56 protein-coding genes (2 of these 56 running past the window's edge) are annotated in these 57,345 nt (G+C 62.1%); 37 read left to right on the top strand and 19 right to left on the bottom strand.

What is annotated here, in order from left to right:
* Positions 1-797 carry the 5' portion of a gephyrin-like molybdotransferase Glp gene (gene glp / locus ACLRDN_RS11055; RefSeq protein WP_413460051.1) on the bottom strand. Its footprint begins 493 nt before the window's first position, so only the first 797 of its 1,290 coding nucleotides appear in the window; its start codon is at positions 795-797; the stop codon falls past the left edge of the window.
* Between the two features lie 164 nt (positions 798-961).
* Entirely contained in the window at positions 962-2,422 is a 1,461-nt protein-coding gene (gene thrC / locus ACLRDN_RS11050) for a threonine synthase (protein ID WP_413460050.1), read from the bottom strand.
* A 331-nt stretch (positions 2,423-2,753) separates the two neighbouring features.
* Between thrC and ACLRDN_RS11045 the strand changes: the two genes are divergently transcribed.
* The gene (locus ACLRDN_RS11045; protein ID WP_413460049.1) at positions 2,754-3,191 is read left to right on the top strand and encodes a surface-adhesin E family protein; all 438 of its coding nucleotides are present in this window, start codon (positions 2,754-2,756) and stop codon (positions 3,189-3,191) included.
* A 90-nt stretch (positions 3,192-3,281) separates the two neighbouring features.
* Here the strand turns inward: ACLRDN_RS11045 and ACLRDN_RS11040 are convergent, their stop codons facing one another.
* Both ACLRDN_RS11040 and ACLRDN_RS11035 read right to left on the bottom strand, forming a co-directional pair.
* A complete protein-coding gene (locus ACLRDN_RS11040; RefSeq protein ID WP_413460048.1) occupies positions 3,282-4,592 on the bottom strand; it encodes a homoserine dehydrogenase in 1,311 nt (436 codons plus the stop codon).
* Between the two features lie 72 nt (positions 4,593-4,664).
* Entirely contained in the window at positions 4,665-5,894 is a 1,230-nt protein-coding gene (locus tag ACLRDN_RS11035; RefSeq protein ID WP_088753784.1) for a pyridoxal phosphate-dependent aminotransferase, read from the bottom strand.
* A gap of 389 nt (positions 5,895-6,283) precedes the next feature.
* Between ACLRDN_RS11035 and ACLRDN_RS11030 the strand changes: the two genes are divergently transcribed.
* From ACLRDN_RS11030 to ACLRDN_RS10985, 10 genes are all read left to right on the top strand, one after another.
* Positions 6,284-6,664 carry an Mth938-like domain-containing protein gene (locus tag ACLRDN_RS11030; RefSeq protein ID WP_413460047.1) on the top strand — a complete coding sequence of 127 codons (381 nt, stop codon included), beginning with the start codon at positions 6,284-6,286 and terminating at the stop codon, positions 6,662-6,664.
* Between the two features lie 56 nt (positions 6,665-6,720).
* Positions 6,721-8,448 carry a glycosyltransferase family 39 protein gene (locus ACLRDN_RS11025; RefSeq protein ID WP_413460046.1) on the top strand — a complete coding sequence of 576 codons (1,728 nt, stop codon included), beginning with the start codon at positions 6,721-6,723 and terminating at the stop codon, positions 8,446-8,448.
* Positions 8,445-8,816, top strand: a complete 372-nt coding sequence (locus ACLRDN_RS11020; RefSeq protein ID WP_413460045.1) for an EamA family transporter — start codon at positions 8,445-8,447, stop codon at positions 8,814-8,816. The genes ACLRDN_RS11025 and ACLRDN_RS11020 overlap by 4 nt, the downstream gene beginning before the upstream one ends.
* A gap of 96 nt (positions 8,817-8,912) precedes the next feature.
* Positions 8,913-10,034, top strand: a complete 1,122-nt coding sequence (locus ACLRDN_RS11015; RefSeq protein ID WP_413460044.1) for a DegT/DnrJ/EryC1/StrS family aminotransferase — start codon at positions 8,913-8,915, stop codon at positions 10,032-10,034.
* A 205-nt stretch (positions 10,035-10,239) separates the two neighbouring features.
* A complete protein-coding gene (locus ACLRDN_RS11010) occupies positions 10,240-11,196 on the top strand; it encodes a glycosyltransferase (RefSeq protein ID WP_413460043.1) in 957 nt (318 codons plus the stop codon).
* Positions 11,193-12,110, top strand: a complete 918-nt coding sequence (locus ACLRDN_RS11005) for a formyltransferase (RefSeq protein ID WP_413460042.1) — start codon at positions 11,193-11,195, stop codon at positions 12,108-12,110. Before ACLRDN_RS11010 ends, ACLRDN_RS11005 begins: the two co-directional genes overlap by 4 nt.
* A gap of 30 nt (positions 12,111-12,140) precedes the next feature.
* Positions 12,141-13,196 (top strand): bifunctional UDP-4-keto-pentose/UDP-xylose synthase, encoded by a 1,056-nt coding sequence (locus ACLRDN_RS11000; protein WP_413460041.1) that lies wholly within the window; start codon positions 12,141-12,143, stop codon positions 13,194-13,196.
* Positions 13,197-13,478: 282 nt separating this feature from the next.
* The gene (locus ACLRDN_RS10995; protein WP_413460040.1) at positions 13,479-14,420 is read left to right on the top strand and encodes a xylanase; all 942 of its coding nucleotides are present in this window, start codon (positions 13,479-13,481) and stop codon (positions 14,418-14,420) included.
* Between the two features lie 94 nt (positions 14,421-14,514).
* Positions 14,515-14,991 (top strand): peroxiredoxin, encoded by a 477-nt coding sequence (locus tag ACLRDN_RS10990; RefSeq protein WP_413460039.1) that lies wholly within the window; start codon positions 14,515-14,517, stop codon positions 14,989-14,991.
* A gap of 461 nt (positions 14,992-15,452) precedes the next feature.
* A complete protein-coding gene (locus tag ACLRDN_RS10985) occupies positions 15,453-17,156 on the top strand; it encodes a PhoH family protein (RefSeq protein WP_413460038.1) in 1,704 nt (567 codons plus the stop codon).
* 98 nt (positions 17,157-17,254) lie between these two features.
* Here ACLRDN_RS10985 and ACLRDN_RS10980 read toward each other — a convergent pair whose 3' ends face one another.
* The 7 genes from ACLRDN_RS10980 to rpsF all read right to left on the bottom strand — a co-directional run bounded on the left by ACLRDN_RS10980 (position 17,255) and on the right by rpsF (position 22,319).
* The gene (locus tag ACLRDN_RS10980; RefSeq protein WP_039788418.1) at positions 17,255-18,262 is read right to left on the bottom strand and encodes an inorganic phosphate transporter; all 1,008 of its coding nucleotides are present in this window, start codon (positions 18,260-18,262) and stop codon (positions 17,255-17,257) included.
* Positions 18,263-18,332: 70 nt separating this feature from the next.
* Positions 18,333-18,959, bottom strand: a complete 627-nt coding sequence (locus tag ACLRDN_RS10975) for a DUF47 domain-containing protein (protein ID WP_134222217.1) — start codon at positions 18,957-18,959, stop codon at positions 18,333-18,335.
* Between the two features lie 202 nt (positions 18,960-19,161).
* Positions 19,162-20,607 (bottom strand): replicative DNA helicase, encoded by a 1,446-nt coding sequence (locus ACLRDN_RS10970; protein ID WP_413460037.1) that lies wholly within the window; start codon positions 20,605-20,607, stop codon positions 19,162-19,164.
* 204 nt (positions 20,608-20,811) lie between these two features.
* Positions 20,812-21,264: a 50S ribosomal protein L9 gene (gene rplI / locus ACLRDN_RS10965; RefSeq protein WP_039788422.1), complete on the bottom strand. Its 453-nt coding sequence runs from the start codon at positions 21,262-21,264 to the stop codon at positions 20,812-20,814.
* A 26-nt stretch (positions 21,265-21,290) separates the two neighbouring features.
* A complete protein-coding gene (rpsR, locus tag ACLRDN_RS10960; protein WP_006462643.1) occupies positions 21,291-21,575 on the bottom strand; it encodes a 30S ribosomal protein S18 in 285 nt (94 codons plus the stop codon).
* Positions 21,576-21,630: 55 nt separating this feature from the next.
* Positions 21,631-21,930, bottom strand: a complete 300-nt coding sequence (gene priB, locus ACLRDN_RS10955; protein WP_288066116.1) for a primosomal replication protein N — start codon at positions 21,928-21,930, stop codon at positions 21,631-21,633.
* A 23-nt stretch (positions 21,931-21,953) separates the two neighbouring features.
* The gene (gene rpsF, locus ACLRDN_RS10950; protein WP_006462645.1) at positions 21,954-22,319 is read right to left on the bottom strand and encodes a 30S ribosomal protein S6; all 366 of its coding nucleotides are present in this window, start codon (positions 22,317-22,319) and stop codon (positions 21,954-21,956) included.
* Between the two features lie 327 nt (positions 22,320-22,646).
* Between rpsF and lexA the strand changes: the two genes are divergently transcribed.
* The 10 genes from lexA (at position 22,647) to ACLRDN_RS10900 (ending at position 32,758) form a co-directional block, all read left to right on the top strand.
* Positions 22,647-23,303, top strand: a complete 657-nt coding sequence (gene lexA, locus ACLRDN_RS10945) for a transcriptional repressor LexA (protein WP_413460036.1) — start codon at positions 22,647-22,649, stop codon at positions 23,301-23,303.
* A 202-nt stretch (positions 23,304-23,505) separates the two neighbouring features.
* Complete coding sequence (locus ACLRDN_RS10940; RefSeq protein ID WP_413460035.1) at positions 23,506-25,488, top strand: tetratricopeptide repeat protein; 1,983 nt, start codon at positions 23,506-23,508, stop codon at positions 25,486-25,488.
* Between the two features lie 322 nt (positions 25,489-25,810).
* Positions 25,811-26,899: a flagellin gene (locus ACLRDN_RS10935; RefSeq protein WP_413460034.1), complete on the top strand. Its 1,089-nt coding sequence runs from the start codon at positions 25,811-25,813 to the stop codon at positions 26,897-26,899.
* A gap of 78 nt (positions 26,900-26,977) precedes the next feature.
* Positions 26,978-27,337, top strand: coding sequence for a flagellar protein FlaG (locus ACLRDN_RS10930; protein WP_413460033.1), 360 nt, complete (start codon positions 26,978-26,980; stop codon positions 27,335-27,337).
* Positions 27,338-27,566: 229 nt separating this feature from the next.
* Positions 27,567-29,636: a flagellar filament capping protein FliD gene (gene fliD / locus ACLRDN_RS10925; RefSeq protein ID WP_413460032.1), complete on the top strand. Its 2,070-nt coding sequence runs from the start codon at positions 27,567-27,569 to the stop codon at positions 29,634-29,636.
* Between the two features lie 28 nt (positions 29,637-29,664).
* Positions 29,665-30,123, top strand: a complete 459-nt coding sequence (gene fliS, locus ACLRDN_RS10920) for a flagellar export chaperone FliS (RefSeq protein ID WP_413460031.1) — start codon at positions 29,665-29,667, stop codon at positions 30,121-30,123.
* Between the two features lie 5 nt (positions 30,124-30,128).
* A complete protein-coding gene (locus ACLRDN_RS10915; RefSeq protein ID WP_413460030.1) occupies positions 30,129-30,458 on the top strand; it encodes a flagellar protein FliT in 330 nt (109 codons plus the stop codon).
* 2 nt (positions 30,459-30,460) lie between these two features.
* Positions 30,461-31,648 (top strand): flagellar hook-length control protein FliK, encoded by a 1,188-nt coding sequence (locus ACLRDN_RS10910; RefSeq protein ID WP_413460029.1) that lies wholly within the window; start codon positions 30,461-30,463, stop codon positions 31,646-31,648.
* Complete coding sequence (locus tag ACLRDN_RS10905; RefSeq protein WP_259434926.1) at positions 31,635-31,979, top strand: EscU/YscU/HrcU family type III secretion system export apparatus switch protein; 345 nt, start codon at positions 31,635-31,637, stop codon at positions 31,977-31,979. Before ACLRDN_RS10910 ends, ACLRDN_RS10905 begins: the two co-directional genes overlap by 14 nt.
* Before the next feature lie 23 nt (positions 31,980-32,002).
* Entirely contained in the window at positions 32,003-32,758 is a 756-nt protein-coding gene (locus ACLRDN_RS10900; protein WP_413460028.1) for a flagellar brake protein, read from the top strand.
* 121 nt (positions 32,759-32,879) lie between these two features.
* On the opposite strand, the gene fliE is transcribed toward ACLRDN_RS10900, so the two are convergent.
* Entirely contained in the window at positions 32,880-33,236 is a 357-nt protein-coding gene (fliE, locus tag ACLRDN_RS10895; RefSeq protein ID WP_413460027.1) for a flagellar hook-basal body complex protein FliE, read from the bottom strand.
* Between the two features lie 250 nt (positions 33,237-33,486).
* Here fliE and fliF point away from each other — a divergent pair, with 250 nt between their 5' ends.
* From fliF to ACLRDN_RS10815, 16 genes are all read left to right on the top strand, one after another.
* The gene (fliF, locus tag ACLRDN_RS10890) at positions 33,487-35,271 is read left to right on the top strand and encodes a flagellar basal-body MS-ring/collar protein FliF (RefSeq protein WP_413460026.1); all 1,785 of its coding nucleotides are present in this window, start codon (positions 33,487-33,489) and stop codon (positions 35,269-35,271) included.
* Positions 35,264-36,259, top strand: a complete 996-nt coding sequence (gene fliG, locus ACLRDN_RS10885; protein WP_034338562.1) for a flagellar motor switch protein FliG — start codon at positions 35,264-35,266, stop codon at positions 36,257-36,259. Before fliF ends, fliG begins: the two co-directional genes overlap by 8 nt.
* A gap of 59 nt (positions 36,260-36,318) precedes the next feature.
* Positions 36,319-37,020, top strand: coding sequence for a flagellar assembly protein FliH (fliH, locus tag ACLRDN_RS10880; RefSeq protein ID WP_145602420.1), 702 nt, complete (start codon positions 36,319-36,321; stop codon positions 37,018-37,020).
* A 38-nt stretch (positions 37,021-37,058) separates the two neighbouring features.
* A complete protein-coding gene (gene fliI, locus ACLRDN_RS10875; protein WP_088753759.1) occupies positions 37,059-38,465 on the top strand; it encodes a flagellar protein export ATPase FliI in 1,407 nt (468 codons plus the stop codon).
* Positions 38,466-38,502: 37 nt separating this feature from the next.
* Positions 38,503-38,943, top strand: coding sequence for a flagellar export protein FliJ (fliJ, locus tag ACLRDN_RS10870; protein WP_413460025.1), 441 nt, complete (start codon positions 38,503-38,505; stop codon positions 38,941-38,943).
* Between the two features lie 106 nt (positions 38,944-39,049).
* Positions 39,050-40,393 (top strand): flagellar hook-length control protein FliK, encoded by a 1,344-nt coding sequence (locus ACLRDN_RS10865; protein WP_413460024.1) that lies wholly within the window; start codon positions 39,050-39,052, stop codon positions 40,391-40,393.
* A gap of 135 nt (positions 40,394-40,528) precedes the next feature.
* Entirely contained in the window at positions 40,529-41,044 is a 516-nt protein-coding gene (gene fliL / locus ACLRDN_RS10860; RefSeq protein ID WP_413460023.1) for a flagellar basal body-associated protein FliL, read from the top strand.
* Positions 41,045-41,073: 29 nt separating this feature from the next.
* Positions 41,074-42,078, top strand: coding sequence for a flagellar motor switch protein FliM (gene fliM, locus ACLRDN_RS10855; protein WP_017450944.1), 1,005 nt, complete (start codon positions 41,074-41,076; stop codon positions 42,076-42,078).
* A gap of 2 nt (positions 42,079-42,080) precedes the next feature.
* On the top strand, positions 42,081-42,536 hold the full coding sequence (gene fliN / locus ACLRDN_RS10850; RefSeq protein ID WP_017450943.1) for a flagellar motor switch protein FliN: 456 nt from the start codon (positions 42,081-42,083) through the stop codon (positions 42,534-42,536).
* A gap of 20 nt (positions 42,537-42,556) precedes the next feature.
* Positions 42,557-43,162 (top strand): flagellar biosynthetic protein FliO, encoded by a 606-nt coding sequence (gene fliO, locus ACLRDN_RS10845; RefSeq protein ID WP_413460022.1) that lies wholly within the window; start codon positions 42,557-42,559, stop codon positions 43,160-43,162.
* Positions 43,146-43,943 (top strand): flagellar type III secretion system pore protein FliP, encoded by a 798-nt coding sequence (gene fliP / locus ACLRDN_RS10840; protein WP_370516284.1) that lies wholly within the window; start codon positions 43,146-43,148, stop codon positions 43,941-43,943. Before fliO ends, fliP begins: the two co-directional genes overlap by 17 nt.
* 17 nt (positions 43,944-43,960) lie before the next feature.
* Positions 43,961-44,230, top strand: a complete 270-nt coding sequence (fliQ, locus tag ACLRDN_RS10835; protein ID WP_413460021.1) for a flagellar biosynthesis protein FliQ — start codon at positions 43,961-43,963, stop codon at positions 44,228-44,230.
* A 37-nt stretch (positions 44,231-44,267) separates the two neighbouring features.
* Positions 44,268-45,071, top strand: coding sequence for a flagellar biosynthetic protein FliR (gene fliR / locus ACLRDN_RS10830; RefSeq protein ID WP_145602427.1), 804 nt, complete (start codon positions 44,268-44,270; stop codon positions 45,069-45,071).
* Positions 45,072-45,185: 114 nt separating this feature from the next.
* Entirely contained in the window at positions 45,186-46,400 is a 1,215-nt protein-coding gene (locus ACLRDN_RS10825; RefSeq protein WP_413460020.1) for an efflux RND transporter periplasmic adaptor subunit, read from the top strand.
* A 7-nt stretch (positions 46,401-46,407) separates the two neighbouring features.
* On the top strand, positions 46,408-48,372 hold the full coding sequence (locus ACLRDN_RS10820) for a MacB family efflux pump subunit (RefSeq protein WP_413460019.1): 1,965 nt from the start codon (positions 46,408-46,410) through the stop codon (positions 48,370-48,372).
* 11 nt (positions 48,373-48,383) lie between these two features.
* On the top strand, positions 48,384-49,784 hold the full coding sequence (locus ACLRDN_RS10815; protein WP_413460018.1) for an efflux transporter outer membrane subunit: 1,401 nt from the start codon (positions 48,384-48,386) through the stop codon (positions 49,782-49,784).
* A gap of 113 nt (positions 49,785-49,897) precedes the next feature.
* Here the strand turns inward: ACLRDN_RS10815 and flgL are convergent, their stop codons facing one another.
* From flgL to flgF, 7 genes are all read right to left on the bottom strand, one after another.
* Positions 49,898-51,031: a flagellar hook-associated protein FlgL gene (flgL, locus tag ACLRDN_RS10810; RefSeq protein WP_413460017.1), complete on the bottom strand. Its 1,134-nt coding sequence runs from the start codon at positions 51,029-51,031 to the stop codon at positions 49,898-49,900.
* 20 nt (positions 51,032-51,051) lie between these two features.
* Positions 51,052-53,373 (bottom strand): flagellar hook-associated protein FlgK, encoded by a 2,322-nt coding sequence (gene flgK, locus ACLRDN_RS10805; RefSeq protein ID WP_413460016.1) that lies wholly within the window; start codon positions 53,371-53,373, stop codon positions 51,052-51,054.
* A gap of 145 nt (positions 53,374-53,518) precedes the next feature.
* Positions 53,519-54,490: a flagellar assembly peptidoglycan hydrolase FlgJ gene (gene flgJ / locus ACLRDN_RS10800; protein ID WP_088753748.1), complete on the bottom strand. Its 972-nt coding sequence runs from the start codon at positions 54,488-54,490 to the stop codon at positions 53,519-53,521.
* Between the two features lie 46 nt (positions 54,491-54,536).
* Positions 54,537-55,667, bottom strand: a complete 1,131-nt coding sequence (locus ACLRDN_RS10795; RefSeq protein WP_413460015.1) for a flagellar basal body P-ring protein FlgI — start codon at positions 55,665-55,667, stop codon at positions 54,537-54,539.
* A 38-nt stretch (positions 55,668-55,705) separates the two neighbouring features.
* Positions 55,706-56,365: a flagellar basal body L-ring protein FlgH gene (locus ACLRDN_RS10790; RefSeq protein WP_413460382.1), complete on the bottom strand. Its 660-nt coding sequence runs from the start codon at positions 56,363-56,365 to the stop codon at positions 55,706-55,708.
* A 60-nt stretch (positions 56,366-56,425) separates the two neighbouring features.
* Positions 56,426-57,208 carry a flagellar basal-body rod protein FlgG gene (gene flgG, locus ACLRDN_RS10785; protein WP_088753746.1) on the bottom strand — a complete coding sequence of 261 codons (783 nt, stop codon included), beginning with the start codon at positions 57,206-57,208 and terminating at the stop codon, positions 56,426-56,428.
* A gap of 65 nt (positions 57,209-57,273) precedes the next feature.
* A protein-coding gene (gene flgF, locus ACLRDN_RS10780; RefSeq protein WP_413460014.1) for a flagellar basal-body rod protein FlgF crosses the window boundary here: on the bottom strand, positions 57,274-57,345 show its end. 666 nt of this gene lie beyond the right edge of the window; the window shows 72 of its 738 coding nt (coding positions 667-738); its start codon lies beyond the right edge, outside the window — the gene reads right to left on this strand; its stop codon occupies positions 57,274-57,276.

Genomic DNA, 57,345 nt, shown 5'->3' with positions numbered 1-57,345 from the left:
CCGCCGCTGGTGATGATGAGGTCGTGCCCGTGCGCGGCCTCGCGCAGGGTCTGGCGGGTCGCCTCCAGACTGTCTGGCACGATGCCGAAGTCGCTGACCTGGCAGCCCAGTTTCTGCAACAGGCCGCGCAGCAGGAATCGATTGGAGTTGTAGATGCCGCCCGGCTTCAGGGGCTGGCCGGGCATGGTCAGTTCATCGCCCGTGAAGAACACCGCCACGCGCACCGGCCGCAGCACCTGCAGCTGCGCCTGTCCGATGGAGGCCGCCAGCCCCAGTTCCTGCGGGCGCAGGCGGGTACCGGCGGCGAGGATGGTGCTGCCCTGGCGGATGTCTTCACCGATCATGCGCACCCACTCACCGCTCCTGGGAACATGGCGGATCACCACGTGCTCTCCTTCGGTCTCGCAGGCTTCCTGCATGACAACGGCGTCGGCACCTTGCGGCATCATCGCGCCGGTAAAGATGCGCGCCGCCGTCCCCGGTTCCAGCGGCTGGCCCACGTGGCCCGCCGGAATGCGCTGCGATACGCGCAGGCGCGCCTGGCCCGATACGCAATCCGCCGCCCGCACGGCGTAGCCATCCATCTGCGAATTGTCCATGCCGGGCACGTCGATGGAGGCCGTCACGGGCGCAGCCAGCACGCGTCCACACGCCTCCAGCGTATCGACGGTCTCGCTCTCCACCACCGGCACGGCGGCCGACAACAAGGTATCGAGCGCCTGGTTGACGCTTTGCATGGGCGGGCGGGCCGGCTTGTCGGATGAGGGGGCAGCGGAAGGAGTGGGCGTGGAGGACATGGCAGGCCTGACGGAGAAGATCGAAGTTCGGGACAAGGGTGAAGCGTTGTTTTCTGGTCGATACAGCGACCCGACATTCTAATGCAATCGCCGCCCGCACGCGCTCCATGAAAAACGCCGTCCGGGCCAATGGCGCGGACGGCGTAGAGATGCTAAGGCACGGCTTACAGACCGGTGTGTTCGGCCACGTAAGCCTTCACCCGGGCGGCATCGGCCGGCATCACTTCGAAGCGCTGCGGCAGCGCCTCGATGTTCTCGAAGCCCGCCGGACGGTCGGCGTCGCGGCCCAAGGCTTCGCGGATGGTTTCATTGAACTTGGCCGGCAAGGCCGTCTCCAGCACGATCATGGTCACGCCCGGCGCCAGATGCTCGCGCGCTACCTTGATGCCATCGGCGGTGTGGGTGTCGACCGTGATGCCATAGGCCTTTTCAGCGAAACGGATGGTCTCCAGACGGTCGGCGTGGGTCGACTTGCCGGAGGCAAAGCCATACTGGAGGACGCTGGCGAATTCATTGCCATCGCTGCCGGCCTGGCCGCTCAGGTCGAAGCCACCTGCGGTCTCGACCTTGTGGAACAGGGATTTGACCCGTGCGCTGTCGCGGCCCAGCAGGTCGTAGACGAAGCGCTCGAAGTTGGAGGCCTTGCTGATGTCCATGCTGGGGCTGCTGGTGTGGTAGGTCTCGGCGGACTTGCGCACGCGGTAGTGGCCGGTGCGGAAGAATTCATCGAGCACGTCGTTCTCGTTGGTGGCCACCACCAGCTTGTCGATGGGCAGGCCCATCATGCGGGCGATGTGGCCGGCGCAGATGTTGCCGAAGTTGCCCGACGGGACGGTGAAGGAGACCTTCTGGTCGTTGCTGGTCGTGGCTGCCAGGTAACCACGGAAGTAGTACACCACCTGCGCCACGACACGCGCCCAGTTGATCGAATTGACGGTGCCGATCTTCTTGGCGGCCTTGTATTCGAGATCGTTGGAGATGGCCTTGACGATGTCCTGGCAATCATCGAAGACACCCTCGACGGCCAGGTTGAAGATGTTCGGGTCCTGCAGGCTGAACATCTGCGCGGTCTGGAAGGCGCTCATCTTCTTGTGCGGCGACAGCATGAAGACGCGGATGCCCTTCTTGCCGCGCATGGCGTATTCGGCGGCGCTGCCGGTGTCACCGGAGGTAGCGCCGACGATGTTCAACTCTGCGCCCTTCTTGGCCAGCGCATATTCGAACAGGTTGCCCAGCAATTGCATGGCCATGTCCTTGAAGGCCAGCGTGGGGCCGTTGGACAGGCTTTGCAGCACCAGCTTCTTGCCGTCTTCTTCCTGCAGGGTGCGCAGCGGGGTGATCTGGCTTGCATCTTCACCGGCGCGGGTATTGCGGTAGACGTCGGCGGTATAGGTCTTGTGGGCCAGCGCCTTCAGGTCGGCTTCGGGAATGTCGGTGGCGAATTTCTTGAGCACCTCGAAGGCCAGGTCGGCATACGACAACTTGCGCCACTGGTCCAGCTCGGCACCACTGACCTGCGGATAAGTGGCCGGCAGATACAGGCCGCCGTCAGGAGCCAGGCCGCCCAGCAGGATATCGGAAAAGGAAGGAGTTGCAGCGTGACCGCGGGTGGAGACGTATTGCATGTCGATTAGGATGCGCCGGCAGGCGGCGGGAGCGTGGAATGGGAGGAAAGTCCACGATTATACGGCCAGCGGGCCTTGCACAAAAGCGCGGCATGGAAGAAAGCTGCACCTGCACAAAGGGCCAGGACGCCCAATCCCGGACTGAAGAAACAATTGTTGCACTGGATCATCATCGCGATGGCGCAAGCTGAAATAAAACGTTACCACCCTTGAAAGCCTGGCATGGCCGGGCTATGCTGCGCCACTTCGTGCAGCGCGCCGGGATGGCGGGAATGTTTGCACGCTGGCCACATCAAAGATGCACTTCAAACTCAAAAGGATGGAAAACGGCATGAACCACAAGATCAAGACCCTGCTGGCCACGGCCGGCCTGTTCGGCGCCATGATGGCGAGCCTGCCGGCGCACGCCGAAAACTGGCAATCGCTGGGCGGCTCGGATACGGCCGAACTGCTGGTGGACACCGACTCCATCGTCGACGCCAACGGCATTCGCGAGGCCTGGTCGATGTGGAACTTCAAGGAAGCGCGTCCCAACAGCGGCGACAAGGATTTCCCGGCGCTGAAGTCCTACAAGGACCTGCACCAGTACAACTGCAAGGCCGGCACCATGAAGCTGGTGCGCGAGATCATCTTCGCCGACAACGACGGCAAGGGCGACAAGCGTGACCACAGCGATGCCCTCAAGGGCATGCAGTTCGTCCAGCCCAAGTCGATGTCGGTGGGCGACGCCATGCTGCAGGCAGTCTGCGATTTCGAAGTGAAGAAATGATCATAGGGGCGTTGACCGCCCCTCCCCGACCGAAAGAAAAACGGAGCCCGCGGGCTCCGTTTTTCGTTGACGCGATGGCAGCAGGCCGGATCAGCTCAGTTCTTCAAGGCGGATCTTGGTGACCTTGCCGACCACCGTGGCCAGGGATTCGATCTTGGCAATGGCGGCCTCGATGTTCTTTTCTTGGGTCTGGTGGGTCAGCATGATGATGTCGGTCTGCTGCTCGCCTTCACCCGGCTCCTTCTGCAGCATGGCATCGATGGAGATGGTCGAGTCGGCCAGGATGCGGGTCACGTCGGCCAGCACGCCAGCCTGGTCGGCCACGCGGATGCGCAGGTAGTAGCTGGTGACCACTTCGCTCATCGGCAGCACCGGGGTATCGGCCATGGCGTTGAGCTGGAAGGCCAGCGAAGGCACGTGGTGTTCCGGATCGGCGGTCGCCAGGCGGGTGATGTCGACCAGGTCGGCGATCACGGCCGAGGCGGTCGGCTCGGAACCGGCACCCTTGCCGTAGTACAGGGCTTCACCCACGGCGTCGCCACGCACCACCACGGCGTTCATCGCACCCTCGACATTGGCGATCAGGCGCGAGGCCGGGATCAGCGTCGGGTGCACGCGCAGTTCGATGCCCTTGGCAGTCTGGCGGGTGATGCCCAAGAGCTTGATGCGGTAGCCCAGCTTCTCGGCGTAGGTGATGTCGCTGGCCTGCAGCTTGGTGATGCCTTCCACGTGGGCCTTGTCGAACTGCACCGGGATGCCGAAGGCGATCGAGGCCATGATGGTCAGCTTGTGGGCCGCGTCCACGCCTTCGATGTCGAAGGTCGGATCGGCTTCGGCGTAGCCCAGGCGCTGCGCTTCCTTCAGCACCACGTCGAAGTCCAGGCCCTTGTCGCGCATCTCGGAGAGGATGAAGTTGGTGGTGCCGTTGATGATGCCGGCCACCCACTGGATGCGGTTGGCGGTGAGGCCCTCGCGCAGGGCCTTGATGATGGGGATGCCACCAGCCACGGCCGCCTCGAAGGCCACCATGACGCCCTTTTCCTGCGCCGCCTTGAAGATTTCATTGCCATGCTTGGCGATGAGGGCCTTGTTGGCCGTGACCACGTGCTTGCCGTTGGCGATGGCCTTGAGCACCAGGTCGCGGGCGATGTCATCGCCGCCGATCAGCTCCACGACGATATCGATCTCGGGATCGTTCACCACCAGGTTGCCGTCATTGACGACCTTGACTTCTCCCTGGGTCAGTTCGGTCGCGCGGGCAGTATTGCGAGCGGCGACCATGGTAATTTCAATGCCCCGGCCTGCACGGCGCGCAATCTCTTGCTGGTTGCGCTTGAGAACATTGAAAGTACCGGAACCCACGGTGCCGATGCCGAGCAAACCTACTTTGATGGATTTCATATTGTCTTCGTGGTTGGTGAAAAATGACCGCCACGCCGCAGGCAGCGGCCGTGACGGGTACTGCAAAACGGATCAGGCCGTGCCGTGGCGGCGGCGATAGCCTTCCAGGAAGTGCGCGATGCGCCCCATTGATTCGGTCAGGTCGTCGGTGTTGGGCAGGAACACCACGCGGAAGTGGTCCGGCGTCGGACAATTGAAGCCGGTGCCCTGCACGATCAATACCTTTTCCTCGGCCAGCAGTTCGTAGGCGAATTCCTGGTCATCCTTGATCGGATAAACCTCCGGATCCAGGCGCGGGAACATGTAGAGCGCCGACTTGGGCTTCACGCAGGTCACCCCGGGAATGTCGGTCAGCAGCTTGTGGGCCAGGTCGCGTTGCTTGGTCAGGCGGCCATTGGGGGCGACCAGGTCATTGATGCTCTGGTAGCCGCCCAGCGCGGTCTGGATGGCAAACTGGCCGGGCGCATTGGCGCACAGGCGCATCGAGGCCAGCATGTTGAGGCCCTCGATGTAGTCGCGCGCATGCTTCTTCTCGCCCGAAACCACCATCCAGCCGGCACGGTAGCCACAGGAACGATAGTTCTTGGACAGGCCGTTGAAGGTGATGAACAGCACATCATCGGCCAGCGAGGCCAGCGAGGTGTGGGTATTGCCGTCGTAGAGCACCTTGTCGTAGATCTCGTCGGCCAGGATGATCAATTGGTGCTGGCGCGCCAGCTCGATGATCTCCTTCAACACCTCCACCGAATACAGCGCGCCGGTCGGGTTGTTGGGGTTGATGACGACGATGGCCTTGGTATTGGGGGTGATCTTCTTCTTGATGTCGGCGATGTCGGGCTGCCAGCCTTGCTGCTCGTCGCAGACATAATGCACCGGGGTACCGCCGGAGAGGCTCACGGCGGCCGTCCACAGCGGGTAGTCCGGCGACGGCACCAGCACTTCGTCGCCGGTGTTGAGCAGCGCATTGACGCTCATGACGATCAGTTCGGAGGCGCCATTGCCCAGGTAGATGTCATCGATGGTCACGCCCTCGATCTTCTTTTGCTGGGTGTAGTGCATGACCGACTTGCGGGGCGCGAACAGGCCCTTGGAATCGGTGTAGCCGGAGGCATTGCCCATGTTGCGGATCATGTCCTGCACGATCTCGTCGGGCGCATCGAAGCCGAACGCGGCCAGGTTGCCGATGTTGAGCTTGATGATCTTGTGGCCCTCTTCCTCCATCTGGCGCGCCTTTTCCAGCACGGGACCCCGAATGTCGTAACACACATCTGCCAGCTTCTTGGATTTCTGAATCGGTCGCACAGCTCTTCCTCTAATCGTTTGGCCACAGGCGGCGTCGGCCCCTGCCTGTCCTGTCCTGCTTCATCGGCCGCGGGCGCCGGACCGGAACCTTTATCCAGCGGCCCCCTCCATTACCACGCTTGCCGTCATTTTCCTGCACGTTTTTGCCTGCTGCAGTGCAATGTAAAGCACCTGCAAAGCGGCTTGCGGCGCTGCCTCTTGGGCTTGCCGGGAACCGGCCATTTTGCCCAAAGCTAAGCATTTTATCAATCAAATAGGCGTGCGCCGGGGTCGGAAACGGCTACAATGGCGCACTTTACGACCGCGTTGCTGCGATGCATGTCGACTTGACATCATGGCCCGGCCGTTCGCCCCGCGGGGCCGCCTGCAACCCATCCTGCCCATCTGCGATGAAGCTCCATTCGACCGAAACCAAGCAATACCAGACCGTCACCGCCTATGATGAGGACGGCGTCGAGCTCAATGCCATCCGTTTCACCAACAGCCTCTTGGTGCTGCCCGAGACCGAGCCGGTGCCCTGGCCGGTAGAGAGCTTCGAGGCGCTCACTGCCGAGCATTTCGCCCAGATCGATGCCACCGCACCGGACGTGGTCATCCTGGGCACCGGCGAGCGCCAGCGCTTCGTCCACCCCAAGCTGACCACGGTGCTGACCGCGCGCCGCATCGGCGTGGAGTGCATGGACAACCAGGCCGCCTGCCGCACCTACAACATCCTCATGGCCGAAGGGCGCAAGGTCGCCCTGGCGCTGATCATCGCGCCCCAGGCCTGACGCCGGCACCTGCCGCGACAAGAAACCCAAGAACACGCAACAAGGAACCGCTGTCAATGCGCGAACTGTACAAATCCAAGGCGTTCGTCTGGACGCTGCTCATTCTCTTCCTGCTGGTCTGGTTCTGGATGCTGGGCGCCCGTGTGCTGGTGCCCACCGACGAAGGCCGCTACGCCGAAATGGCACGCGAGATGGTGGCCACGCAAGACTGGATCACCACCCGACTGAACGGCATCAAGTACTTCGAGAAGCCGCCCCTGCAAACCTGGATGAATGCCATCACCTTCGAGCTGTTTGGCCTGGGTGAATGGCAGGCGCGCCTGTGGACGGGCCTGTGCGGCCTGCTGGGCATCGGCCTGGCGGCTTATACCGGTACCCGCGTCTTCAACGGCCGCGTCGGCTTCTATGCCGCGCTGGTGCTGGCCTCCAGCTTCTTCTGGGCGGGCATGGGCCACATCAACACGCTGGACATGGGGCTGTCGGGCATGATGACCATCGCCCTGTGCGCGCTGTTGATGGCGCAGCGCGACGGCGCCTCGCGCGAGGGCCAGCGCAACTGGATGCTCCTGTGCTGGGCCGGCATGGCGCTGGCGGTGCTCTCCAAGGGCCTGATCGGCATCGTCCTGCCGGGCGCAGTGCTGGTGCTCTATACCGTCTTCGCACGCGACTGGGCGATCTGGAAGCGCCTGCACCTGGTCAAGGGACTCATCCTGTTCTTTGCGATCTGCACTCCCTGGTTCGTGGCGGTCTCGCTGCGCAATCCCGAGTTCCCGCAGTTCTTCTTCATCCACGAGCACTTCCAGCGCTTCACCACCAAGATTCATAGCCGCACCGGCCCGTGGTACTACTTCATCCCCATCCTGGTGCTGGGCATCATTCCCTGGCTGGGCGTGTTCTTCCAGAGCCTGTGGAAAGGCACCCGCGAGCAGCGCGACACGGCCGGCTACAACAGCTTGAACGGTGGCCGCTTCCAGCCCAAGCGGATGCTGCTGGTGTGGGCGGTGTTCATCTTCGTGTTCTTCAGCATCTCGGACTCCAAGCTGCCGTCCTACATCCTGCCGATCTTCCCGGCGCTGGCCCTGCTCATTGCCTGCTACCTGGAAGAAGCGGATTACAAAGCGCTGGCCTGGGCCGGTTCGCTGGTGGCGCTGCCCTCGGCGGTGGCACTGGCCTTCATCCCGCGCGTGCCGTTGATGGCCAAGGACGCCTTCTCGCTGCCGCTCATTGAAGCGCACGTCCCCTATCTGTATGCCGCGACCCTGATCTTCTTCGTCGGCGGCATCGCCGCCATCCGCCTGGCGCGCCAGCACAAGGACTGGGCGGTGACCTCGCTGGCTGCCACCGCTCTCGTGGCGGGACAGTTGCTGATGCTGGGCCATGATCCGCAAGGGCGCTACTCGGCAGGCGTGGACTACGTCCCGGCACTGCAGGCCGAGCTCAAGCCGGAAACCCCGATCTATCTGGTCGGCCGCTATGAGCAAGCCCTGCCCTTCTACCTGCGCCGCACCATGACCCTGGTGCAGCACGCCGATGAGATGGAATTCGGCCTCAAGCAAGAACCGCAACTGTGGCTGCCGACCATTGACGCCTTCGTGGCGCAGTGGGTGGCCGACAACGCAGCGGGCAAGAAGGATATCGCCATCATCGCCCCGAACATCTATCAGCAGCTGCTCGAACGCAAGCTGCCGATGCGCCTGATCGGCCAGGACCCGCGCCGTGTCATCGTGGCCAACGATCCGGCGCCCGCACCTGCAGCTGGCGGCGAGAAGAAAGCGGCGAAATGAACCTGACGACCTTTGGCTTCATCTTCGTCGGCATATGCCTCAACGCCGTTGCACAACTGCTGCTCAAGGCCGGCACCAATGCCGTCGGCGCGATCCACCTGACGGCCGACAACTGGTTTTCCACCGGCATCAAGCTGGCCACCCAGTTGCCCATCATCGGCGGGCTGTCCTGCTACGTGATCTCGGTGGGCGTGTGGATCATCGGGCTCTCGCGCGTGGATGTGACCATCGCCTACCCCTTGCTGTCGCTGGGCTACATCATCAACGCCATCGGCGCATGGTACTTCCTGGGCGAGGCGATCTCGCTGCAGCGCCTGCTGGCCATCGGCGTGATCATCGTCGGCGTTGTCTTGCTGACCAGAAGCTGATTTACAATAACGAGTTGCCGTGCGCCCACTGCGCCGGCGCTCGCCGCGTTCGTTCGTTGGCGCCCTCCCCTGAACCTAGCCTGACCGGATTCCACCATGAGCCTGCCCTTCCTGCCGTTTGCCAAACCCACCATCGATGAAGCCACCATCACCGCTGTCGGCGAGGTGCTGCGTTCGGGCTGGATCACCAGTGGCCCCAAGGTGCAGGCATTCGAAAAGGCCTTGTCGGACTACCTGGACGGGCGCATCGTGCGCACCTTCAATTCCGGCACCTGCACCATGGAAATCGCCCTGCGCATCGCCGGCATCGGCGCGGGCGACGAAGTCATCACTACCCCGATCTCCTGGGTCGCCACCGCCAACGTGATCCTGGAAACCGGTGCCACGCCGGTGTTCGCCGACATTGATCCGGTCACGCGCAACATCGACCTGGACCGCCTGGAAGCTGCCATCACCCCGCGCACCAAGGCCATCATCCCGGTCTACCTGGCCGGCCTGCCGCTGGACATGGACCGCCTCTACGCCATCGCCGCCAAGCACAATCTGCGCGTGGTGGAAGACGCCGCCCAGGCACTGGGTTCGACCTGGAAGGGCAAGCGCATTGGCGCCTTTGGCGACTTCGTTTCCTTCAGCCTGCAAGCCAACAAGAACATCACCAGTTCCGAAGGCGGTTTCCTGGTGCTCAACAATGCCGAGGAAGCCCGCCTGGCCGAGAAATACCGCCTGCAAGGCGTAACCCGCAGCGGCTTCGACGGCCTGGAAGTCGATGTGCTGGGCGGCAAGTTCAACATGACCGACGTGGCCGCGGCCATCGGCCTGGGCCAGTTTGCCCATATCGACGCCGTCACCGCCCACCGCAAGGAACTGGCGCGCCACTATTTCGCCTGCTTCGGCAGCGATTTCGAAGCCAACTTCGGCGCCCAGCTGCCGGTGGCCGACTTCGAGAACTCCAACTGGCACATGTTCCAGCTGGTCCTGCCAGAGCGCATCACCCGCGCCGCCTTCATGGAAAAGATGATGGAAAAGCAGGTCGGCATCGGCTACCACTACCCGGCTATTCACTTGTTGAAGCTCTATCGTGAACGCGGCTTCAAGGAAGGCATGTTCCCGGTGGCCGAACGCGTCGGCCAGCGCATCGTCTCCCTGCCCATGTTCAATGCCATGAGTAAAGATGACGTTGAGCGCTCGGTTGAAACGGTAAAATCCGTGCTTGGTTGATTTTTGCGGATCATGCAAGGAATTTGACGAAATAATTCGGCATAATTCGATTTATTTGCAATTTCGCAAGTTCACAGCAGTACATTTCCCTGGCCTGAACGCCGCGATGAAGCTGATCGCGGCGCATCGGGCCTTTGATTTATGGCAGCCGATACCAATCCCTTTGTGTCGGCACCGCGTAATTCCAGCAATTTTTTGATATTTGATGAAACCAGAACTGTCCGTCGTCATCCCGGTTTACAACGAGGAATCCGGGCTCTCCAAATTGTTCGAGCGCCTCTACCCGGCGCTGGACGCCTTGGGCTACAGCTATGAAGTCATCTTCGTCAACGATGGCAGCCGCGACCGTTCGGCGGGCATCCTGGCCGAGCAATACCGGCTGCGTCCTGATGTGACGCGGGTGGTACTGTTCAACGGCAATTACGGCCAGCACATGGCCATCATGGCCGGCTTCGAAGCCACGCGAGGTGAAGTCGTGGTGACCCTGGACGCCGACCTGCAGAACCCGCCGGAAGAAATCGGCAACCTGGTGGCCAAGATACGCGAGGGCTATGACTATGTTGGCTCGATTCGCCGCAAGCGCCAGGATGCGGCGTGGCGCACCTATGCCTCCAAGGCCATGAACCGCCTGCGCGAAAAGATCACCCGCATCAAGATGACCGACCAAGGCAACATGCTGCGCGCCTATGGCCGCAACGTCATCGACCTGGTCAACCGCTGCAGCGAGGTCAATACCTTCGTGCCGGCATTGGCTTACACCTTCTCGCGCAACCCGACCGAGATCGTGGTGGAACACGAAGAACGTTCGGCCGGGGAATCGAAGTATTCCTTCTATAGCCTCATCCGCCTCAATTTCGACCTGGTGACCGGCTTCTCGCTGGTGCCGCTGCAGTTCTTCTCGCTCCTGGGCATCGGCCTGTCGTTCGCATCGGCGGCGCTGTTCATCCTCATCGTGCTGCGCCGCCTGCTGATCGGCGCCGAAGTCGGCGGCGTGTTCACCCTCTTTGCGATCACCTTCTTCCTGATGGGCGTGATCCTGTTCTCCATCGGCCTCCTGGGCGAATACATCGGCCGCATCTACATGCAGGTGCGGGCACGCCCGCGCTATGTGGTGCAGGCCATCCTTGAGAAATCCTCTTCAGAAGACAAGCAAGCCTTATGAACGCCGTCGTCTTTGCCTACCATGATGTGGGTGTCCGCTGCCTGAAGGTCTTGCTCGCCCGTGGCGTGCAGGTGTCGCTGGTGGTGACCCATGAAGACAACGCTGCCGAGAACATCTGGTTCGGCTCCGTGGCCGGCCTGTGCCGCGAACACGGCATCGCCTGCATCACCCCCGCCGACCCGCGTTCGCCGCAATTGCTGGCGCAGCTGCAGGCCTTGCAGCCGGACTTCCTCTTCAGTTTCTACTACCGCCATATGCTGCCGGTGGAAGTGCTGGCCTGCGCCCGCCGTGGTGCCTACAACATGCACGGTTCGCTGCTGCCCAAGTACCGCGGCCGTGTGCCCATCAACTGGGCGGTGCTGCATGGCGAAACCGAAACCGGCGCCACCCTGCATGAAATGACCGTCAAGCCGGATGCCGGCGCCATCGTGGCGCAGACCGCCGTGCCCATCCTGCCCGACGACACGGCGCATGAAGTTTTCGGCAAGGTCGTGGTGGCCGCCGAGATGACGCTTTGGAACGTGCTGCCGGCCATGCTGGCGGGCCAGACCCCCAACCTGCCCAACGACCTGTCGCAGGGCAGCTATTTCAGCGGCCGCAAGCCTGAAGATGGCCGCATTGACTGGCGCCGTACCGCCGGCGAAGTCCATAATCTGGTGCGCGCGGTGGCCCCGCCCTATCCCGGCGCCTTCGAGGAAATCGCGGGTGATAAAATTACGGTCACGAGAACCCGGCTGGTTCCGCCAGCGGCCCATCCTGCCCTGCAGCGGGCCCATGGTACGCAAGACAAGTTCTTCGAAGGCGGCAAGTTGTACGCCCGTTGTGGCGATGGCAACTTCCTGCAGATCCTGGGGATCCAGATCAATGATCAGGATGCTTCCCTCAACAATTACCTGAAATACATGGCCTCCTGAAGTCCGGGCCATTCACTAGCTCTCTACATTATGAAAAAAGTCCTCATTCTCGGCGTCAACGGCTTCATCGGCCACCACCTGTCCAAGCGCATCCTGGAAACCACGGACTGGCACGTCTATGGCATGGACATGATGACCGACCGCATCACCGACATTCTGGAAAACGAGGCTTACAAGTCGCGCATGCACTTCTTCGAGGGTGACATCACCATCAACCAGGAATGGGTGGAATACCACGTCAAGAAGTGTGACGTGATCCTGCCGCTGGTGGCCATTGCGACCCCGTCGACCTACGTGAACGCCCCGCTGCGCGTGTTCGAGCTGGACTTCGAAGCCAACCTGCCGATCGTGCGTTCGGCTGCCAAGTATAAGAAGCATCTGGTCTTCCCCTCGACCTCTGAAGTCTATGGCATGTGCCATGACGAAGAATTCGATCCGGAAGAATCCGAACTGATCTGCGGCCCCATCAACAAGCCGCGCTGGATCTACTCCTGCGCCAAGCAGCTGATGGACCGCGTGATCTGGGGCTACGGCATGGAAGCCGGCCTGAACTTCACCCTGTTCCGTCCGTTCAACTGGATCGGCGCCGGCCTGGACTCGATCCACACCCCGAAGGAAGGTTCGTCGCGCGTGGTGACCCAGTTCTTCGGCCACATCGTCCGTGGCGAGAACATCTCCCTGGTCGACGGCGGCCAGCAGAAGCGCGCCTTCACCTACATCGATGACGGCATCGACGCCCTGATGAAGATCATCGCCAACGAAGGCGGCGTAGCCACCGGCAAGATCTACAACATCGGCAACCCGGTGAACAATTATTCCATCAAGGACCTGGCCGACATGATGCTCAAGCTGGCCGCCGAGTACCCGGAATACGCCGACACTGCCAAGCAGGTGCAACTGGTGGAAACCACTTCCGCCGCCTACTACGGCAAGGGTTACCAGGACGTGCAGAACCGCGTGCCCAAGATCACCAACACCTGCGAAGAACTGAACTGGGCGCCCAAGACCACCATGGCCGACACCCTGCGCAACATCTTCGACGCCTACCGCAGCCAGGTGGCCCAGGCTCGCGCGCTGATGGACTGACCGGTCGCTCCCTGCCGGCCTCATGCAAACCGCGCTTCGGCGCGGTTTTGCTTTTTGTGCCTGTTTTGTGCCTGTTTCGTGCCAGGGCCAGGCAGAACAGATCGCCCTGATGACACTGCATTGCCCCGCATGCTGCGCTGCTGCATATTGTTCTATCCTGCGCAGGATGCTAGTCTCGCAACTTGTCACCGGCCGCCGCAGTCCGACGCCCGGCGCGCCACCCCGACAGCAAGCTAGAACATGGCGGACCACCGCCCATCACCCTCTTTCCGGTCCAGCGAATTGCCCAAACTCACTCTCAAGATCGACGCCGACACCTACCGCGGCACCCGCGTGGGCGTCCCCAACCTGATCAACCAGTTGCGCCGCCATCGCGCTGGTGCCACCTTCCTGTTTTCGCTCGGCCCCGACCACACCGGCTGGGCGTTGAAGCAGATCTTCCGTCCGGGCTTCTTCAGCAAGGTCTCGCGCACCTCGGTGGTGGAACACTACGGCCTCAAGACCCTGATGTACGGCACCCTGCTGCCGGCGCCGGACATCGGCAAGACCTGTGCCGACTTCATGCGTGCAGCCAGGGACGCCGGTTTCGAATGCGGCATCCATACCTGGGACCACCGTGTCTGGCAGGATGACGTCCGCACGGCCGAGGCCCAATGGACGGTGGAGACCATGCACAAGTCGCATGCCCGCTATCGCGAGATCTTCGGCGACGCGCCGCGCACGCACGGTGCTGCAGGCTGGCAGATGAACGATCACGCTTTCGTTCAACTGGACCAGTTCGGCATGGCCTATAGCTCGGACGGCCGCTCGCAACTGCGCGAAGACGGCCGCCTGGCCGACGCCGATGCCGGTCCGCATCGCCTGGCAGCCTTTGGCAAGCCGCTCTCCTGCGTGCAGCTGCCGACCACCCTGCCCACCCTGGATGAAATCCTGGGCCGCGAGATCGGCGGCAAGATGATTGATGCCGGCAATGCGGCGCAATTTTTGCTTCAACTGACCAAACAACCACGTGACCATGTGTTCACGCTACACGCGGAACTTGAAGGACAGAAACTCGGCCCCATTTTCGAACAATTGCTCACCGGCTGGCGCGCCCAAGGCTACGAACTGGTCTCCATGGGCGACTACTACCAGAGCATCAAGAATGACGTCCTGCCCATCCTGCCGATCGCCTGGGGCGAACTGCCTGGCCGGTCGGGCGAGATGATCGTGCAGGCCATGTAAGGCTGCACAAGGGCTAGCAGATTGGCTTTATCAGGGCCGGGGAAACCGGCCCGCCAACCATCCACCAACAAGACTTCACCTACGGGGCGCCACTTTGACAGACCGACCATCCCTCCAGAACAAGACCGTGCCGGACTTCTCGGCCGCCATGACCAGTGGCAAGACCTTCAACCTGGCCGACTATCGCGGCAAGAACCTGGTCCTGTACTTCTACCCCAAGGACAACACCCCCGGCTGTACTACCGAAGGCATGCAGTTCCGTGACCTGCATCCGCAGTTCCAGGCTGCCAATACCGACATCTTCGGTATCAGCCGCGACAGCCTGAAGTCCCATGAAAACTTCAAGGGCAAGCTGGGCATGCCTTTCGAGCTGATCTCCGACCCCGATGAAACCCTGTGCACCATGTTCGATGTCATGAAGATGAAAAACATGTATGGCAAGCAAGTTCGCGGCGTGGAGCGCAGCACGTTTGTGATTGACGGCGCAGGCAAAGTGGTGAAAGAATGGCGTGGAGTGAAGGTTCCTGCACACGTGGATGAGGTGCTGGCCTTCATCAAAACCCTGGCCTGAATGTAGTTCGATTCCTGAGACAAGCGGTCCGGTTACTGCAGCGCAATAGCCCTCTCGGCTGTGGCGAGCTGGTTCCGGACGGCAACGATCGATTCAGGCCGCGGCGCGGGTACCTGGCAAGTCTCTGCGACGCGTTCCAACCATGCGGTCAAACGATACAAGCCATTGAATTCAAACAGAAAAACGTTTGCTGGAAGCCGTTTCAGGTTAAGGCCCGTGGCCTGCCGAAACGGCTTTTTTACTTTTTACTTTGCCACCCCTGCCGTCCAGGCCAATCAAGCCCTCGCCCATTCCCTGTCTGCCCTCCGTACGGCAATGGCTGCTACGCCGCAGCACAGGTGCAAGGATTTCATTGGCATGCCCGGCCTTGCAGCAAGATCCCGCTCTTTGCTGTCTGATGTATTGCTTCACCTGTTCGCTCTGACAAAGCGGTGTTTTCTTCATCCACTTCCGAGGTCCTGATGCCCCTGCCCAAAATGCCGAGCAAACCAGCTTCGATGCTGTCTCCCGAGGACTATCCCAAGGCCGATCGCAACAAGCCCGTCAAACCGAACATCACACTCGTTGAAACCTCCGCTGCCGTAGTTGCACCCCAAGCAGTTGCAGTTGCCGTTGCCGACGTCTCCGACACCAAGGTCACCGCGCCGCGTGCGCGCATCACCGGCAAGACTGCCGCCGTGGCCGAGAAACCGAAAGCCGCTCCCAAGAGCGCAGAAGCCCGTCCCAAGTCGCCCACCAGCCGCGTGGCCGACAAGCTGGGCAAGTCCAAGCTGTTCGTGCTGGATACCAACGTGCTGATGCACGATCCGACCTCGCTGTTCCGCTTCGAGGAGCATGACATCTACCTGCCCATGGTCACGCTGGAAGAGCTGGACAACCACAAGAAGGGCATGTCCGAAGTGGCGCGCAATGCACGCCAGATCTCGCGTTCGCTGGATGCATTGGTATCGGACGTGGCCGAGGACTCGATCGACCTGGGCATCCCGCTGTCCAAACTGGGCAACAAGGATGCCAAGGGCCGCCTGTACTTCCAGACCAAGCTGCAGAACGCCGCCCTGCCCGAAGGCCTGCCCGAGGGCAAGGCCGACAACCAGATCCTGGGCGTGGTCCGCGCGCTGGACCAGCAGTATCCGGAACGTCCGGTGGTGCTGGTCTCCAAGGACATCAACATGCGCCTCAAGGCGCGTGCCATCGGCCTGCCGGCGGAAGATTACTTCAACGACCACGTTCTGGAAGATACCGACCTGCTGTATTCGGGCATCCAGCAACTGCCGGATGACTTCTGGAACAAGCATGGCAAGGGCATGGAGTCCTGGCAGGAAAGCCGCCACGGCACCAGCTACACCTACTACCGTGTCACCGGCCCGTACGTGCCCTCGCTCCTGGTCAACCAGTTCGTCTTCATCGAACCCAAGAATGGCGAACCGGCTTTCTACGGCCAGGTCAGCCAGATCAACGGCAAGACCGCCGTACTGCAGACCCTGCGCGACTTCGGCCATGCCAAGAACAGCGTCTGGGGCATCACTGCGCGCAACCGCGAGCAGAACTTCGCGCTGAACCTGCTGATGAACCCGGAGTGCGACTTCGTCACCCTGCTGGGCCAGGCCGGTACCGGCAAGACCCTGCTGGCGCTGGCTTCGGGCCTGGCGCAGGTGCTGGAGACCAAGCTCTACAACGAAATCATCGTCACCCGCGTGACGGTGCCGGTCGGTGAAGACATCGGTTTCCTGCCGGGCACGGAAGAAGAGAAGATGGGCCCCTGGATGGGCGCCTTCGATGACAACCTCGAAGTGCTCAACAAGTCCGATGGCGATGCCGGTGAATGGGGCCGCGCTGCGACCCAGGACCTGATCCGCTCGCGCATCAAGATCAAGTCGCTCAACTTCATGCGCGGCCGCACTTTCGTGAACAAGTTCTTGATCATCGACGAGGCCCAGAACCTCACGCCCAAGCAGATGAAGACCCTGGTCACGCGCGCCGGCCCTGGCACCAAGATCGTCTGCCTGGGCAACATCGCCCAGATCGACACGCCCTACCTGACCGAAGGCTCCAGCGGCCTGACCTATGTGGTCGACCGCTTCAAGGGCTGGGCGCACAGCGGGCATGTCACCCTGGCGCGCGGCGAACGCTCGCGCCTGGCCGATCACGCCAGCGACGTGTTGTAAGCACTTTTCTTCCGCATCAAAGCAAAAAGCCACGTGAAAACGTGGCTTTTTGCTTTTGGGCGGCCGCTGCGCTTGCAGCGACCGTGGCGGACAGCTTGTTACAGCACGTGCACGCCGATCCACCAAGCGATCGCCGCCACGAAGGCCGACGCCGGAATGGTGAAGATCCAGGCCCAGACGATGTTGCTGGCCACACCCCAACGCACGGCCGACATCTTCTGCGCCGCGCCCACGCCGACGATGGCGCCGGTGATGGTGTGGGTGGTCGAGACCGGAATGCCCAGTGCAGTGGCGATGAACAAGGTGATCGCGCCACCGGTTTCGGCGCAGAAACCGCCGACCGGCTTCAACTTGGTGATCTTCTGGCCCATGGTCTTGACGATGCGCCAGCCGCCGAAGAGCGTACCGAGGCTGATGGCGCAATAGCAGGAAATGATGACCCACATCGGCGGCGCATCCGGAGAGGAATAGCCGGAGGCAATCAACAGCATCCAGATGATGCCAATGGTCTTCTGCGCATCATTGCCGCCGTGCCCGAGGCTGTACATGGAGGCCGACAGCAGCTGCAGGCGGCGGAACCAGCCATCGATCTTGCGTGGTGTGGAGCGGAAAAAGATCCACGACACCACGAGCATCATCAGCGAGCCAAACACCAGGCCCAGCACGGGCGAGAGCACGATGAAGAGAATCGTCTTCAACAGGCCCGCCGAGATCAGCGCGCCGGTACCGGCCTTGGCCACGGCCGCGCCGACCAGGCCGCCGATGAGGGCATGCGAGGACGAGGACGGGATACCGTAGTACCAGGTCACCAGGTTCCAGAAGATGGCCCCGATCAGGGCACCAAAGATGACGTACTGGTCAACGATGGCCGGTTCGATGGTGCCCTTGCCCACCGAAGCCGCCACGTGCAGCTGGTGGAACACGAACACGGCCGCCAGGTTGAAGAAGGCCGCCATGGCCACGGCGGTCTGCGGACGCAGCACGCCCGTGGAGACCACGGTGGCGATCGCGTTGGCGGCGTCGTGGAAACCGTTCATGAAGTCGAACAGCAGGGCCAGGACGATCAACAACGCGAGAATATGTAAGCTGATTTGGATTGTTTGCATGGGGAAACCGTTGTATGAAACCAGCGGCGTCCCCGTCGGAAATCGAGGGAATCGCCGCTACGCCGGAAGATCAGGCGTTTTCGACGATGATGCCTTCGATGATGTTGGCCACGTCTTCGCAGCGATCGGTGACGGTTTCCAGGATTTCGTAGATGGCCTTGAGCTTGATCAGGGTGCGCACGTCCGGTTCATCGCGGAACAGCTTGGACATGGCCGCACGCATGACGTGGTCAGCGTCGGACTCCAGGCGGTCGATTTCCTGGCAGATCGACAGGATCTGGCGCGAGTTGTCCATGTTGGACAGCAGGCCCACGGCCGACTGCACCTTCTCCGCACAGGACAGGCACAGCTCGGCCAGGCGCTTGGCTTCCGGCGTGATGGCCTTGATGTCGTAGAGGGAGATGGTCTGGGCCGCGTCTTCCAGCAGGTCCAGGATGTCATCCATGCGGGTGATCAGCTGGTGGATGTCATCGCGGTCCAGCGGCGTGATGAAGGTCTTGTGCAGCAGTTCGATGGCATTGTGCGTGACCTTGTCGGCTTCCTTCTCGACGGCTTCAATGGCGTGCACGCGAATTTCAAGGTCGTCGAAATTGGTCATCAGCGCCACCATTTCTTTCGCGCACTTGACCGCCAGCTCTGCATGCTGATTGAAAAGGTCAAAGAATTTGCCTTCAGTCGGCATCAATCGTCCAAACATTTTTCTCTCTCATCAATGGTTAGCGCTCATGTAAAGCGCCGTTTCGAACCGGCCTGCGGCTGCCCCTTGGAAGCCGGTACCCCGCCCTGCCGGTCCTGCACGAACGGCCTTGGGAGCCGTTCGCCTTGCATGACACGGGCGGCCCGACGCCGCCCGTGATCCTTGTGCAGCGACACGCCCTGGTGGCGCGCCGCCGTTGGCATCAGTCGCCGCCGTAAGGCTGCGCCAGATTGCCGATATAGTTGTCGTACTTGGTATACATCCCCAGGAAGGACAGGCGAATGCTGCCGATGGGGCCATTACGCTGCTTGCCGATGATGATTTCCGCCGTGCCCTTGTCGGGCGAGTCCGGATTGTAAACTTCATCACGGTAAATGAACAAAATGACGTCAGCATCCTGCTCGATGGCGCCCGATTCGCGCAAGTCGGACATCACGGGACGCTTGTTGGGACGTTGTTCCAGCGAGCGGTTCAGCTGCGACAGCGCGATCACCGGGCAATTGAGTTCCTTGGCCAGGCCCTTCAGGCTACGCGAGATTTCCGAGATTTCGGACGCGCGGTTTTCAGAAGAGCTGCCACCGTTGCCCGACATCAGCTGCAGGTAGTCGATGATGATGAGCCCCAGTTTGCCGCATTGGCGCGCCAGGCGGCGCGAACGTGCGCGCAATTCGATGGGCGACAGCGCCGGCGTTTCGTCGATGTAAAACTGAGCATCGTTCATCTTCTGGATGGCGTGCGTCAGGCGCGGCCAGTCTTCGTCCAGCAGGCGGCCGGTACGCAGGCGGTGCTGGTCCAGGCGTCCGACTGAACCCAGCATACGCATGGCCAGCTGCGCGCCACCCATTTCCATGGAGAACACCGCCACCGGCAGGCCCGACTCGATGGCCACGTGTTCGCCGATGTTGATCGAGAAAGCCGTTTTACCCATGGAAGGACGGCCGGCCACGATGATCAGGTCGCCCGGCTGCAGGCCGGAGGTCATCTTGTCCAGGTCCATGAACCCGGTCGGCACGCCCGTGATGTCGCTGGAATTGTCGCGATTGTAGAGTTCGTCGATGCGCTCGACCACTTGCGTGAGCAGGGGCTGGATTTCCATGAAGCCCTGCGAGCCGCGCGAACCTTCTTCGGCAATGGCGAAGATCTTGGATTCGGCCTCGTCCAGCATGGACTTCACATCCTTGCCCTGCGGATTGAAGGCATTGCCGGAAATCTCGTCGGCCACGGTAATGAGCTTGCGCAGGATGCCGCGATCGCGGACGATCTCGGCGTAGCGGCGGATGTTGGCCGCAGAAGGCGTATTTTGCGCCAGCGCATTCAGGTAGACCAACCCGCCCACCTCTTCGGCCTTGCCGCTGGTGGACATGGCTTCGTAGACGGTGATGACGTCGGCAGGCTTGGTGCTGTTGATGAGCTTGACGATGTGCTCGAAGATGATGCGGTGATCGTAGCGGTAGAAGTCTTCAGCGCTGACGAAGTCGGCGATACGGTCCCAGGCTGCGTTGTCCAGCAGCAGGCCGCCCAGCACCGATTGCTCGGCCTCGATGGAGTGGGGCGGCACACGGAGCGCATCGAGCTGGGGGTCCGATGACTCTCTCTGGCCACGGAAAAATTCTGGATTGCCGCGGGACGATTCTTTCATGGCGCGCATTATAACCTGCTGATGTGAAGCCGTAGGTCCGTCCGAACGTTTTTGCACGACCAGATGCTTCATGCGAACGGATGCAATATGAAGCCATTGACATACCCCGCCAGGCAGATGGCCAGCGGCAGGATGCCTTTGCACAACTGACAATAAAAAAGCCAGGCGAACCCGGCTTTTTTATTGCAAAACGAATTGCAGCAAACAGGCGTATTACGCTTGCTCGCCCTTGACTGCGATGGTGACGTCGACCACCACGTCGGTGTGCAGAGCCACCGACACCGGGTGTTCGCCAACGGTCTTGAGCGGACCGTTGGGCAGGCGCACTTGCGACTTCTCGACAGCAAAACCCTTCTTGCCCAGGGCTTCAGCGATGTCGAAGTTGGTCACGGAACCGAACAGACGGCCGTCAACGCCGGCCTTCTGCGACACTTCCACGGTGGCGCCGGTCAGCTTTTCGCCTTGGGCTTGGGCAGCGGCCAGCTTCTCGGCAGCAGCCTTTTCCAGGTCGGCGCGCTTGGCTTCGAATTCAGCGATGGCTGCATCGGTAGCGCGGCGGGCCTTGCGTTGCGGGATCAGGAAGTTGCGTGCGAAACCGTCCTTGACGCGCACGACATCACCCAGACCGCCGAGATTCACGATTTTTTCCAACAGAATGACTTGCATGTTTTTCTCCTATTTCTCGACGCTGATTAGGCGTTGTGCAGATCGGTGTACGGCAGCAGGGCCAGGTAACGCGCGCGCTTGATGGCGGTGTCAACTTGACGCTGGTAGTGGGCCTTGGTACCGGTCAGGCGTGCCGGCATGATCTTGCCGTTTTCCTGGACGAAGTCCTTCAGGGTGTCCACGTCCTTGTAATCGACCTGTTCAACGCCAGCGGCGGTGAAACGGCAGAATTTCTTGCGCTTGAACAGCGGGTTTTGCTGTTGGCGCTTGTTTTTCAGCTTGCTTTTATCGAACTTTTTACCGAATGCCATGGTTGGCTCCTGTATCTAAAAATTGGGTAAGGTCTGTTTGGCTACCTTGCGCCGCTCAATCCGGCGCGACCGGGCCAAAATCAACGATATGAAACACGACGCTCTTGCTATTGCGATTCCTGCGGGCTAAAAAGCCGGTGAACCGGAAGACTTCACCCAGTGCCGCCCTGTTGAGCGCACCGGAGATTTCCCCCGCTGCCAGCGCCGCGATCTCGAATTCGACCTGACGCTTCATGCCTGCCTCCGTCTGCTCCGACTGATGCTGCAACCTGGCAGTGACAATCGGGATACCGGCCGGCGTATAACGCAATACATCACGTTCGGCCAGGCTGGCGATGACTTGAAGCTGGTTCACTCTCCGCTATGGTGTCGCAGCGCTTAAGCTGCCGGTGCTTCGGTACGGCTCTTGGCCGCGTCTTCCTTCTGCACAGCCTTCAGGATGGGGGAAGGACCGGTTTCGGCCTTCTTCATCTTGACGGTCAGGTGGCGCAGGACGGCGTCGTTGAACTTGAAGCCGGTTTCGATTTCAGCCAGCGTTTCGCTGTCGACTTCGATGTTCAGGCAGACGTAGTGAGCCTTGGCCAGCTTCTGGATCTGGTAAGCCAGTTGGCGACGGCCCCAATCTTCGACACGGTGGACCTTGCCGCCGCGGGTGGTGACGATGCCCTTGTAACGCTCGATCATCGCCGGCACTTGCTCGCTTTGGTCCGGGTGGACGATAAATACGATTTCATAATGACGCATGTAGACTCCTTATGGACTTATTGAAGACGCCCACCCCGGCGTCAAGACGGGTGTGGGAAGAGGAAAACCCGAGATCATACTAGGTTTCCGTCCTGACAGCAATGCCAGCGTCACGCCACTGCGGCCGCAGGGCCACAACGCGGGCCCTGCACATCGCCGCCAGCGGCTCAGAACCAGATTCTTCAGTTGCAGCGCACTCTATATAAATAAGAAAGCGTGCCTTTTCCGCACCGGAATATGCATGTTGCCGTTGACACAAGGATTGTACCTGTATAAAAATACAGACTGTTCATCCAGACAGCCTTCCCTCCGAGAAAGGCCACCCTCATGCTCAAACTGACTGCGCGCCAGGAACAGATCCTGAACCTGATCAAGAACGCCATCGAGAACACCGGCTTCCCTCCCACGCGTGCAGAGATCGCCGCCGAGCTGGGCTTCCGTTCGGCCAACGCCGCCGAAGAGCACCTGCAGGCGCTGGCCCGCAAGGGCGCCATCGAGATTTCCCCCGGCACCTCGCGCGGCATCCGCCTGCGCGAATCTGGCACCGCAGGTATCAGCACTGCACGCCAGATGGCCCTGCCCCATCCCGCCCTGATGCAGCTGAGCCTGCCGCTGATCGGGCGCGTGGCGGCGGGTTCGCCCATCCTGGCCCAGGAACACGTGGAAAAGACCTATCAGGTCGACCCGGCCATGTTCCCGGCCAAGCCCGACTACCTGCTCAAGGTGCGTGGCATGTCCATGCGCGATGCCGGCATCCTGGACGGCGACCTGCTGGCCGTGCGGCGTGCCGACCAGGCGCGCAATGGCCAGATCGTGGTGGCCCGCCTGGCTGACGAAGTCACGGTCAAGCGCTACCAGAAGAGCGGCAGCGTCATCACCCTCTTCCCCGAGAACCCGGAATTCGAGCCCATCATCGTCAAACCGGAAGAAGACCAGTTTGCCCTCGAAGGACTGGCCGTGGGATTGCTGCGCAGCTGGAACTGAAGCCTGCACGGCGTGCAGGCCCGGCTACCGGACAAGCGCCCCGGCAGGCCTCCCATCGCTTGTTGATACATGAACCTCCGCCTAAAACGGAGGTTTTTTGCTTTCTATTCACCTCTTCGCCTGTGACGGGTTGCGCATATCATCCTGACTGGATAGCTATGCCCGGCGCAACCGATGCGCCCAACCAAGAGGACCCTTTTCGATGTCGACGCGCAAGAGCAGCAACAAGCACGGCAAACACATTCCGGCCCCGGCGGCCGCCAAGTCCAACCTGCAGGATCTGCTGGATATCCGCAAAAGCCTCGACTTGCTGGACAGCCGCAAAACCGAGGAAGCCAAGAAGCTCTGCATGGCCGTGCTCGCCAGAGCCCCCAAGCTGGTCTTTGCCAACCACGCGCGTGGACTGGTGGCCATGCAGGAGGGCCTGTTCCCGGAGGCGGAAACGTATTTGCGCAAAGCCATCGAGGCCGACCCCGACAATGCTGAATACCTGAGCAACCTGGCCGGTACGATCCTGAACCAGGACCGCATTGACGAAGCCATTGCCATCTACGAGCACGCCATCTCCATTGACAAGGAAAACCGCGCCGCACGCATCGGCCTGGCCAATGCCCTGCACGAAAAGAACGACCCGGAAGCCTCGGTCGCCTACTTCGAGGATGCCGTCAAGCGCGAGCCCAATGCGCCCGGCCCCCTGTCCCATCTGGGCCGCGCACTGATCGAGGCGCACCGCTTCAACGAGGCCGTAGCCATCATTCTCAAGTCGCTGGAACTGCAGATCAACTTCGCACCGTCGCATACAGCCCTGGGCGAGGCACTCCACGCCATGGAAATGTACAACGAGGCAGTGGAGTCCCATAAGACCGCCATCATCCTGGATCCCCAGGACACCTATGCCCATAACAAGATCGCCGACACCTATCTGAAATTGAACCGGATCCAGGAAGCCCACGAACACTTGCTGCGCGTCATCGAAATCGCGCCCAAGGATCCCAATGGCTACGTGAAGCTGGGCTCCAGCTATTTCAGCACCGGCGACCGCTTCGACGACGCCATGCGCATGTTCAACCAGGCCCTGGCCCTGGACCCCAAGCACGCCCTCACCTACAACAACATCGGCGCCATCCAGCACGATCACGGCGACAGCGAAGATGCCATCGGCAACTTCCGCAAGGCCCTGGCGATCCGCCCCAACTATCCGACCGCCAAGCACAACCTGGCATTGACCCTGCTGCTGCAGGGGCAGTTCGAAGAAGGCTGGGAGTGCCATGAGAGCCGACTGATCACCAAGGAACGGGCTCACGTCTACCGCCTCATCCACAAGCTCTTCGAGCTGATTCCAAAATGGGACGGCAAGTCCTCGCTGGCAGGAAAATACATTCTGCTGATGCACGAGCAGGGCTTCGGCGATAGCATCCAGTTCCTGCGCTATGTGCGCCTGGTGATGGACCAGGGCGCCCGCGTGGCGGTGCATGTGAAGAATCCCTTGTACCGCCTGTTCCAATCCTTCACACCGGAGATCACGCTGGTGCGGGAAAGCGACCCCTTGCCGCCCTGCGACTGCTCGTACGTACTCATGAGCCTGCCCTACGCAATGCGGACCCACACGGTGGATGACATCCCGCGCTATCCGGAGGGGTACCTGGCCGCCGACCCCATCCTGGCGGCCACCTGGCGTGAAAAAATTAACACGATGTCAAGATCCGAGCGCAACCTGCGCATCGGCATGGTCTGGGGCGGCAATCCTGAGCACGGCAACGATCGCCACCGCTCCATTGCGCTGGATACTTTCAAGCAACTGTTCGATTTGCCGAACATGGAGTTCTACTCTTTGCAGAAAGGCAAGCCCCTGGAGGCCCTCAAGGCCCTGCCCGCCGAACTCCCCGTGTTCAACCTCGGCGACGATTGCCAGGACTTTGCCGATACCGCTGCCGTCATCAGCAACCTTGACCTGGTCATCAGCGTGGATACCTCCGTGGCCCACTTGTCCGGAGCCCTGGGCCATCCGACCTGGGTCTTGCTGCCCCATATCCCGGACTGGCGCTGGCTCAATGAGCGCGAGGATTCCCCCTGGTACCCGGGCATGCGCCTGTTCCGGCAGCCCGCCATCAGCGATTGGAACTCGGTGCTCAAGCGCGTCGGCGAGGAGTTGATCATCATGCAACAGAAGAAAGCCCAAGGCTGAGCGAACCCGGCAGCCTCGTCACTCCGCAGAAACCGTCCCTCGGGGCGGTTTTTGCTTTTCAGAACATTTTTCTTGGCCGCAACAGCAATTTTGCTAAAGTTTTCCGGATTGCCGTCGAAAAAGGATTTGCTTGGACTTTCAAAGCACGCAGTTTTAGTTCGGAAAGCCTTGAAAAAGATTTTTTGCAAATAGCCCTAAACTTTTTCCAAGACTGCCCGATAAAGCAATCAACAGAGGTTGAAACGCCTGGGGCTCATGGGTAGAAGACCAACGTTAGGCACTGAAACTCGGATCATCGGTCTCAAATCTTAGGAGAATTAACATGGCAGCAGTCATTAATACCAACATTCCGTCGCTCAATACGCAGCGGAACCTGAATGCGTCGCAGTCGTCGCTGAACACCTCGATCCAACGTCTGTCTTCCGGCCTGCGCGTCAACAGCGCCAAGGACGACGCCGCCGGCCTGGCTATCGCCGACCGCATGAACTCCCAGATCAAGGGTCTGGCAGTTGCTCAACGTAACGCCAACGACGGTATCTCGATGGCGCAAACCGCTGAAGGCGCTCTGTCGACCGTCGGCGACAACCTGCAGCGTATGCGTGAACTGGCCGTTCAAGCTTCGAACGGCACCAACAGCGCGCAAGACCGCAAGACCCTCAACGACGAATACACCCAGCTGTCGCAGGAAGTGTTCCGCGTTCTGAACGGCACCAGCTTCAACGGCCAAAACCTGTTCACCGGCGTGGGCCAAGGCGCCTCCGCTGGCGTGGGCTCCTCGTCGGCCAACGTGTCGGCTTCCCTGACCCTGTCGTTCCAGGTCGGTGCCAACGTGCAAGACAACAAGCTGAACGACCAGATCACCATCACCCTGGATGACCTGTCGAACAACTCCACCATCGCTACCGTCATCGGCACCAGCGCCAAGGGCCTCATCGGTCTGGGCGACACCTCCGGCGTGAGCACTGCGCAAGCGGCCTACACCTCGGCCAAGGCCAATCTGGACAACCTGTTCGCCACCGGTTCGTCCCTGTCGGCCAGCGCCCTGGCATCGTCGGCTGTGTCCCTGCAGACTGCCGTTGACAGCGCCAAGCTGTCGCTGGACCAAGCTGTTGCCAACCCGTCCGCTCAGAGCGATGCTCAGAAGGCCATCCAGAACCTGGACAAGGCCATCAGCCTGATCTCCTCCAAGCGTGCCGAGTTCGGTGCCGTGCAGAACCGCTTCAGCGCCGTCATCAGCAACTTGCAGGTGTCGAGCGAGAACATCACCGCGTCGCGCAGCCGTATCATGGATACCGACTACGCGCAGGAAACCGCGAACCTGACCCGTGCGCAGATCCTGCAACAAGCTGGTACCGCGATGCTGTCGCAGGCCAACTCGGCGCCGCAGCAGGTCCTCTCGCTGTTGAAATAAGCCAGATAGCTAGGTAGGATGACGTGCGGGGGATAGGCCTTATTCTCCGCACGTTCCTTTAAGGAAGGGAGTAGCACCATGTCGATTGCCCCACTTAATATCACCGCTGCTGGCGACTCCGGTACTGCATATGCAGCGCCGAAGGCGGCCGAGAAGCCCGATCCCGTGGTATCGACGGTCGCACCGGCGACCACCCCGGAAGCTCGTCGCGCAACCGAATCTGAACTCAATGATGCCGTGGGCAAATTGAATGATTTTGCGGCTGCCAATGCTGCCGCGTTGAATTTTTCCAAAGACCAGGACACCGGCAAAACCATCATCAAGGTGGTCGATACGGCAACTGATACCGTGATTCGCCAGATTCCCAGTGAAGAAGCGATCGCCATCGCCAAGTCGATCGACAAGATGCAAGGCTTGCTGATCAAGGAAAAGGCTTGAGTTTTTCCTCGAGTCTGGTACGAACTGCAGTGGCTCGAACAACCGCATGCGTCAATGTGCTTTCATTGCGCATGACGGATTCGGCTACCCCAGTTCATAACGGATTCAGATAGTTTTCCGCACAGCGTCCCCCTCTGCCCCGACGCCGTACTTGAGAGCCCATCTCCTCTTGACCGCGCTGGATAACTGCTCAGCGCTGTGCCTCACGCAAAGATTCAGGAGTTGAACCGTGGCCACTTCAACCGGCACCATTTCCACATCGGCAGGCCCGCTCGATGTCTCTACCCTGGTCAGTCAACTGATCTCGGCCGAAAGCCAGACGCAGCTGACCCCGCTGACCACCCAGGCCAGCAGCTACAACACCCTCATCTCCGCCTATGGCAGCCTCAAGGGTGCCCTGTCGAGTTATCAGTCCGCCATCAAGGCCCTGACCGCAGCCAGCTTCAGCGCCCAGAAGAGCTCGGTAAGCAATGCCGGCACCGGCACCAACCTGACCACCGATCCCTTCACGGCTGACGTCAACAGCGACAACTCGACCAAAATCCTGGCGCAGAAGCTGCAATCCGCAGGCGTGAGCAGTGGCACTACTTACAATGCTGGCGATTCGATCGCCATCAAGATAGGCACCAATTCTCCGACCTTCATCACCTTGCAGGCCAATTCGACCCTGGCTGGCGTGCGCGATGCGATCAACGCCTCCAAGGCTGGCGTGAGCGCCTCCATTACCACCGACGGCAGCGGCGACCACCTGGTGCTGGAGTCGACCACCGGCGGCACCGCCAACACCATCAAGGTTTCGGCCAACAACAGCCTGTCCGCGTTTGCTTACGATCCGTCGAGCTCCACGCCGAGCACCATGACTCAGACCCAGGCACCGCGTGACGCCACCAAGGCGGCTTCGGGCACTTACTCGGTAGCGGTCTCGCAACTGGCGCAGACGCAGAAACTGAGCTCGGCCAGCATCGCACCGGGCACCACCTTCGACAACGGCATCCTGGCCATCAAGACCGGTACCGGTTCGACTGCCATCATCCAGCCTGCCACCAATACCCTGGCCGGCGTGCGGGACGCCATCAACAGCAGCGATGCGGGTGTCAATGCCACCATCGTCAGCGACGGCACCAACGACCACCTGGTCATCACTGCCAAGGACAGCGGCGCGGCCAATACCATCAAGATCACCGGCACCGGCAACTATTCGGTCTTCAGTGCCGACCCCAGCGGGACCGTCATCTCGCCCAACGTCAGCACCAGCCAAACCTACACTTCCGGCACGCTGAACCTGAAGGTGGGCGACACCACGGTGGCCATCAACCCCACCGCCAACGGCAGCGGCAACATCGACCTGAACCAGGTCATGAGCGCCATCAACGGCGCCAGCGCGGGCGTGACCGCCTCCATCAGCAATGACGGCACCAACAACCACCTGGTCCTCACCCCCACCGGCAGCAGCGCCACGGCGGCAGTCTCCCTGACCGGTACCGGCGATTATTCAGGCCTCACCATGAGCGGCATGGGCCAATTGCTCAAGGCCCAGGATGCCAAACTGTCCATCGATGGCGTGGCCGTCACCAGCACCAGCAACAAGGTCGAAAACGTCATCTCCGGCGTGACGCTCAATCTGTCCAAGGTCACCACCTCGGCCGACAACTTCACCCTGAACATCAGCAACGACACTTCAGGCATCACTACTGCAGCCAACAGCTTCGTGACGGCTTACAACACCCTGGCCAAAGCAGTGGCCGGGATGACTGCACAGACGCCCTCCACCACCCTGGGCCAGGCCAACAACTCGGCACCGCTGGCCAGCGAATCGTCGGTGCAGACCATCATGAACCAGCTGCGCAACACCCTGTTTGCCAACGTCGATGGCGGCAATGGCATCAGCAGCCTGTCCGACATCGGCATCAGCTTCCAGAAGGATGGCACCCTGGCGCTGGACGCCACCAAGCTGTCGACGGCGACCACCAACAATTTCGCCGGCATTGCCAATCTCTTCACTGGCACCGATCCGGATACGACCAACACTACATCGTCCAAAAATGGTATCGTCACCAAGTTGCAGACCCTGCTGACGAACCTGCTGAGCGACAGCGGCATCATCGCCTCCAAGACCAATGGTCTGCAGGCCAGCCTGAAGATCAACCAGGATCGCCAAAGCACGGTGCAGACGCGCTTGTCGAACCTGAAGGACGACTACACCAACCAGTTCAATCGCCTCAACACCACCCTGGCCAGCATGCAGTCCACGCAGAGCTACCTGACCCAGCAATTGGCCAGCCTGGCCAAGAGCGGTTGAAGCATTACCGCGAACATAGGAGAACGTCATGTTCGGAAGCATGAAACGCGGCGCCAACGCCTACGCCAATATCGGGGTAGAAACCGGCGTGATCGCCGCAAGCCCCCACAAGCTCATCACCATGCTCTTCGACGGCGCATTGGTGGCCATCGCCCTGGGCAAGAAGTCCATGGGCGAAGGCAACATCAAGGACAAGGGCGAATCCATCACCAAGGCCATCCTGATCATCGACAATGGCCTGCGCGCCAGCCTGAACAAGGAAGTCGGCGGCGAACTGGCCCTGAACCTGGATTCGCTGTACGAATACATGAGCCGCAGGCTGTTCGAGGCCAATGCCACCAACAACCCGGCCATCCTGGACGAAATCCACGGTCTTCTCGATGACATCCGCTCGGCCTGGGAGCAGATCGGCCCCAACGCCGCGCAATCGGCACCGCAGATGGCTTTCCTGCAAGACAGCGCCCAACCCAGCTTTGCAAAGGCTTGACTGACATGAACGGTGATGACGTCATCGCCCTCTACGAGTCCATCTCGCAATTGACCGACGAGATGCGTTCGGCCGCCCGCGCCGGCGACTGGGATCTGCTGGCAGCGCTGGAGGCCCAGTGCGGCCAGCACATTGCCAGCCTGCGCAACAGTGAAGAAAACATCACGCTCTCCGAGCCGCTGCGCCATCGCAAGGTCGACATCATCAAGAAAATCCTGGAAGACGACCGCGATATCCGCAACCTCACCGAACCCGGATTGCGCAAGCTCTCGGCGCTGATCCAAAGCAACCAGACCGAACAGAAGCTCCTCAATACCTACGGCATGGGTAGTTGAGCATGTTGCCGCGGGCCGATATCGCCAGCGCCGTCCAGCCCGTCAATCCAGTCGAAGCGGCCACTGCCGTCGTTTCGGTTGCCGATGCCAGGCAGGAAGCCTTCAGTCGCCTGGCCCAGATTGCCATCGGCCAGCAGATGTCGGGCCGCATCCTCTCCAACTTCAACGACGGTACCTTCCTGGTACGCATCGCCAATACGGCCGCGCGCATGGTGCTGCCCAACAGTGCCAAGGTCGGCGATACGCTGACCCTGACGCTGGTCTCCAAAGATCCCCGCCCCACTTTCTCGGTCAACGAAGGCAGCATTCGCCCTGACGAGGAAAGCGCCTCGGTCGCCTTGAGCACGGCCGGACGCGCCATGCAGAAGGACCTGAAGTCGCTGCAGTTCGTCACGCGCGATGACAGCGGTGCCGGCCAGATCGCGCAGAACGAGGATGTCGCCGCCGACGCCCAGGCCAAAGGCGCGCGCCAGGGCCAGTCAGGCGCACCGGCCAGCACCACGACCACACTCAGTCACGCAGGACGATTGATCGACAACTTGCTGCACGCTTCGCAACAAGGCGACGTGGCCGACCATATCAATGCGCCTGCCCCGCTGCTGCCCAAAGCCAGCGTCCCGGCCGACCAGATGGCGGCTGCGCTCAAGGATGGCATCAGCTACAGCGGTGTATTCTATGAATCCCATGTCGCCGCCTGGGCCGCCGGCCAACGTCCCGCGGAAGAGCTCATGAAGGAGCCGCAAGCCCAGGTGGCCGCTCGCAGCGCTGGCGAGATCAACCTGCTCAACGACAGCGATCCGGCCCAGAACCAGCTGGGGCAGATCATCAACCTCCAGCTCAATGCGCTGGAACAGCAGCGCGTGGTCTGGCATGGCGAGATCTGGCCGGGCCAGAAGATGGAATGGGAAATCAGCCAGGAACACGGCCAGGACAATCCCGACTCACGCGGCAACGACGAAGAAAACGCCCCCAGCTGGCACAGCGTGGTGCGCTTCAATTTCGCGCACCTGGGCAGCGTATCGGCCTCGATTCGCCTGATTGGCCAGCAGATCCACGTCCAAGTGAAAGCGGACAATGAAGCCGCCGCCGCTGCCTTGCGCGGCAATACTGGCCTGTTTGCCAACGCCATGGCCGCCGCCGGCACCTCCCTCGACTCCCTGATCGTCAAGCAAGCCGATGGAGAAACCTAACATCCCCCTGCAAAATGCCGTGGCCCTGGCCTACAACGCCAGCCAGGCAGCCCCCCAGGTAGTGGCCAAGGGCCGCGGCCTGGTGGCCGAAGCCATCATCGCGCGGGCGCGCGATGCGGGCGTCTACGTCCACGAATCGAAGGAACTGGTCTCGCTGCTGATGCAGGTCGAACTGGACCAGCAAATCCCCCCTGCCCTGTACCGCACCGTCGCTGAATTGCTGGCCTGGCTATATCGTATTGAAAATATGCAATTAAGCGGGTCTGTGATGTATGATACAGGGTCAAACTATTCCAATAATTCCTCTGGGGAAAGCGATTCTACTCGCTGAATTCCGACGTACACGACGCACAGATGGCTAACAACGACGAGATCGACGACGACAGCCCATACCGGGTTCATTCACGGCGGGAGATCATTGCCCTGCTGACCAGCATGATGGAGAAGAACCAGCTCCTGAGCCTGCTGATCAAGGGCGGATCCGAATCCGTGATCACTTCCATTCTGGAAGTCGATGAGGATGACGACTCGCTCATCATCGATGCAGCACCCAGCGCCATGCTCAACGAGAGCATCGTGGCCAGCAAGCGCATCGGTTTCGAAGCCCTCTACAACAGCATCCGCATCACCTTCAACGTGGACGGTGCCCGCAAGGTCGAGTATCAGAGCCGCCCGGCCCTGAAGGTCGGCATCCCGGAAAGCCTGGTACGCCTGCAACGGCGCGAATACTTCCGCATTCCCACGCCCATCGCCAAGCCGCTGCGCTGCACCTTCCGCATCACCCAGGCCGATGGCTCGTTTGTCACCGTCGTCACGCTGCTCAACAACATCAGCGCCGGCGGCGTCGGCATCACCGACGAGAAAAAGCTGCTGCCCTCTACGCCGGGCGCCGTGTACGAAGACTGCCAGCTTGAGCTGGGTGACAACACCCTGGTCTCGGTCAAACTGCAGGTGCGTGACTGCAAGGAATTCAAGATGACCAACGGCAAGGTGGTCAACCGCTTCGGCTGCCAGTTCATCGACATCCCGCGTACCGTCCTGGCCGCCATCCAGCGCTTCATCACCAAGCTGGAACGCGAACAGAACGCCAAGGCCTCCGGCATGATGTAAGCGGCGCGCCCGTGCGGCGGCGCCCAACAGCAAAACACCCCAGCCACCGGATAGCCGGCCGCTGGGGTGTTTTGTTATCGCAGGCCGCGCCGGCAAGCAGCCCGGCCCATTGCCAGAAAATTCACACCTGCATGGTCATGATGTCACGATAAGCCGAGACCAGCTTGTTGCGCACCTGGATACTGGTCTGGAAGGAAATGCTCGCCTTCTGGGAAGCAATCATCACATCCGACAGGTTTACGCTGTCATCGCCCATGGCAAAGGCCTGCGACATCTTTGCGGCCTTCTGCTGGGAATCATTGACCTGGTCGATCGCACCCTTGAGTACGTCCGCAAAGTCCACGCGCTGCGCCGGCTTTTCTGCCGCCACGCCGCTCTGGACCGGAGCCACGCCACCCTGGGCGCGCGCCGCGGCCGCTTTCAACTGGGCGACCATTGCCTCGATCTTGCTGGTATCAATCACGCTGTCGATTGCCATTTCCCACCTCTTGAGTTCATTTTTTGCCGCTTGGCAAAAGTACAACACGCACTTCCGCCAACTACAGCAGCACCTTAACACTGCCGCATTGACAAAACACCCCAATAAGCGGGGAATTTGCCATTCTGTTCGGGCGATCAAATTCTTCCTGTCAACGGACAATCCACACTGAGCAAAAAACCTCACAAAGGTAGGCAGTGATCAAAGTCTTTATCAAGCTGGCAATCGAGGGAACGCCAGAGGGGAAATCATGGCGGTAGCAGCCGACGGCACGATGACCGGCGAAACCAACAATCCGGGCGAACTCGGCAATCCCGAGGGCATGCCCCAGGGGCAGGCTGCACAAGGCGGCATGATGGGCTACGCCCGTTCGCCGCAGGGCAAGCGCATCTTGCTCATCATTGCTGCCGCTGCCACCCTGGCGCTGATGGCCGGCATCTGGCTGTGGAGCCAGAAGGTCGAGTACCGCGTCCTGTTCGCCAATTTCAATGACCGCGACGGCGGCGCCATCGTGGCCTCCCTGCAGCAGATGAACGTGCCCTACAAGTATTCGGACGGCGGCACGGCCATCCTGGTCCCCGAGAACATGGTGCATGACGCTCGCCTGAAGCTGGCCTCGCAAGGCCTGCCCAAGGGCGGCAACGTCGGTTTCGAACTGATGGAAAACCAGAAGCTGGGCATTTCCCAGTTCCTGGAGCAGGTCAACTTCCAGCGCGCGCTGGAAGGCGAACTGGCACGCTCGGTGCAATCCCTGGCGTCGGTCCAGACCGCTCGTGTCCACCTGGCCCTGCCCAAGGCCTCGGTGTTCGTGCGCGACCAGCAGAAGCCGACTGCCTCGGTGATCCTGAGCCTCTACCCGGGCCGTTTCCTGGACCAGCAGCAAGTCAGCGCCATCGTCCACCTGGTGGCCAGCAGCGTGCCTGAGCTCTCACCCAAGGCGGTGACCATCGTCGACCAGAACGGCAACCTGCTCTCCGACACCACCAAGCAAGCCCAGACCAACACGCTCGACCCGACCCAGCTAAAGTATGTCCAGGACATGCAGCAGGACATCGTCAAGCGCGTCGAATCCATCATCGCCCCCATCGTCGGCAACGGCAACGTGCGTGCCGAAGCAACGGCCGATGTCGACTTCTCCCGCAGCGAGCAGGCTTCGGAGGCCTACAAGCCCAACCAGACCCGCGACACTGCCGCCGTACGCAGCAAGCAGAGCAGCGAGGCCAACAGCGCCACGTCGGGCACCTCGGGCGTACCGGGCGCACTGACCAATCAACCCCCTGCCCCGGCCACCGCGCAGATCGTCAATCCGGCGGCCGCCAACGGCGCGGCCAATCAGAATGGTACGGCAGCCACGCCCAATGGCGCGGCCCCGACGCCTGCGGCCAGCGGCAACTCGCGCAAGGACGAGACCATCAACTACGAGGTCGACAAAACGGTCCGCTATACCCAGCAACCCATGGGTGGCGTGCGCCGCCTGACGGTGGCCGTGGTGGTGAACTACAAGCGCACCCTGGACAATACCGGCAAGATCGTGATGCGCCCCCTGACCGAGGCCGAGCGCAATCAGATCACCGACCTGGTCAAGGAAGCGATGGGTTACAACAAGGATCGCGGCGACTCGCTCAACGTGGTCAATACCCAGTTCAGCACCGACATGGAACCGGAAGTGCCGCTGTGGAAGCAGCCGGGCATGATCGAACTGGCCAAGGAAATCGGCAAGTACGTGCTGGTGGCTGCGGTCCTGCTGTTCCTCTACTTCCGTGTGCTGCGCCCCATCGTCTGGAAGCTGTCGGGCCGCGAAGAGCGCGAGCGCCTGGCCAAGGAAAAGGCCGAGGCCGAAGCCGCCGCCGCTGCCGCCGCGGTTGCCGCCGGCTTCGATCCGGACGATCCGGACGCCATCGTCAACCTCTCCGGCGAGCCGGCAGTGGACGAACGCGCACAGTACAAGGCCAATCTGGAAACCGCCAAGCAGTGGGCCAAGAATGATCCGAAGCTGGTGGCAAGCATCATCAAGTCATGGGTGAACAATGAGTAACGACGGCGTTCAGAAAGGTGCCATCCTCATGCTCGCCCTGGGCGAGGATGAGGCCGCCGAAGTCATGAAATACCTGGGCCCGAAAGAGGTCCAGAAGCTCGGCGCGGCCATGTCGGCCCTGCGCAACGTCAGCTTCGAGGAAATCAACGAAGTGCTAGAAGCCTTCGTCGCCGAGACCGGCCAGGCCTCCTCGCTGGGCCTGGATTCGGACGAATACATCCGCAGCGTGCTGACCAAGGCCCTGGGCGACGACAAGGCCACTTCCCTGCTCAACCGCATCCTGGGCGGGCGCGATGCCTCCGGTATCGAAAGCCTCAAGTGGATGGACGCGCAGTCGGTGGCCGAGCTCATCCGCAACGAACACCCGCAGATCATCGCCACCATCCTGGTCCACCTCGAGCGCGACCATGCCTGCGGCATCATCAACAATTTCACGGAACGTTTGCGCAACGACGTCATCCTTCGTATTGCAACCCTGGACGGCGTGCAGCCGGCCGCGTTGCGCGAACTCAATGACGTGTTGACCAAGCTGCTGACCGGCAACGAAAGCCTCAAGAAACAACAGATGGGCGGCATCCGCACCGCGGCCGAAATCCTCAACTTCATGTCGGGCGAGAACGAGACCGCAGTGATGAACAACCTGCGCTCCTACGACGAGGACATGGCACAGAAGATCATGGACGAAATGTTCGTCTTCGAGAACATCATCGACATCGACGGCCGCGGCATCCAGCTGCTGCTGCGCGAAGTCCAGTCCGAGTCGCTGATCGTGGCCCTGAAGGGTGCCTCGCAAGGCCTGCGCGACAAGATCTTCGCCAACATGTCGCAGCGTGCGGCCGAGATGATGAAGGAAGACCTGGAATCCAAGGGACCGGTGCGCCTGTCCGAAGTCGATGCGCAACAGAAGGCCATCCTGCAGATCGTGCGCCGCCTGGCCGACGAAGGCCAGATCGTGCTGGGTGCCAAGGGCGAGGACGCGTTCGTCTGATGCGGTTGAGGCAGATGCAGGGTGCCGTCGGCATGCCGGCCTGAGGAGTCAAAGAAGCCATGCGTGCAAAGATCATTCCCAAGGAAGAGATGACGCCCTACCAGCGATGGGAGCTGGCGTCGTTCAACGAAGAACCCGAACCGGAACCGGAACCGCTGCCCGAGGAAGAAGAATTCCTCGAAGAACCACCACCGGTCCCGCAGCTGACGGCCGAGCAGCTCGATGCCATCCGCGAGGCCGCCCGCCAGGAAGGTTTTGCCGAGGGCCGCGAACACGGCCTGCAGGCCGGCCGCTCCGAAGGCTACGTGGCCGGGCTCCAGCAAGGCCAGCAGGAAGTCAACGAAATCATCCAGCACTTCCGCCAGATTGCGGTCAATTTCAGCACCGAAGTCTCGCAGTGCAGTGAAAAGATGGCGCCCGAACTGCTGGACCTGGCGCTGGACCTGGCCAAGTCCATGCTCAAGACGGCCCTGAACGTGCGCCCCGAACTGATCCTGCCTACCGTGAGCGCGGCCATCCACGCCCTGCCGGTGCTGCAATTGCCGGCCAGCCTGGCGCTGCACCCGGAAGATGCGGCCCTGGTACGCGAGCACCTGGGCGAGGAACTGGCCCAGCAAGGCTGGAAGATCGAGGAAGACGCCCAGCTCGAACGCGGCGGCTGCCGTGTTGAAACCCGCACCAACCAGATCGATGCCACCACCCAGACGCGCTGGCAGCGCTTGGGCGAGTCGCTGTCCAAGCAGCTCGACTGGCTGGAATGATTCACCCGACGTGATTGCTACCTGAACGGGAGACCCGCATGAACTCCCCGATGCCTTCCCATAGCAGCCTGTGGCAAGCCTACCTGCACAACTGTCGCAGCCTGGTCGCCATGGCCGAGCCTACCCGCACGGCCGGACGCATCACGCGCGTGGCCGGCCTGGTGATGGAAGCGGTCGGACTGAAGCTTCCTGTAGGCAGCCCCTGCAATGTTCCGCTGCCCAACGGCATGATGATCGAAGCCGAAGTGGTGGGATTCCAGGATGAACGTTTGTTCCTGATGCCCCAGAGCGATGTCGAAGGCATCGTCCCCGGCACCCGCGTCTATCCGGTCGAACCGGTCCGCCCGCCTCCCCGCACCGGTCCCATCAGCTTCACCCCGCGCCGTGCCGACGAGCACAGCCGCCGCCTGCCGGTCGGCGACGAGTTGCTGGGCCGCGTGCTCGACGGGGCCGGCCGCCCGCTCGACAATCTCGGCCCCCTGCATACCGAACGCTCGGCCCCGCTGGCCGTGCGTGCCGCCAACCCGCTGGGACGCGCACCGATCCGCGACATTCTGGACACCGGCATTCGCGCCATCAACACCATGCTCACCGTCGGCCGTGGCCAGCGCATGGGCCTCTTCGCCGGCTCCGGCGTGGGCAAGAGCGTGCTGCTGGGCATGATGGCGCGCTATACCAGCGCGGACGTGATCGTGGTCGGCCTGATCGGTGAGCGTGGCCGCGAAGTGAAAGAATTCATCGAGCAGATCCTCGGCGCCGAAGGCCTGGCGCGCTCGGTCGTGGTGGCCGCGCCCGCCGACACCCCGCCGCTGATGCGCCTGCAGGGCGCTGCGTACTGCACCTCCATTGCCGAGTATTTCCGAGATCAGGGCAAGGATGTGCTGCTGATCATGGATTCGCTGACCCGTTACGCCATGGCCCAGCGCGAAATCGCCCTGGCCATCGGCGAACCTCCGGCCACCAAGGGCTATCCGCCCTCCGTGTTTGCCAAGCTGCCGGCCCTGGTGGAACGCGCCGGCAATGGCGATGAAGGTGGCGGCTCCATCACCGCCTTCTACACCGTGCTCACCGAAGGCGACGACCAGCAAGACCCGATCGCCGATGCCGCCCGCGCCATCCTGGACGGCCACATCGTGCTCAACCGCCAACTGGCCGAAGCGGGCCACTATCCGGCCATCGATATCGAACAGTCCATCAGCCGTGCCATGCACAGCATCACGGATGCCGACCATCAACGGCGTTCGCGGCACCTGAAGCAATTGTATTCACGTTTCCAGCGCAACCGCGACCTCATCAGCGTCGGCGCGTACGCCGCCGGCAGCGATCCGGTACTGGATGAAGCTATTGCCTTGTTGCCAAGAATGGAGTCCTTTTTGCAGCAGGGCATCCATGAGCAAGCCGATGTATCAGAGAGCTTGAGGCAACTTACCGCTCTATTCGGGTGATTGAGCGCGCATCCTCAAAAATATAATCAGAGTGATCATGGCTACCCCCTCCGCACTTGATACGCTGATCGAATTGGCGACCAAAGAGACCGACGAAGCGACCAAACGCCTCGGCCGGGCTATTCGCGTGAGTGAAGAAGCGCAACAGAAGCTGGGCATCCTGCAGCAATACCGCGACGATTACGCTGCGCGCTTCCAGGAAACCCTGACCAATGGCTTGACCGCCCTGGCGTATCGCAATTTCCAGCTGTTCCTGGAAAAGATCGACAACGCCATCGACGGCCAGGTCAACGTGGTAAAAAGCAGCCAGCAGCGCGTGGCCGAAGCGCGCGCCGCATGGCAGGCCTGCGAGCGCAAGCGCATGTCCTACGACACACTGGCCACGCGGGCGCGCGACCAGGAAATGCGCAAGGAAAATAAGCGAGACCAGAAGTCCATGGACGAGCATGCCGCCCGCATCAGCTTCTACAAGCGCTGACCGCTGAGGCGGCCAGCCAGGCAAGACCGAAACCGACACCGCGCAAGCGAAGAACCGCAAACAGCATCCTAGAGCAGCAGACCGCATTTACCGACAGGCCACCATCATGAACACTTCCCTGCCGCTGTTGAACGTGATCACCGGCTCCCAGGCCGCCACGGGTTCGCGCTCGGGCAATCCGGCCGACAGCTTCTCGGCCGATGTGCCCTTCAACCAGGTGCTCAACAGCCAGGTCAATACCCGCGTGCAGGACAACCAGGCGCAAGCGCGCCAGGCCCAGCAGAACGCCGAGAACCAGGCCGCCAATGCCCAGGCCGCCGCCAGGCAGGCTGCAGCCAACCAGGCAGCAACCAGCCAGAGTGCGGCCAATAATGCCAGCAAGAACGCCGCCAACGATGGCAGCGACCAGAGCAGCCAGGTCAGCGACAAGGACGAAGACGAGGACGGCAGCGACACCGCAACCCAAGCCTCGGCCGAACTGCTGGCCCTGGTCGCCAACATCGCTCAGAACGCAGTCCAGCCGGTCGCTGACGGCAAGGCCAAGGGTGACAGCAGCGAGGCTGACCTGCTGGCCCAGGCCAAGCGCGGCAGCGGCAAGCTGTCCCTGAGCGACCAGCAGCAGGCGCTGGCCGACGACAAGCAAGGCAAGATCGATCCGGCCGCGCTGCAGGATGCCATGGCCGCCGCCAAGGGCAAGCAGGAATCCGCCGCCAGCGAACTGGCCCGCAAGAGCAATACCGAAGCCAATCCAGCTCCGCAGGCCAGCAACGCCAAGGACGCCAAGCCGGCCATCGACCTGGGCGCTGCTGCCAAGGCCGAGCCCAAGGAAGATGCCAGCACCCTGGCCGGCCGCGCCCAGTTGAACAAGGCCACGCCCGAGGTTGCCGCGCCGGCCGCCAAGCAGGATGCCGCACCGGCCGTGCCGACTCCGGTGGTGCTGCCGGCGATGCAGCAAGCCGCAGTGACCAGTCAGCCGCAGGCCGTGTTCACCCCCGCCTACAGCGACAAGATCCAGTCCAACGTCGGCAGTGCCGGCTGGAACCAGGCCCTGGGCACCAAGATCACCTGGATGGCGACCGCCGGCATGCAGAGCGCCTCGCTGAGCCTGAATCCGCCCGACCTGGGCCCCATGCAGGTGGTGCTGAACGTGCACAACCAGCAGGCCGACGCCACCTTCATCACCGCCCAGCCCGAAGTGAAGCAAGCGCTGGAAGCGGCCATGCCCAAGCTGCGCGAAATGCTGGACCAGGCCGGCATCCAGCTTGGCCAGGCCAATGTCCAGACCGGCATGCCCAACCAGCAGCAAGGTGCCGGCAACGGCCAGCAGCAGGCCCGCAGCGGCAGCCCGGGCAGCTTCGGCAAGGAGCAGGAAGGCGATGTGGCCCTCAACGGGACCACTGCGGCAACGGCCACCACCAGCGGACTCGGACTGGTCGATACCTTCGCCTGAGCGCCGGGTCGTGCCTGGCGCCGCAAACCTTAAAAAATAAGCAATTTTCGTCCGCGCAGGACTCAACAATGCGATTTGCCTGCCGATAAGCAGATAAGCCCCCAACCCGCGCAGACGAACTGAAAGGAATAGTAGATGGCAACAAAAGGAAAAGCCCCGGCCAAGGGAGCTGAAGCAGAAGCAGCACCGGCAAAGTCGAGCAAGAAGATGCTGTTCATCATCGTGGGTGCAGTACTGGTGCTGGTCATCGGCGGCGCCGCAGCTTTCTTCATGATGGGTGGCAAGGGCAAGAAGGGTGAGGATCACGCTGAAGAGAAGGTCGAAGCCAAGGCACCGACCTTCGTGGTGATCGAACCCTTCGTGGTGAACCTGCAGCAGGAAACCGGCGACCAGTACCTGCAAGTGGCAATGACCCTGCAAGTGCCGGACGGCCAGACCGCTGAAGCCTTGAAGCTCTACATGCCGCAAGTGCGCAGCCGCCTGCTGATGGTGCTGTCCAGCAAGAAGGCCTCGGAGCTGCTCACCAGCGAAGGCAAGCGCCGTCTGACCGACGAGATCATCGACCAATTGGGCGAACCGTTCTCGGGCAAGGGCAAGGGACCGCAGATCACCGACGTGTTCTACACCTCGTTCGTGATCCAACAGCAGTAACACCGTATCGAAGTCAGAGATCGTCGACCATGGCCGAGCATTTTCTATCACAGGAAGAAGTCGATGCCCTTTTGAAGGGCGTGACGGGAGATGAAGACGAAGAAAAAATCGTCGAAGAAGCTCCTGGTACGGTACGTACCTACAACCTGGCCACGCAGGAACGCATCGTGCGCGGGCGCATGCCCACGCTGGAAATCATCAACGAGCGTTTCGCGCGTCTGTTCCGCATCGGCTTGTTCAACTTCATTCACCGTACCGCCGAAATCTCGGTCGGTCCGGTGAAGGTGTCCAAGTACAGCGAATTCATCCGCAACCTGGTGGTGCCGACCAACCTGAACCTGGTCCACATCAAGCCCTTCCGCGGTATCGGGCTGGTGGTGTTCGACCCGCAGTTCGTGTTCATGCTGGTGGACAACATGTTCGGCGGCGATGGCCGCTTCCACACCCGCATCGAAGGCCGTGAATTCACGCCCACCGAGCAGCGCATCATCATGCGCGTGCTGGAGATCACCTTCGAGACCTACGCCAAGTCGTGGGAACCGATCTATCCGATCGAATTCGAATTCATTCGCTCGGAAATGAATACGCAGTTCGCCAACATCGCCACGCCCAACGAAGTGGTGGTCTCGACCACCTTCACCGTCGAGCTGGGGCCGGTGTCGGGCGAGATCCACATCTGCACGCCCTACTCGATGATCGAGCCGGTGCGTGACCGCCTCACCAGCAGCATGCAGGGCGAGGCACTGGAAGTGGACAAGCGCTGGATCCGCCTGATGAAGCAGCAGATCCAGACCGCAGAGGTTGAACTGATCGTCAATTTCGGGACCGCCCGAGTCAATTTCACCGATCTGCTGCACATGCAGGTCGGCGACGTCATTCCGCTGCAGACCAATACGACCGTCGAGGCACAGGTTGACGGCGTACCGGTGATGGAATGCAGCTACGGCCAGTCCAATGGCCAATACGCGTTGCGCGTTGAAAAACTGCTGTCCATCACCCATCAAGAAACACCGGAAAGCTTTCAAGGAGATTAGTAATGGCTGATGAGAACGTAGCAGGCGCAGGCGCGGCGGAGGACGATCCGTGGGGCGCGGCCATGGCCGAGCAGACCCAGGCTGAAGAGGCGCAGAAAAAAGGCGAGATGGAAGACGAGAAAGGTATCAGCGCGGCTCCCGCGATGGCCACCGTCTTCAAGGACCTGAGTGCCGCCGATATCAAGACCAATACCCCCAACGACATCGACTTCATCCTCGATATCCCGGTGCAGCTGACCGTGGAACTGGGACGCACCAAGATCGCCATCAAGAACCTGCTGCAGCTGGCCCAGGGCTCGGTGGTGGAGCTCGACGGCATGGCCGGTGAACCGATGGACGTGCTGGTCAACGGCTGCCTGATCGCCCAAGGCGAAGTGGTGGTGGTCAACGACAAGTTCGGTATCCGCCTGACCGACATCATCACGCCGGCAGAACGCATCCGCAAGCTCAACCGCTGAGCGGGATGGCCTTTGTTTTGATGAGACGTTTTGACGCAGCATCGATGTCGCAGCGCTGGTGCCGGATGCGTCCGGCACTGATGTCGGCCTGGCTCCTGCTGGGCGGCACCCTGGTCGCAGCCGCCCAGGCCTGGGCCGAGACGGCCCCTGCAGCCGGCAGCGCTGCAGCCCAGGCGGCACCGGCAAGCGCAGCAGCACCAACGGCGGCAGCCCCGGCAGCGGCCGCAGCCAGCACTTCTCTTCCCTCTTCCTCCGGCAGCGTTTTTACCATGCTCTTCGGGCTGATCGCGGTATTGGCCGTGATGGCCGGGGTGGCCTGGCTCTTCAAACGTTTTGGCCTGGCCCACAGCATGGGTGGCAATGCCGTGGCCAAGGTGGTCGGGGGCGTATCGGTAGGTACGCGCGAACGGGTGATGGTGGTCGAAGTGGGCGAGCAATGGATCGTGGTCGGCGTCGCCCCCGGCCGGGTCAATGCCCTGGCCACCCTGCCGCGCCAGGAAGGCGTGGCTGACCGGCCGGCCGCGGCCGGACCGGCCTTCGCCACCTGGCTCAAGCACACCATGGATAAACGAAATGGCGGCGCCGGCAACGGCGACCGTGCGGGTAATGATGGCAGCACACCTTAAGCCGCAAGGCATCCTCTCTTCCCTGCTCCGCCGGTCCGGCGCGCTCCTGCGCAGCCGCTACTGGTGGATGGCGCTGCTGTGCCTGCCCCTGGCGGCCTCGGCCCAGCAAGGCCTGCCGGCATTGAACAGCATGCCCGCTCCGGGCGGCGGCACGAATTATTCGCTGCCGATCCAGACCATGCTGTTCCTCACCTCGCTGTCGTTCATTCCGGCGGCGTTGCTGATGATGACCTGTTTCACCCGCATCGTGATCGTGCTGTCGCTGCTGCGCCAGGCGCTGGGCACGCAGTCCACGCCGCCCACCCAGGTGCTGGTGGGGCTGTCGCTGTTCCTGACCTTCTTCGTCATGAGCCCGGTGTTCGACCGCATCTATACCGAGGCCTACCAGCCCTTTGCGGAAAACAAGATCCAGATGATGGAAGCGCTCGACAAGGGGGCCGCGCCCCTGAAGGAATTCATGCTCAAGCAGACCCGCCAGTCCGATCTGGCGCTGTATGTGAAGCTGTCTCGCGGCCCCGCGCTGCAGGGCCCTGAGGACGTGCCTTTGCGCCTGCTGGTCCCGGCCTTCGTCACCAGTGAACTGAAGACTTCTTTCCAGATCGGCTTTGCCATCTTCATCCCCTTCCTCATCATCGACATGGTGGTGGCCAGTATCCTGATGTCGATGGGCATGATGATGATGTCACCGGCCATCGTTTCGCTGCCCTTCAAGCTGATGCTGTTCGTGCTGGTGGACGGCTGGCAGCTGCTGATCGGTTCCCTGGCCCAGAGTTTCTACTAGCCCGAGCAAAGATCCCTATGACACCCGAAAGCGTCATGACCCTCGGCCGCCAGGCCATGGAAGTCACCCTTCTGCTGGCCGCGCCCATGCTGGCCACGGCCCTCATCATCGGGCTGGTGGTGAGCATCTTCCAGGCGGCGACCCAGATCAATGAACAGACCCTGGCCTTCATTCCCAAGCTGGTCGGCGTGTTCCTGGCCCTGATCATCGCCGGCCCCTGGATGCTGACCATCATCCTCGACTACATGCACACCATGTTCAGCGGCATCCCCGCCATGGTCCAGTAGGCTGTGCGCGGGGCTGCGGCCCGGCGTCTCTTTCTCCATGCTTACCTTCACCAGCCAGCAACTCTATGCCTGGGTCGCCATGTTCATCTGGCCGACCACGCGCATCCTCGGGCTGCTGTCCATCGCCCCGCCCTTCGGCAGCGCCAGCGTGCCCATGCTGGTGAAGGTGCTGCTGGGCATCGCCATCGGCGTAGTGCTGGCGCCGGACGTGCCGATTCCGCCGGCCATCGATCCGATGTCGATGACGGGCTTGCTGATCCTGCTGCAACAGTTGCTCATCGGCCTGTCCATGGGCTTTGCCATGCGGGTGGTATTTGCCGCCGTGGAGGCAGCGGGCGAACTGACCAGTTCCACCATGGGCCTGTCGTTTGCGGCCTTCTTCGATCCCCAGACCCAGGGCCGTACGGCCGCCATCAGCCAGGTTTTCTCGCTGCTGGCGACCATGGTCTTCCTCAGCCTCAATGGCCATCTGCTGTTGCTGCAGGCGATGGCTGAGAGCTTCCATACGCTGCCCATCACGGGTGTGCCGATCACCACCGAAGGCTTCCACGAACTGGCCCTGTGGGGCGCCAAGGTGTTCAGCATGGGCGTGCAGCTGTCGCTGCCGCTGCTCATCGCCCTGCTCATCACCAACTTCGGGCTGGGCATCCTCACCCGCGCGGCGCCGCAGCTCAATCTGTTCGGGATCGGTTTTTCGATTACCATGCTGGCGGGCTTCATCCTGATCGCCTTCGCCCTGCCCTACATGCTCACCCCCTTGCAGCGCTTCCTCGCCGATGGCATCGAGATGGTGCGCCTGCTGGGCAGCGTGCCGCCGGTCAATGCGCTGCCCAAACCGTAAGCGACCGCCCCGCTGTCACAACATTTACGTCTTCTGACACACGGCGCGCGCCGCCAGCCTCACAATGACGCCTTTGCGCGCGGCCAACGCTCAGGCCGACTCTCATTTTTTCGCATGAACTTTGCCTACTTCCGCCGTCCCAAAATCATCTTCCTGAGTCTCGCCGTCCTGCTGGCCGGTGGCTACCTGGTACACCGTGGGCTCACTCCGCCGCCACCGCCCAGCTACCTGAGCGCCGTCGCCACCGTCGCCGACATCCAGGACGTGGTGCTGGCCAGCGGCACGGTCAAGGCCTACAAGCAGGTCAGCGTGGGTGCCCAGGTATCGGGCCAGATCAAGTCGCTCAAGGTGGCCCTGGGAGAGCGCGTCAAGAAGGGCCAGCTGGTGGCCGAGATCGATTCCCTGACCCAGGCCAATGCCCTGGCCAGCGCCGAATATTCGCTGCAGAACCTGCAGGCCCAGTTGCGTGCCAAGGAAGCCAGCCTGAAGCAGGCCCAGCTGGCCTATGCGCGACAACAGATGATGCTGGCCGGGGACGCCAGCTCGCGCGAGAACTTCGAGAGCGCAGAAGCCACCCTCAACACCACCCGCGCCGACATCGCCGCCCTGCAGGCGCAGATCAAGGATGGCGCCATCAAGGTCGACACCGCGCGGCTGAATTTGGGCTATACCCGCATCACTGCGCCCATCGACGGCGAAGTGGTGGCCATCGTGGCCCAGGAAGGCCAGACCGTGAACGCCAACCAGTCCACCCCGACCATCATCAAGGTGGCGCGCATGGATACGGTCACCATCAAGGCGCAGATCTCCGAAGCTGACGTGGTGCGCGTCAAGCCTGGCCTGCCGGTGTTCTTCACCATCCTGGGCGACCCCGACCACCGCTACCGCACCACCTTGCGCGCCATCGAACCGGCGCCGGACTCGATCCTGCAGGACGACACCGCCACCAGTACCACGGCCAGTACCAGCAGCAGCGCCAGCTCCACGGCGATCTACTACAACGGCTTGCTGGACCTGCCCAACCCCGATGGCAAGCTGCGCATCTCGATGACCACCCAGGTCAACATCGTGCTCTCCGAGGCCAAGGACGCGCTGGTGGTGCCCTCCACGGCGCTGGGCGCAAAGGATGCTCAAGGCCGCTACACCGTGCGCGTGCTGGACGCGCAAGGCCAGGCGCAGGAGCGCCAGGTGCGCATCGGCATCAATACCAATGCCCAGGTGCAGATCGTTGAGGGACTCAAGGCCGGCGAACGCGTGGTAACCGGTACCGCCCTGCCGGGCGCTGCCGACAGCAGCAGCGAGCGTCGCGGCCCGCCACCGGGCAGGTAAGGCCGCCATGACCACGCCATTGCTGCAATTGCGCGGGCTGCGCCGCGACTTTCCGGCCGGAGATGAACACATCACGGTGCTCAACGACATCAACCTCGACATCGTCGCCGGCGAGATGCTGGCCATCGTCGGCGCCTCGGGCTCGGGCAAATCGACCCTGATGAACATCCTCGGCTGCCTGGACAAGCCCAGCGCCGGCAGCTACCTCGTCGCCGGGCGCGAGACGGGCAAGCTGGCACCGGACGAACTGGCGCAATTGCGGCGCGAGCATTTCGGTTTCATCTTCCAGCGCTATCACTTGCTCTCGGACCTGGACGCCACGGCCAACGTTGAAGTGCCGGCGGTCTATGCCGGGCAGGAGCCGGCCCAGCGCCGCCAGCGCGCCGCGCAGCTGCTGGCGCGGCTGGGCTTGTCCGAGCGCGGCCACCACAAGCCGGGCCAGCTCTCGGGCGGCCAACAGCAACGCGTCTCCATTGCACGTGCACTGATGAATGGCGGCGACGTGATCCTGGCCGACGAACCCACGGGCGCGCTGGACAGCCACAGCGGCCACGAGGTGATGAACATCCTCAAGGAATTGCACGCCGAGGGCCACACCATCATCATCGTCACCCACGACATGCAAGTGGCCAGCAATGCCCAGCGCATCATTGAAATCAAGGATGGCGTCATCATTGCAGATCGCCGCAACGACACTGTCACAGCCGCGCCGGTGAGCGGTGTGATCAAGCAGGAACGCCAGCAGCGCCGCCAGGCCAGTGCCTGGCGCGCCGGGCTGGACCGTTTCAAGGAAGCGCTGCGCATGTCGCTGCTGGCCATGAATGCGCACCGGCTGCGCAGTTTCCTGACCATGCTGGGCATCATCATCGGCATCGCCTCAGTGGTCTCGGTGGTGGCGCTGGGCAGCGGTTCACGCGAGCAGATCCTGTCCGACATCAGTTCCATGGGCACCAATACCATCGACATCTTCCCCGGCACCGACTTCGGCGACATGAAGTCGGCCGCCATCCGCACCCTGACGCCCGCCGATGCCGCCGCCCTGGCCGAGCAGAATTACGTGGACAGCGTCACGCCCAGCGTGGCCACGGCCTCCTCGGCGCGCCTGGGCAACATCTCGGTCAATGCCACCATCAATGGCGTGGGCGAACAATATTTCCGCGTGCGCGGACTGAAGATGGCCCAGGGCATGAGCTTCGATACCGAGGGCATCCGCCGCCACGCGCAGGAAGTGGTGATCGATGCCAACACCTACAAGAAGCTCTTTCCCAACGGTGGAAACGCACTGGGTGAAGTGATCTTCCTGGGCAGCGTGCCCTGCCGCGTGATCGGCGTGACGCAAAAGCGCGAGAACGGCTTCGGCAACAACAGTGCACTCAATGTCTGGGTGCCCTACACCACGGCCATGAGCCGCGTCATCGGCCAGCGCTACCTGAGCGGTATCACCGTGCGGGTGAACGACCAGGTGCCCAGCGCGGCGGCCGAACAAGGCATCACCCAGCTGATGACGCTGCGCCATCGCACCAAGGACTTCTACCTGTTCAACACCGACAGCATCCGCCAGACCATCGAGAAAGCCACCGCCACGCTGACCTTGCTGGTGTCGATGATCGCGCTGATCTCGCTGGTGGTGGGCGGCATTGGCGTCATGAACATCATGCTGGTGTCGGTCACCGAGCGTACCCGCGAGATCGGGGTGCGCATGGCCGTGGGGGCGCGCCAGGGCGACATCATGCAGCAGTTCCTGATCGAAGCCGTGCTGGTCTGCCTGGCCGGCGGCTTGCTGGGCGTACTGCTGGCGCTGTCCTTTGGCGCAGTGTTTGCGCACTTCGTCAGCAGCTTCCGCCTGATCTATTCCACCGCCTCCATCGTCAGCGCCTTCGCCTGCTCCACCCTCATCGGCGTGGTGTTCGGCTTCCTGCCGGCGCGCAATGCCGCGCGGCTCAATCCGGTGGACGCCCTCGCCCGCGAATGAAATTGCACGCCATGACCAAGCTCCTGCCTACTCCCCTTCCATCGCGCCTGGCACTGCTGCTGGCACTGGCCCTGCTGGGCGGCTGCAGTAGCCTGGTGCGCACGCCCTACACGGCACCGCTCACCCAGACCCCGCCGGCCTGGCAGCAGGCTGATCCGGCCGCCACCGTCAACGCCAGCCGCTGGTGGCAAGGCTTCGGCGACGAGACGCTCTCCGCCCTGATCGACGAGGCCCTGCGCAAGAACAATGACCTGGCCGTAGCGACCATCAAGGTGAGACGTGCCCAGTTGCAGGCCGGGATCGCCGAAGATGCCTTCGTCCCGGCCCTGAGCGCACAGCTGGGCAGCAGCGGCAGCAAGGCGTTGGATGGCAGCCGCCAGGCCAGCCGCGCCAGCCAGAATTCGGTGAGCCTGTCCTATGAAGTCGATCTCTGGGGCCGGCTGGGCGCCAACTACGACGTGGCGCGCTGGGAAGCCCTGGCCACCGTGCAGGATCGGGCGGCCACTGCGCTCTCCCTGGTCGGCACCACCGCCAATCTCTACTGGACCGGTGCCTACCTGAACCAGCGCCTGCGCAGCGCCGAACAAAGCATCGCCTATGCGCAGAAGACGCTGGACCTGGTCCAGACCCAATACCGCGCCGGCGCCGTCTCTTCGCTGGAGCTGCTCACGGCCCAACAGAACCTGCTGAGCCAGCAATCCAGCTATACCGAGCTGGTGCAGCAGCAAGTCGAGAATGACAATGCCCTGGCGATCCTCTTCGACAGTCCGCCCGGCCAGCGCCGCAGCCTGCCACCGGCCCTGCCGCAGCAAGCCTTGCCGGCGCTCGATGCGGGACTGCCGGCCGAGCTGCTGGGGCGGCGCCCTGACCTGCAAGCAGCCGAATTACGCTTGCGCGAAGCCCTGGCCAATGTCGACCTCACCCGCACCAGCTTCTATCCCAAGCTGAGCCTGACCGGTTCGCTGGGCAGCAGCAGCGACGCCTTGCTGCGCCTGGTCCAGAATCCGGTGGCCTCGCTGGCTGCGCAACTTAGCTTGCCCTTCCTGCAGCAGACCCAGATGAAGCTGCAGGTCGGCGTCTCCCAGGCGGACTATGACAGCGCCCTGGCCCAGTTCCGCCAGAGCCTCTACAGCGCCTTCAGCGATGTCGAAAATGCCCTCTCGGCGCGCGAGCAATACGCGCGCCAGCAGGCGCTGCAGGCACGCAATGTCGAGGTGGCCCGGGCGGCCGAACAGCTCTACGAATTGCGCTACCGGGCCGGATCGGCCACCTTGCAGGCCTGGCTGGACCAGCAGGACAAGCGGCGCAGTGCCGAGAACACCCTGGCCCAGGTGCGGCTGAACCAGCTCAAGAACCAGATGACCCTGTACCAGGCGCTCGGTGGCGACGCAAAGGCTGACCCGCCGCGCTGAAACGGCATCGCAGCAGCGCGCACCAAGCAAAAAGGCGAACCCGGAGGTTCGCCTTTTGCCTGTTTCCTTCACTGCGATCGGCCTGCAACGCCGTCGCCGTGAAAGAAAGTTCCTTATTTCAGATAGTTCAGCAAAGTCAGGCCACTGGTGGTGACGAAGACCTTCTGCGCTGCCGAGAGATAGGTCTGCTTGAGGGTCAGATCGCTGATCAGCTCGCTGGTATCGGAGAGGTTGCGGCCCAGCAGGTTGTTGATGGTCTGGGTGTAGTTTTCCTTGTTGACCTCGCCGGCTGCATCCAGGTTGTCCAGTTCGTTCTGGCGGGCCCCGATGGAGGCCTTGACGGTGGAGACGCTGCTGGAGAGCGAATCGATCTGGGTGTTGAATTGCGCCAGGTTGCGCGCCAGTGCCGCCTGGCTGCCCACCACCGGGGTGCGCGCCGCATTGGCCGCATCCGATTGCAGCTTCAAGGCCGCCGTGGAGGTGAATTGCGCCTGGTAGGCAGGATCGTCCGGCTTCATCGCGTCCAGGGTGGCCTGTGCGGCCTTGTAGGCGGCGATCGGGGTCTGGCCGCTGCCGGCCGGATAGACGTAGGCGTTGGCCGCCGCGTCATCGGCCTTGTTGGCCGCTTCGGTCACCGGCACCGACAAGATGTTGATCATGTTGGTCATGGTCTTGAAGATGTCCTGGCCGTTGCCCTGGAACACCGTCTGACCCGATGCACTGATGTCCATCTGGCGGGTCGAATCCACCTGCAGCGTCATGGCGCCCTGGTCACCGTTGTAGGTGACGCCGCCGGTACCGTCCAGTGTGAAGGGCTGGGTGGTGCTCTTGAAACCGGCGAAGATGTAGTTGCCCTGTCCGTCCTGGGCATTGGCATAGCCCAGCACTTCGTTGAGGTTGCCCTTGATCTCGGAAGCCATGTTGATACGCTCGGCGTTCGAATACGAGGCATTACCGGCCGTGATGACGTTGGACTTCAGCTTGGTCAGCATGTTGGTCAGGCTGTCCAGGGTACCCTGCACGGTCGACAGGGCGCTGTTGGCATTCTGGCGATTGGTCTTGAACTGGTCGTTCAGGGCGGATGTCTGGGTCATGTCCAGGGCGCGGGCGGCGGCCACCGGATCGTCCGAGGGCAACAAGACCTTCTGCTGCGCCGAAACCTGCTGCGTTAGCTTCAGGATCTGGCTCTGCATGTTGGTCAGGTCGTTGTTGCTCGACTGATAGAGCATCTGGGTGCTAATACGCATGATCTTCTTCCTTTAACTGATTAACCGCCCAGGGTGAGCAGGACATTGATCATGTCGCTGGCGGCCTGGATGATCTTGGCCGCCGCCTGGTACTGCTGCTGGTTGCGGATCATGTTGGCCAGTTCCTCGTCCTGGTTGACGCCGGACTCGGTCTGCTGCTGGGTCTGGATCGCCGTCAACCGGGTCTTTTCGGCCGTGTTGGTGACGTTGATCTCGTTGGTCTTGTTGCCGATGGTGGCCACCAGCTGCGAGTAGGAACCCTGGAAGCTGGTGCCATTGATGGTATTGGCCGTCTGCAGGCCGGCCAGCGCCAGCGCGTTGCGGTTGTCCGACGAGGCGTTGGTATTGGCAGCAATGGTGAACTGGTCGCCATTGGAAGGCTGGCCCGAGATCTGGAACTTCACGCCGCTGATCTCGTAGGTGTCCCCTGCCGTGTAAGCCAGGCTGGTCGCACCGCCGGCGATGGCGGTGGTGGTGCCATCCTTGTGAGTGATGGTGCCGCCGCCGGCAGGCACGGCCGGCGAAATCGTGAATGCCGGAGGTGCTGCCGTAGTGTCGTAGGTCAGTGTGGTGGGCTTGGTCAGCGGCGTGGTTGTGGTCAGGTATGGCGCCGTGACCGAACCGGCGTTGATGGTCGCCGTGCCCTTGTTGGCTGCCACCGGGGCGAAGTTGAACTTGTCGCCCACCGACGGGGTGCCGGTCAGGGCATAGGTCACGCCGCCGCTGCTGATGGTCATGCCCGGCGTGTAGTTGAAGGCCGTACCCGCCGGGACCGAACCGGTGGTGCCATCCGGATTGGTGAAGGTCACGGCCGGTGCAGGTGCTGCCCCTGTCCACGCCGCCGTCAGCTGCACCTGCGTGCCGCTCAGCGATGCCGTGAACGAGACCGACGATCCCTGCTTGAAGGTGGCCGGATCCAGCGAGGTATTGGAAATGATCGCATTGCCGGTATTGGTACCCGGCGTACTGGCGTTGACGTTGTTGGTCGCGTTGGCCGAAGTCGAGATTGGCGCCGCCGTGGCCAGCAACTGCGTGTTGTTCAGCGCCAGCGAGAAGGCCGTGGCGCCATTGGCGGTCGGCTGAATCTTGTAGGTATTGCCGCTGGCCATGGTCGGCGCGCCACCCGGAGTCGCACCGTTGGAGTAGGTCACGCCATCGAGCGTGACCGGGAATGTGCCGGGCGCCTGGACGGTCTTGGTATTGTCCGACAGGCGCGTGAATGTGTAGTTGGTGCCGTCGTAGCTCAGCGTATAGTCGCTGGTGGTCAGCGCCGACGGATTGGTGATGGTCGCCGTCAGGTTGGTCGTGCCGGTATTGGTCGGGAAACCGATCAGGTTGGGCGAACTGACGTTGAACATGTTGGTGCCGGGATTGCCGTTCTGGTCCAGGCCCAGCTGTTGCTGCTGGTTGAACGCGGTCCCCATGGCAATGGCGATGCGGCCCAGGGCATTCTGGGTCGGATCCAGGGTCTCGGTGCGGTACTTCAACAAGCCGCCGAGGCTGCCGCCATCGTAGAAGAAGCTGTCCGGAATGGTCGCCGTGCCGCCACCCGGCAGCACCTGGCCGACCTGCAGGCGCGAGACGTCGGTGGGTGAATTGGTCACCGTCAGTTGGGTGATCTGGTCACCGGTCACCAGCGACTGGCCGGTACCGATGAACACGCTCACCGCCCCCGAATCCTGGGGCACGGTGGTGATCTTGACGTACTTGTTGAGCTCGGCCACCAACTGGTCGCGCTGGTCGAGCAAGTCATTGGGCTGCTGCCCGCCACCACTGCCCACGGCGCTGACGATGGCCTGGTTCAGCTTGGCGATCTGTTGCGCGTAGGAGTTGATGCTGGTGACGGTCGAGGTGATCTGGCTGTTGACGGCAGCGCTGCTCTGCTGGAGCTGGTCGTTGATGCTCGACACGCGTGCCACCAGGGTCGAGGCCTGCGACAGCACCGACTGGCGCGAGGCCTGGGTATTCGGGTTGGAGGCCAGGTTCTGGATGGCCGCGAAGAAGTCCTGCAAGGCCGGCGACAGGCCCGCCTTGGTGTCGGCCACCATGTTGTTGATCTGCGAGATCTGCGCGTAATACGAATCCAGCGAACTGGCCGAACTCTGCGAGGCCAGGGCCTGCTTGGTCAGGAAATCGTTGTAGATGCGCTTGATCTGGGTAACCTGGGCACCCTGGCCGACGAAGCCATAGCCGTAGTTGATGCCGCCGGCCGAGCTCTGCACGACTTCCTGGCGGTTGTAGCCGGGAGTGGTGGCATTGGAGATGTTGTGGCTGGTGGTGGCTTGCGCCGCCATGGCCGCCTGCAACGCGCTTTGCCCGATACTGAAGATGTTAGTTGCCATGCTAGGTTGTCGTCCCTGAAAGCTTTTAGCGGAATAACCAAGTCAACGGCAGGATTGACCAAAACTTTAGAGTGACCAGGCCAAATTTGTTTCCGGCCGGAACCGATGAGCTTGCCACGCGGACACGCCCTGCGGCGCTGGAAAATCAGGCCGAGAGCGACTGGCGGATGATGCGCGAAAGCTTTTCCGCATAGTGCGGATCGGTGGCGTAACCGGCGCGCTGCAGTCCGTAGGCGAAGCCGTGCGCATCCTGGGCGCTGGCCAGCACCTTCTCGTAGCGCGGATTGCTGCGCAGCAAGTTGGCATAATCCTTGAAGGCATCGGCATAGGAATCGTAGGCGCGGAATTTTTCCACGCGCTTTTGCGGCTTGCCGTTGATGTATTCGATGGTGGTAGCCTCGACCACCTTGCCGGTCCAGTTGCCGGTGGCCTTGATGCCGAACAGGTTGTGCGCCGAGCGGCCGTCACGGGTGACGATTTCCTTCTTGCCCCAGCCGGTTTCCAGCGCCGCCTGCGCCAGCATGAACTTGGCCGGAATGCCGGTGATCTTGCTCGCCATTTCCGCATCGGCCTGCAGGCGGTTCTGGAAAGCTTCCACGTGGGCCGGCTTGTTGGAATTGCGACGCTGCTTGTTGCGGCCATCCTGATCCGTGCCCTCTGCAGCCTGCTGGCTGGCGAAACTCTGGATGAACTTCGCACGGTCGGCATCGCTCATGTCCTTGACCAGCGGGATGCCCATCGGCAGCCCCTCTTCACCCGGCGTCGGATTGCCCTCCAGGTCCTGCGCATCCGGCAGCTTCTTGGGCAGCGAGGCCGAGAGCTGGCGCGTGAGCACATCGGCCAGGCCCACTCCGCGCTGGGCCAGGCTCTGGCTGAGCTGCTGGTCGAGCATGGAGGTAAACATCTTGGTCTGCTCGTTGTCGAACGGGCCGTTTTGCGGAGTGGCATCCCGCATGCTCTTCATCACCATGTTCAGGAACAGCGCCTCGAACTGCTTGGCTGCGCCCTTGATGGACTCCGGCGAGTTCTGCTTGGCAGCCTCGCGCAGGCCGTTCAGCCCATTCGCATCGACAGCCAGACTCTCGGTCGGATTGGATGGGTTGATCTTGTTGAGCATGGATGACCTTGGTGAAATGCGTTGGAGGTTGGATCGGCCCGGACCGTCAGATCACTTCGAGTTCGGCACGCAGGGAGCCGGCTGCCTTCATGGCCTGCAGGATTGCCAGCAAGTCCTGGGGCGTGGCACCGATGGCATTGAGCGCCTTGACCACATCGGACAGCGAGGCCCCGCCCTTCAACAGCATGACCTTGCCGGGCTCCTTGTTGATCGACACCTGGGCATTCTGCACGCCGGCCGTCTGGCCACCCGCCAGGGCATTGGGCTGGCTGACCGCATTGTCGGCCTGGATCACCACCGACAGGTTGCCGTGCGAGACCGCGCAGGTATCGAGCATCACGCTCTGGTTCATCACCACCGAGCCGGTACGGGCGTTCAGGATCACCTTGGCGGCCAGCTTGCCGGGGGTGACGTCCACGTTTTCCAGGGCACCGAGGAAGGCCACGCGATCGCCGCTGGAAATCGGCGCACGAACACGAATGACGCGGCCATCCTGGGCCACGGCGGTGTCATTGCCGAAGCGCTTGTTGAGGGCATCAACCACCCGGCTGGCCGTCGAGAAATCATTGTCGTTCAGTTCCAGCATGACCATGTCGCCGCCACCGAGGGAGCTGGGCACGGCCCGTTCGACGGTGGCACCGCCCGAAATGCGGCCCGCCGACAACTGGTTGATGACGGTGCTGCTGCCTGCGGCCGAGCCGCCCGCACCACCGACGACGATGTTGCCCTGGGCGATAGCGTAGATCTGGCCGTCAGCACCTTTCAACGGCGCCATCAGCAGCGTGCCGCCACGGATGCTCTTGGCGTTGCCGATGGAAGAAACCGTCACGTCGATCAGCTGGCCCGGCTGGGCGAAGGCAGGCAAGGTGGCCGTCACCATGGCCGCGGCCACGTTTTTGAGCTGCATGTTGCTGCTGGTGCCGGTAGGTACGTTCACGCCCAGCTGCTGCAGCATGCTGATGACGCTTTGCACCGTAAAGGGAGTCTGGGTGGTCTGGTCGCCGCTGCCATCGAGGCCCACGACCAGGCCGTAGCCGACCAGCTGGTTCTGGCGCACGCCCTGGATGCTGGCCAGGTCCTTGAGGCGCTCGGCGTTGGCCGGCGCGGCCGCAGCCACGCACAGCGCTGCCACGGCAGCCGCCGACAGCAGCTTGCTGCCCATCCTGATCATGTCCATGGCGAAAAATCCTTTCCGGGTCATTGCACTACTCCACATCAGAAAGGAGAAACGCTGAAGAAGAATCGGCCCAGCGAAGACATGAAGTCAGCCATGTCCACGCGGGTATTGGTACGGTATTCCACCTTGGCGTCGGCCACCAGGGTCGAGGAAACGGTGTTGCCGGTCTGGATGTTGTCGGGGCTGACGGTGCCGGAGAAGCGCACGTATTCCACGCCCTTGTCCAGCGCCACCTGCTTTTCACCCGAAACCACCAGGTTGCCGTTGGGGAGCACTTCCACCACGGTCACGCCGATGGTGCCGGTGAAGGTATTGCTGGAGCTGGTGGCGCCCTTGTCCTCGAACTTGGAGGACGAGCTACCGGAGGCGGACAACTCCTTGATGGAAGTGCCGAAGATGGTCGGCGCAGGCGAGGCCACCGTACCCGTCTTGCTGGCCGAGCTGCCGGCGGACTTGCCGGCACTGGTCTTTTCGTTGATGACGATGGTGATGGTGTCACCCACCAGGCGCGCGCGACGGTCTTCCAGCAAGGGGCGGTAGACCGCCGACTGGAAGATCGCACCCGAGGTCGGCGGCGCATAGGACGCCGGTTGCGGACGCGCCGTCTTGGGACCGGACACGATACTGTCCGGCACGGTGGTGCAAGCGGCGACGCTCAACACGCCCGCGATGGTGGCCAATTTCAGCATGCTCTTCATCATTGCCTCGTCCTTCTTCTGCTACCGACTGCCTTGTTCAAAAACCACTGCACGACTGCATTACAGCTGCGAAATCTTGGCCAGCATCTGGTCGGAAGTGGTAATGGCCTTGCTGTTGATTTCGTAGGCGCGCTGGGTCTGGATCATGTTGACCAGTTCTTCCACCACGTTCACGTTGGAGGTTTCCACATAACCCTGCCACAGGGCGCCGGCGCCGTTGGTGCCCGGGGTATTCGGGTTCGGGGTACCGGAAGCGGCGGTTTCCACGTACAGGTTCTCGCCACGGCTTTCCAGGCCAGCCGGGTTGATGAAGGTGGCGACCTGGATGGTGCCGATCTGGGTGGTGGCAGTGGAACCAGCCTGCATGATCGAGACCGTACCGTCACGGCCCACGGACAGCTTGGTAGTGTTGAGCGGAATGGTGATCGGCGGCTGCAGGGTGTAACCGCTGGAGGTCACCATCTGGCCCTGGCTGTCGGTCTGGAAGGAACCGTCGCGGGTGTAGGCGGTGGTGCCGTCGGGCAGCAGGATCTGGAAGAAACCGTTGCCCTGGATCGCCAGGTCCTTGTCATTGTTGGTCTGGTTGACGTTGCCCTGGGTGAAGATGCGTTCGGTGGCCACCGGGCGCACGCCGGTACCGATCTGCAGGCCCGAAGGCAATTGTGTCTGCTGCGAGGACTGGGCACCGGGCTGGCGCACGGTCTGGTACAGCAGGTCTTCGAAGACGGCGCGCGAGCGCTTGAAACCGTTGGTGCTGACGTTGGCCAGGTTGTTGGAGATCACGTCCAGTTGCGTCTGTTGCGCGTCCAGGCCGGTCTTGGAAATCCACAGGGAACGAATCATTTGTTTCTCCGGTAATCAGCGCTTGCGCTGCGGGTGCATCGTTGAGGTCAGGTGCGTAGGCAGCATCAAGACAGCGACAGGATCGAGGTCGCCTTGGTCGCATCGCTTTCGGCGGTCTGGATCACTTTCATGTTCAT

It is taken from the genome of Herbaspirillum huttiense, assembly GCF_047300815.1.
Classification (GTDB): domain Bacteria; phylum Pseudomonadota; class Gammaproteobacteria; order Burkholderiales; family Burkholderiaceae_D; genus Herbaspirillum; species Herbaspirillum huttiense_A.
This window is presented reverse-complemented; position numbering and strand designations above follow the sequence as displayed.

Coding starts and splice junctions, on each gene's coding strand:
- thrC (WP_413460050.1), bottom strand. CDS start 2,422: ATGCAATACGTCTCCACCCGCGGTCACGCTGCAACTCCTTCCTTTTCC.
- ACLRDN_RS11045 (WP_413460049.1), top strand. CDS start 2,754: ATGAACCACAAGATCAAGACCCTGCTGGCCACGGCCGGCCTGTTCGGC.
- ACLRDN_RS11040 (WP_413460048.1), bottom strand. CDS start 4,592: ATGAAATCCATCAAAGTAGGTTTGCTCGGCATCGGCACCGTGGGTTCC.
- ACLRDN_RS11030 (WP_413460047.1), top strand. CDS start 6,284: ATGAAGCTCCATTCGACCGAAACCAAGCAATACCAGACCGTCACCGCC.
- ACLRDN_RS11025 (WP_413460046.1), top strand. CDS start 6,721: ATGCGCGAACTGTACAAATCCAAGGCGTTCGTCTGGACGCTGCTCATT.
- ACLRDN_RS11020 (WP_413460045.1), top strand. CDS start 8,445: ATGAACCTGACGACCTTTGGCTTCATCTTCGTCGGCATATGCCTCAAC.
- ACLRDN_RS11015 (WP_413460044.1), top strand. CDS start 8,913: ATGAGCCTGCCCTTCCTGCCGTTTGCCAAACCCACCATCGATGAAGCC.
- ACLRDN_RS11010 (WP_413460043.1), top strand. CDS start 10,240: ATGAAACCAGAACTGTCCGTCGTCATCCCGGTTTACAACGAGGAATCC.
- ACLRDN_RS11005 (WP_413460042.1), top strand. CDS start 11,193: ATGAACGCCGTCGTCTTTGCCTACCATGATGTGGGTGTCCGCTGCCTG.
- ACLRDN_RS11000 (WP_413460041.1), top strand. CDS start 12,141: ATGAAAAAAGTCCTCATTCTCGGCGTCAACGGCTTCATCGGCCACCAC.
- ACLRDN_RS10985 (WP_413460038.1), top strand. CDS start 15,453: ATGCCCCTGCCCAAAATGCCGAGCAAACCAGCTTCGATGCTGTCTCCC.
- ACLRDN_RS10980 (WP_039788418.1), bottom strand. CDS start 18,262: ATGCAAACAATCCAAATCAGCTTACATATTCTCGCGTTGTTGATCGTC.
- ACLRDN_RS10975 (WP_134222217.1), bottom strand. CDS start 18,959: ATGTTTGGACGATTGATGCCGACTGAAGGCAAATTCTTTGACCTTTTC.
- ACLRDN_RS10970 (WP_413460037.1), bottom strand. CDS start 20,607: ATGCGCGCCATGAAAGAATCGTCCCGCGGCAATCCAGAATTTTTCCGT.
- rplI (WP_039788422.1), bottom strand. CDS start 21,264: ATGCAAGTCATTCTGTTGGAAAAAATCGTGAATCTCGGCGGTCTGGGT.
- rpsR (WP_006462643.1), bottom strand. CDS start 21,575: ATGGCATTCGGTAAAAAGTTCGATAAAAGCAAGCTGAAAAACAAGCGC.
- rpsF (WP_006462645.1), bottom strand. CDS start 22,319: ATGCGTCATTATGAAATCGTATTTATCGTCCACCCGGACCAAAGCGAG.
- lexA (WP_413460036.1), top strand. CDS start 22,647: ATGCTCAAACTGACTGCGCGCCAGGAACAGATCCTGAACCTGATCAAG.
- ACLRDN_RS10940 (WP_413460035.1), top strand. CDS start 23,506: ATGTCGACGCGCAAGAGCAGCAACAAGCACGGCAAACACATTCCGGCC.
- ACLRDN_RS10935 (WP_413460034.1), top strand. CDS start 25,811: ATGGCAGCAGTCATTAATACCAACATTCCGTCGCTCAATACGCAGCGG.
- ACLRDN_RS10930 (WP_413460033.1), top strand. CDS start 26,978: ATGTCGATTGCCCCACTTAATATCACCGCTGCTGGCGACTCCGGTACT.
- fliS (WP_413460031.1), top strand. CDS start 29,665: ATGTTCGGAAGCATGAAACGCGGCGCCAACGCCTACGCCAATATCGGG.
- ACLRDN_RS10915 (WP_413460030.1), top strand. CDS start 30,129: ATGAACGGTGATGACGTCATCGCCCTCTACGAGTCCATCTCGCAATTG.
- ACLRDN_RS10910 (WP_413460029.1), top strand. CDS start 30,461: ATGTTGCCGCGGGCCGATATCGCCAGCGCCGTCCAGCCCGTCAATCCA.
- ACLRDN_RS10905 (WP_259434926.1), top strand. CDS start 31,635: ATGGAGAAACCTAACATCCCCCTGCAAAATGCCGTGGCCCTGGCCTAC.
- ACLRDN_RS10900 (WP_413460028.1), top strand. CDS start 32,003: ATGGCTAACAACGACGAGATCGACGACGACAGCCCATACCGGGTTCAT.
- fliE (WP_413460027.1), bottom strand. CDS start 33,236: ATGGCAATCGACAGCGTGATTGATACCAGCAAGATCGAGGCAATGGTC.
- fliF (WP_413460026.1), top strand. CDS start 33,487: ATGGCGGTAGCAGCCGACGGCACGATGACCGGCGAAACCAACAATCCG.
- fliG (WP_034338562.1), top strand. CDS start 35,264: ATGAGTAACGACGGCGTTCAGAAAGGTGCCATCCTCATGCTCGCCCTG.
- fliH (WP_145602420.1), top strand. CDS start 36,319: ATGCGTGCAAAGATCATTCCCAAGGAAGAGATGACGCCCTACCAGCGA.
- fliI (WP_088753759.1), top strand. CDS start 37,059: ATGAACTCCCCGATGCCTTCCCATAGCAGCCTGTGGCAAGCCTACCTG.
- fliJ (WP_413460025.1), top strand. CDS start 38,503: ATGGCTACCCCCTCCGCACTTGATACGCTGATCGAATTGGCGACCAAA.
- ACLRDN_RS10865 (WP_413460024.1), top strand. CDS start 39,050: ATGAACACTTCCCTGCCGCTGTTGAACGTGATCACCGGCTCCCAGGCC.
- fliL (WP_413460023.1), top strand. CDS start 40,529: ATGGCAACAAAAGGAAAAGCCCCGGCCAAGGGAGCTGAAGCAGAAGCA.
- fliM (WP_017450944.1), top strand. CDS start 41,074: ATGGCCGAGCATTTTCTATCACAGGAAGAAGTCGATGCCCTTTTGAAG.
- fliN (WP_017450943.1), top strand. CDS start 42,081: ATGGCTGATGAGAACGTAGCAGGCGCAGGCGCGGCGGAGGACGATCCG.
- fliO (WP_413460022.1), top strand. CDS start 42,557: ATGAGACGTTTTGACGCAGCATCGATGTCGCAGCGCTGGTGCCGGATG.
- fliP (WP_370516284.1), top strand. CDS start 43,146: ATGGCAGCACACCTTAAGCCGCAAGGCATCCTCTCTTCCCTGCTCCGC.
- fliQ (WP_413460021.1), top strand. CDS start 43,961: ATGACACCCGAAAGCGTCATGACCCTCGGCCGCCAGGCCATGGAAGTC.
- fliR (WP_145602427.1), top strand. CDS start 44,268: ATGCTTACCTTCACCAGCCAGCAACTCTATGCCTGGGTCGCCATGTTC.
- ACLRDN_RS10825 (WP_413460020.1), top strand. CDS start 45,186: ATGAACTTTGCCTACTTCCGCCGTCCCAAAATCATCTTCCTGAGTCTC.
- ACLRDN_RS10820 (WP_413460019.1), top strand. CDS start 46,408: ATGACCACGCCATTGCTGCAATTGCGCGGGCTGCGCCGCGACTTTCCG.
- ACLRDN_RS10815 (WP_413460018.1), top strand. CDS start 48,384: ATGACCAAGCTCCTGCCTACTCCCCTTCCATCGCGCCTGGCACTGCTG.
- flgL (WP_413460017.1), bottom strand. CDS start 51,031: ATGCGTATTAGCACCCAGATGCTCTATCAGTCGAGCAACAACGACCTG.
- flgK (WP_413460016.1), bottom strand. CDS start 53,373: ATGGCAACTAACATCTTCAGTATCGGGCAAAGCGCGTTGCAGGCGGCC.
- flgJ (WP_088753748.1), bottom strand. CDS start 54,490: ATGCTCAACAAGATCAACCCATCCAATCCGACCGAGAGTCTGGCTGTC.
- ACLRDN_RS10795 (WP_413460015.1), bottom strand. CDS start 55,667: ATGGACATGATCAGGATGGGCAGCAAGCTGCTGTCGGCGGCTGCCGTG.
- ACLRDN_RS10790 (WP_413460382.1), bottom strand. CDS start 56,365: ATGAAGAGCATGCTGAAATTGGCCACCATCGCGGGCGTGTTGAGCGTC.
- flgG (WP_088753746.1), bottom strand. CDS start 57,208: ATGATTCGTTCCCTGTGGATTTCCAAGACCGGCCTGGACGCGCAACAG.